General features: G+C 62.2%; 60 protein-coding genes and 1 pseudogene (2 of these 61 running past the window's edge). 28 read left to right on the forward strand and 33 right to left on the reverse strand.

What is annotated here, in order from left to right:
• From AM586_RS27460 to AM586_RS27595, 31 genes are all read right to left on the reverse strand, one after another.
• Positions 1-57, reverse strand: the 5' portion of a protein-coding gene (locus AM586_RS27460; RefSeq protein ID WP_162600619.1) for a M48 family metalloprotease. It extends 927 nt beyond the left edge of the window; the window shows 57 of its 984 coding nt (coding positions 1-57); its start codon is at positions 55-57; its stop codon lies off the left edge, out of view.
• Between the two features lie 153 nt (positions 58-210).
• On the reverse strand, positions 211-411 hold the full coding sequence (locus AM586_RS28505; protein WP_156328186.1) for a hypothetical protein: 201 nt from the start codon (positions 409-411) through the stop codon (positions 211-213).
• Positions 412-421: 10 nt separating this feature from the next.
• On the reverse strand, positions 422-583 hold the full coding sequence (locus tag AM586_RS28510; protein WP_156328187.1) for a hypothetical protein: 162 nt from the start codon (positions 581-583) through the stop codon (positions 422-424).
• A gap of 38 nt (positions 584-621) precedes the next feature.
• Positions 622-3,609, reverse strand: a complete 2,988-nt coding sequence (locus AM586_RS27465) for a conjugal transfer protein TraG N-terminal domain-containing protein (protein ID WP_052233898.1) — start codon at positions 3,607-3,609, stop codon at positions 622-624.
• A gap of 5 nt (positions 3,610-3,614) precedes the next feature.
• Entirely contained in the window at positions 3,615-5,099 is a 1,485-nt protein-coding gene (locus AM586_RS27470) for a conjugal transfer protein TraH (protein ID WP_047824862.1), read from the reverse strand.
• Positions 5,100-5,106: 7 nt separating this feature from the next.
• Positions 5,107-6,048 carry a conjugal transfer protein TraF gene (traF, locus tag AM586_RS27475; RefSeq protein ID WP_047824863.1) on the reverse strand — a complete coding sequence of 314 codons (942 nt, stop codon included), beginning with the start codon at positions 6,046-6,048 and terminating at the stop codon, positions 5,107-5,109.
• Positions 6,049-6,072: 24 nt separating this feature from the next.
• Complete coding sequence (gene lepB / locus AM586_RS27480) at positions 6,073-6,597, reverse strand: signal peptidase I (RefSeq protein WP_109370617.1); 525 nt, start codon at positions 6,595-6,597, stop codon at positions 6,073-6,075.
• On the reverse strand, positions 6,594-6,752 hold the full coding sequence (locus AM586_RS28515) for a hypothetical protein (RefSeq protein ID WP_156328188.1): 159 nt from the start codon (positions 6,750-6,752) through the stop codon (positions 6,594-6,596). The genes lepB and AM586_RS28515 overlap by 4 nt, the downstream gene beginning before the upstream one ends.
• Positions 6,749-7,126, reverse strand: a complete 378-nt coding sequence (locus AM586_RS27485) for a hypothetical protein (protein WP_047824864.1) — start codon at positions 7,124-7,126, stop codon at positions 6,749-6,751. Before AM586_RS27485 ends, AM586_RS28515 begins: the two co-directional genes overlap by 4 nt.
• Entirely contained in the window at positions 7,119-9,704 is a 2,586-nt protein-coding gene (locus tag AM586_RS27490) for an ATP-binding protein (RefSeq protein WP_047824865.1), read from the reverse strand. The genes AM586_RS27485 and AM586_RS27490 overlap by 8 nt, the downstream gene beginning before the upstream one ends.
• A gap of 64 nt (positions 9,705-9,768) precedes the next feature.
• Positions 9,769-10,179: a hypothetical protein gene (locus AM586_RS27495; RefSeq protein ID WP_156328189.1), complete on the reverse strand. Its 411-nt coding sequence runs from the start codon at positions 10,177-10,179 to the stop codon at positions 9,769-9,771.
• Positions 10,180-10,836, reverse strand: a complete 657-nt coding sequence (locus AM586_RS27500) for a TraV family lipoprotein (protein WP_052233900.1) — start codon at positions 10,834-10,836, stop codon at positions 10,180-10,182. It abuts the gene before it with no gap.
• On the reverse strand, positions 10,836-12,206 hold the full coding sequence (locus AM586_RS27505; RefSeq protein WP_052233901.1) for a TraB/VirB10 family protein: 1,371 nt from the start codon (positions 12,204-12,206) through the stop codon (positions 10,836-10,838). Before AM586_RS27505 ends, AM586_RS27500 begins: the two co-directional genes overlap by 1 nt.
• Position 12,207: 1 nt before the next feature.
• Positions 12,208-13,239 (reverse strand): type-F conjugative transfer system secretin TraK, encoded by a 1,032-nt coding sequence (locus AM586_RS27510; protein WP_052233902.1) that lies wholly within the window; start codon positions 13,237-13,239, stop codon positions 12,208-12,210.
• A complete protein-coding gene (locus AM586_RS27515; protein ID WP_047824867.1) occupies positions 13,236-13,832 on the reverse strand; it encodes a TraE/TraK family type IV conjugative transfer system protein in 597 nt (198 codons plus the stop codon). The genes AM586_RS27510 and AM586_RS27515 overlap by 4 nt, the downstream gene beginning before the upstream one ends.
• A gap of 14 nt (positions 13,833-13,846) precedes the next feature.
• A complete protein-coding gene (locus AM586_RS27520; RefSeq protein WP_047824868.1) occupies positions 13,847-14,290 on the reverse strand; it encodes a hypothetical protein in 444 nt (147 codons plus the stop codon).
• On the reverse strand, positions 14,287-14,697 hold the full coding sequence (locus AM586_RS27525; RefSeq protein WP_109370618.1) for a hypothetical protein: 411 nt from the start codon (positions 14,695-14,697) through the stop codon (positions 14,287-14,289). Before AM586_RS27525 ends, AM586_RS27520 begins: the two co-directional genes overlap by 4 nt.
• Positions 14,698-14,808: 111 nt before the next feature.
• Positions 14,809-15,291 (reverse strand): TrbC family F-type conjugative pilus assembly protein, encoded by a 483-nt coding sequence (locus AM586_RS27530; RefSeq protein WP_052233903.1) that lies wholly within the window; start codon positions 15,289-15,291, stop codon positions 14,809-14,811.
• A gap of 4 nt (positions 15,292-15,295) precedes the next feature.
• Positions 15,296-16,330: a TraU family protein gene (locus AM586_RS27535; RefSeq protein ID WP_047824871.1), complete on the reverse strand. Its 1,035-nt coding sequence runs from the start codon at positions 16,328-16,330 to the stop codon at positions 15,296-15,298.
• Positions 16,327-16,980 (reverse strand): conjugal transfer protein, encoded by a 654-nt coding sequence (locus AM586_RS27540; protein WP_047824872.1) that lies wholly within the window; start codon positions 16,978-16,980, stop codon positions 16,327-16,329. The genes AM586_RS27535 and AM586_RS27540 overlap by 4 nt, the downstream gene beginning before the upstream one ends.
• On the reverse strand, positions 16,977-17,513 hold the full coding sequence (locus tag AM586_RS27545; protein ID WP_052233904.1) for a transglycosylase SLT domain-containing protein: 537 nt from the start codon (positions 17,511-17,513) through the stop codon (positions 16,977-16,979). The genes AM586_RS27540 and AM586_RS27545 overlap by 4 nt, the downstream gene beginning before the upstream one ends.
• Entirely contained in the window at positions 17,498-17,737 is a 240-nt protein-coding gene (locus AM586_RS27550; protein WP_047824873.1) for a hypothetical protein, read from the reverse strand. Before AM586_RS27550 ends, AM586_RS27545 begins: the two co-directional genes overlap by 16 nt.
• A 10-nt stretch (positions 17,738-17,747) precedes the next feature.
• Positions 17,748-18,275: a hypothetical protein gene (locus AM586_RS27555; RefSeq protein ID WP_047824874.1), complete on the reverse strand. Its 528-nt coding sequence runs from the start codon at positions 18,273-18,275 to the stop codon at positions 17,748-17,750.
• The gene (locus AM586_RS27560; RefSeq protein ID WP_047824875.1) at positions 18,272-18,961 is read right to left on the reverse strand and encodes a DsbC family protein; all 690 of its coding nucleotides are present in this window, start codon (positions 18,959-18,961) and stop codon (positions 18,272-18,274) included. The genes AM586_RS27555 and AM586_RS27560 overlap by 4 nt, the downstream gene beginning before the upstream one ends.
• 8 nt (positions 18,962-18,969) lie before the next feature.
• On the reverse strand, positions 18,970-19,584 hold the full coding sequence (locus AM586_RS27565; protein WP_047824876.1) for a hypothetical protein: 615 nt from the start codon (positions 19,582-19,584) through the stop codon (positions 18,970-18,972).
• A gap of 9 nt (positions 19,585-19,593) precedes the next feature.
• On the reverse strand, positions 19,594-19,923 hold the full coding sequence (locus AM586_RS28520) for a hypothetical protein (RefSeq protein WP_156328190.1): 330 nt from the start codon (positions 19,921-19,923) through the stop codon (positions 19,594-19,596).
• 301 nt (positions 19,924-20,224) lie between these two features.
• Positions 20,225-21,754, reverse strand: coding sequence for a HAMP domain-containing sensor histidine kinase (locus tag AM586_RS27575; protein ID WP_082439905.1), 1,530 nt, complete (start codon positions 21,752-21,754; stop codon positions 20,225-20,227).
• Positions 21,755-21,758: 4 nt separating this feature from the next.
• On the reverse strand, positions 21,759-22,691 hold the full coding sequence (locus AM586_RS27580; protein ID WP_156328191.1) for a hypothetical protein: 933 nt from the start codon (positions 22,689-22,691) through the stop codon (positions 21,759-21,761).
• 60 nt (positions 22,692-22,751) lie between these two features.
• Positions 22,752-24,884 (reverse strand): TonB-dependent siderophore receptor, encoded by a 2,133-nt coding sequence (locus AM586_RS27585; protein WP_162600620.1) that lies wholly within the window; start codon positions 24,882-24,884, stop codon positions 22,752-22,754.
• Between the two features lie 4 nt (positions 24,885-24,888).
• The gene (locus tag AM586_RS27590) at positions 24,889-25,770 is read right to left on the reverse strand and encodes a CPBP family intramembrane glutamic endopeptidase (protein WP_060567189.1); all 882 of its coding nucleotides are present in this window, start codon (positions 25,768-25,770) and stop codon (positions 24,889-24,891) included.
• 7 nt (positions 25,771-25,777) lie between these two features.
• On the reverse strand, positions 25,778-26,428 hold the full coding sequence (locus AM586_RS27595) for a response regulator (protein ID WP_373887934.1): 651 nt from the start codon (positions 26,426-26,428) through the stop codon (positions 25,778-25,780).
• A 276-nt stretch (positions 26,429-26,704) separates the two neighbouring features.
• Between AM586_RS27595 and AM586_RS27600 the strand changes: the two genes are divergently transcribed.
• From AM586_RS27600 to AM586_RS27655, 13 genes and pseudogenes are all read left to right on the forward strand, one after another.
• A complete protein-coding gene (locus AM586_RS27600; RefSeq protein ID WP_047824881.1) occupies positions 26,705-27,130 on the forward strand; it encodes a hypothetical protein in 426 nt (141 codons plus the stop codon).
• Between the two features lie 12 nt (positions 27,131-27,142).
• Entirely contained in the window at positions 27,143-27,958 is an 816-nt protein-coding gene (locus AM586_RS27605; protein WP_052233907.1) for a ParA family protein, read from the forward strand.
• A 10-nt stretch (positions 27,959-27,968) separates the two neighbouring features.
• Positions 27,969-29,261, forward strand: a complete 1,293-nt coding sequence (locus tag AM586_RS27610) for a ParB/RepB/Spo0J family partition protein (RefSeq protein ID WP_047824882.1) — start codon at positions 27,969-27,971, stop codon at positions 29,259-29,261.
• A 48-nt stretch (positions 29,262-29,309) separates the two neighbouring features.
• Positions 29,310-29,681, forward strand: coding sequence for a TrfB-related DNA-binding protein (locus tag AM586_RS27615; RefSeq protein ID WP_047824883.1), 372 nt, complete (start codon positions 29,310-29,312; stop codon positions 29,679-29,681).
• A 668-nt stretch (positions 29,682-30,349) separates the two neighbouring features.
• Complete coding sequence (locus AM586_RS27620; RefSeq protein ID WP_156328192.1) at positions 30,350-30,724, forward strand: hypothetical protein; 375 nt, start codon at positions 30,350-30,352, stop codon at positions 30,722-30,724.
• Between the two features lie 12 nt (positions 30,725-30,736).
• Entirely contained in the window at positions 30,737-31,852 is a 1,116-nt protein-coding gene (locus AM586_RS27625; protein WP_047824885.1) for a hypothetical protein, read from the forward strand.
• 1,469 nt (positions 31,853-33,321) lie between these two features.
• Positions 33,322-35,385 (forward strand): annotated as a pseudogene (locus AM586_RS27630) (DNA cytosine methyltransferase).
• Between the two features lie 92 nt (positions 35,386-35,477).
• Complete coding sequence (locus AM586_RS28525) at positions 35,478-35,636, forward strand: hypothetical protein (protein WP_156328193.1); 159 nt, start codon at positions 35,478-35,480, stop codon at positions 35,634-35,636.
• Positions 35,637-35,981: 345 nt separating this feature from the next.
• Complete coding sequence (locus AM586_RS27635; protein WP_047824886.1) at positions 35,982-36,788, forward strand: hypothetical protein; 807 nt, start codon at positions 35,982-35,984, stop codon at positions 36,786-36,788.
• A gap of 972 nt (positions 36,789-37,760) precedes the next feature.
• A complete protein-coding gene (locus AM586_RS27640) occupies positions 37,761-39,116 on the forward strand; it encodes a DUF3560 domain-containing protein (RefSeq protein ID WP_052233910.1) in 1,356 nt (451 codons plus the stop codon).
• Between the two features lie 130 nt (positions 39,117-39,246).
• Entirely contained in the window at positions 39,247-40,017 is a 771-nt protein-coding gene (locus AM586_RS27645; RefSeq protein ID WP_197416436.1) for a phosphoadenosine phosphosulfate reductase, read from the forward strand.
• A 138-nt stretch (positions 40,018-40,155) separates the two neighbouring features.
• On the forward strand, positions 40,156-40,539 hold the full coding sequence (locus AM586_RS27650) for a hypothetical protein (protein WP_052233912.1): 384 nt from the start codon (positions 40,156-40,158) through the stop codon (positions 40,537-40,539).
• Positions 40,540-40,554: 15 nt separating this feature from the next.
• Positions 40,555-40,788, forward strand: coding sequence for a hypothetical protein (locus AM586_RS27655; protein WP_047824887.1), 234 nt, complete (start codon positions 40,555-40,557; stop codon positions 40,786-40,788).
• A gap of 732 nt (positions 40,789-41,520) precedes the next feature.
• On the opposite strand, the gene AM586_RS27660 is transcribed toward AM586_RS27655, so the two are convergent.
• Positions 41,521-42,246, reverse strand: coding sequence for a phosphoribosyltransferase (locus tag AM586_RS27660; protein ID WP_156328194.1), 726 nt, complete (start codon positions 42,244-42,246; stop codon positions 41,521-41,523).
• Between the two features lie 686 nt (positions 42,247-42,932).
• On the opposite strand from AM586_RS27660, the gene AM586_RS27665 reads away from it, so the two are divergent.
• The 10 genes from AM586_RS27665 to AM586_RS27710 all read left to right on the forward strand — a co-directional run bounded on the left by AM586_RS27665 (position 42,933) and on the right by AM586_RS27710 (position 50,910).
• On the forward strand, positions 42,933-43,388 hold the full coding sequence (locus AM586_RS27665; RefSeq protein WP_162600621.1) for a single-stranded DNA-binding protein: 456 nt from the start codon (positions 42,933-42,935) through the stop codon (positions 43,386-43,388).
• 55 nt (positions 43,389-43,443) lie between these two features.
• Complete coding sequence (locus AM586_RS27670) at positions 43,444-45,681, forward strand: ParB/RepB/Spo0J family partition protein (RefSeq protein WP_047824888.1); 2,238 nt, start codon at positions 43,444-43,446, stop codon at positions 45,679-45,681.
• A 199-nt stretch (positions 45,682-45,880) separates the two neighbouring features.
• A complete protein-coding gene (locus AM586_RS27675) occupies positions 45,881-46,390 on the forward strand; it encodes a phosphohydrolase (RefSeq protein ID WP_307164173.1) in 510 nt (169 codons plus the stop codon).
• Between the two features lie 34 nt (positions 46,391-46,424).
• Positions 46,425-46,637 carry a hypothetical protein gene (locus tag AM586_RS27680; RefSeq protein WP_047824889.1) on the forward strand — a complete coding sequence of 71 codons (213 nt, stop codon included), beginning with the start codon at positions 46,425-46,427 and terminating at the stop codon, positions 46,635-46,637.
• A 1,045-nt stretch (positions 46,638-47,682) separates the two neighbouring features.
• Positions 47,683-48,498 carry a DNA methyltransferase gene (locus AM586_RS27685; protein ID WP_082439902.1) on the forward strand — a complete coding sequence of 272 codons (816 nt, stop codon included), beginning with the start codon at positions 47,683-47,685 and terminating at the stop codon, positions 48,496-48,498.
• 711 nt (positions 48,499-49,209) lie between these two features.
• Positions 49,210-49,623 (forward strand): hypothetical protein, encoded by a 414-nt coding sequence (locus tag AM586_RS27690; protein WP_162600622.1) that lies wholly within the window; start codon positions 49,210-49,212, stop codon positions 49,621-49,623.
• Positions 49,610-49,864: a hypothetical protein gene (locus AM586_RS27695; RefSeq protein WP_156328195.1), complete on the forward strand. Its 255-nt coding sequence runs from the start codon at positions 49,610-49,612 to the stop codon at positions 49,862-49,864. The genes AM586_RS27690 and AM586_RS27695 overlap by 14 nt, the downstream gene beginning before the upstream one ends.
• On the forward strand, positions 49,864-50,187 hold the full coding sequence (locus tag AM586_RS27700) for a hypothetical protein (protein ID WP_052233914.1): 324 nt from the start codon (positions 49,864-49,866) through the stop codon (positions 50,185-50,187). Before AM586_RS27695 ends, AM586_RS27700 begins: the two co-directional genes overlap by 1 nt.
• A 58-nt stretch (positions 50,188-50,245) precedes the next feature.
• Positions 50,246-50,545, forward strand: coding sequence for a hypothetical protein (locus AM586_RS27705; RefSeq protein WP_047824892.1), 300 nt, complete (start codon positions 50,246-50,248; stop codon positions 50,543-50,545).
• Between the two features lie 65 nt (positions 50,546-50,610).
• Positions 50,611-50,910 carry a hypothetical protein gene (locus AM586_RS27710; RefSeq protein WP_047824893.1) on the forward strand — a complete coding sequence of 100 codons (300 nt, stop codon included), beginning with the start codon at positions 50,611-50,613 and terminating at the stop codon, positions 50,908-50,910.
• Between the two features lie 231 nt (positions 50,911-51,141).
• Here the strand turns inward: AM586_RS27710 and AM586_RS27715 are convergent, their stop codons facing one another.
• A complete protein-coding gene (locus AM586_RS27715; RefSeq protein WP_047824894.1) occupies positions 51,142-52,011 on the reverse strand; it encodes a hypothetical protein in 870 nt (289 codons plus the stop codon).
• Positions 52,012-52,737: 726 nt separating this feature from the next.
• Between AM586_RS27715 and AM586_RS27725 the strand changes: the two genes are divergently transcribed.
• The 5 genes from AM586_RS27725 to AM586_RS27745 form a co-directional block, all read left to right on the forward strand.
• Positions 52,738-53,244: a RadC family protein gene (locus AM586_RS27725; protein WP_229412967.1), complete on the forward strand. Its 507-nt coding sequence runs from the start codon at positions 52,738-52,740 to the stop codon at positions 53,242-53,244.
• Positions 53,245-53,316: 72 nt separating this feature from the next.
• Positions 53,317-53,559, forward strand: a complete 243-nt coding sequence (locus AM586_RS27730; protein ID WP_047824897.1) for a hypothetical protein — start codon at positions 53,317-53,319, stop codon at positions 53,557-53,559.
• Positions 53,560-53,737: 178 nt separating this feature from the next.
• Positions 53,738-54,274, forward strand: a complete 537-nt coding sequence (locus AM586_RS27735; RefSeq protein WP_047824898.1) for a hypothetical protein — start codon at positions 53,738-53,740, stop codon at positions 54,272-54,274.
• Positions 54,264-54,719 (forward strand): hypothetical protein, encoded by a 456-nt coding sequence (locus AM586_RS27740; RefSeq protein WP_047824899.1) that lies wholly within the window; start codon positions 54,264-54,266, stop codon positions 54,717-54,719. The genes AM586_RS27735 and AM586_RS27740 overlap by 11 nt, the downstream gene beginning before the upstream one ends.
• Positions 54,720-54,825: 106 nt before the next feature.
• Positions 54,826-54,870, forward strand: partial view of a hypothetical protein gene (locus tag AM586_RS27745; protein WP_047824900.1) — the start only. 249 nt of this gene lie beyond the right edge of the window; 45 of the gene's 294 nt are visible here — the first part of the coding sequence; the start codon lies at positions 54,826-54,828; its stop codon lies off the right edge, out of view.

Here is a 54,870-nt window from a genome sequence, read left to right on the forward strand (position 1 = left end):
GGCGTAGGCGCCGACCTCTTGGACAATGAAGCGTTCCCGCGCCGTCGTTTCCGACATGCGCGGGCCCAGCCTCTGGTAGATCTGATATGGCCAGTCGTACAACATGGCCAGCAGCACCGCCGAGTAGATCGTGTTCGCGATCCTGCTCGTATAACGAGGACGTCGAGGACGAGGAGCAGCCGGCGCTATTGAACTCATGCGATACCAAGGTCAGTATTTGGAGGATCCGTACCCGCCGCCTGAGCCATAGCCTCTGCCACCGATGTCATGCCGGCCAGCCATCGGCGTACCGTCCACGTTGACGCTCGGTGAACGGAAGCGCTCCCGCATTTCTTTGCTCATGGTGTGACCTTCACCCTTTTTCGACAGGGATTCCAGGTTGCGAAGGATATTTCGGAAAAGCTGCAACATGATTCCTCCATTATTGATTGCTGCGAGCCCACCAGCACAACAAGAGAACGACGATCGCAGCCCCCACGAGGAGCCAGGAGCGTTTCTCCTTCTTCGAGATCTTGTGTGCCGCAAAGGCCGCAAAGGCGTTATTGCCACGATTTGCCGGTTTGTTGTCGTTCCTGTTGTTCATGACGAGCTCCTATGCTAAACGATGGGGGGAAAAGCGTCTCACTTCTTGTCAGGTATGTCGAAACGGCTGGGTTTTTTCTCGCCTTGCATAAACTCGGGCAAGGTTTCCTTCAAATTGGCACCAATGTTGGTTCGCGCGCGGTCTCGCGTACCTTCCGCTCCGGCACCCGCCAGACCTGCGCGGTGCGCCGCCGCGGTCGCATTCAAGCGGCCCTCGTGCACTGAATCAGCGACGCCCTCCACGCCGTGGGCGACCTCAAGCGCCAATCCGTATCCGTCGCGATCCAGCGCCTCTGTCGTGCTCGGGGCCCCGCGGCCACGGCCGCCGCCTTTGGCCGCAGCGTCGACCTTGCGAACCAGAGCGCTTTCGTTGACACCACTGTGGTTCCCAGGGGTTCCGATGTCGTAGTGTTCCCGCGGCTTCATATCCAGTGTCGAGAACCGCGCAGCCAGCATCGCATTGGTCGACCCCAACAAATATTCGTCCGCCATCAAACGGTCTTCCGGACGGGCCTGTTCGTCGGTCGCCATCAGGAACGCCGCGCGGTGGCGCGCCATGGCTTCATTGGCCTGGGGATCGCCGACAATGCGGTCGGTCACTCCAGTCTCCATGTCCTGCCGTGCGCGCTCCAGGTAGGGCTGGGCGACATCCGAGTTGCCGAAGCTGCGGCCGGCGCTCAGCTGGAACCGGCGATAATCGGCGTTGGTCTTCATCTGGTTCGCGACCTCCGCTCCGCCGATTTTCGCGCTCAGGGACACGAAACCGGAGGAGCGCTTGACGGCATCGCTCGCTACGTCGGAGACAGACTTCGATTCCGACAAGGTATCGGCGTACTGCTTCTGGACGCCCAGTGAACGCTGGAGTGAACGGGCCTCGTCTGTACCAATGTTCTTGTACTTGTCGCTTTGCATGAAGCTGTTGAAAGACTTGGCCAGCGCCTGCGACTTCGAAACCGATTCGTCCTGTTCGGCTGTTTTCCCGGTTCGGAGATTGTCGTTCGCGCCGGTCGTCGTACGATATTCGCCTGATCCACTGACCCCGCCGCCGACGCCTTTGGTGCCGACTCCGACCTCCGCGCCGACACCGATGCCCGCTTGGGTAACGTTGAAGTTGTCTTTCGCCGAATTGATCCCTGCGCCGACCTTCCCTGACTGCGACGCGTTATAGTTTCGGCTGAACTCATCGCGCAACGCCCGGCCGGTAGAGTCTGAAACCCCAACCTTGGAAAAATTCCCCGTATTGAAAGCATCGGTCCAGGACTGCAGGTCCGTTTTCCCTTCCGAAATCGAATGCATCTTCTGGTGCGCCGACGTGATGCTGTTCGATGCCTCGCGCTGCATACTGCCGAACTGGGCACTGGTGGCGATTGCCGGGATTGCGCCCGTAAGGCTGAGGTTCGTTCCGCCGACGCCTTGCTCGGCCTTCGCCACGCTGCTGTTCGTGACCAGGGGCGCGCTGTCGACCGGGGGCGGGTTGACTGCCTTGCTCTCGTCCTTCGAGCCCGAGGTCATCGATTCCGAGATCTTCACCAGCGCCGCCGATTGGCCCAATGCGAAGATGGTCGACATCAGGATCGGCAGGGTAGCCATCAAGTGACTTGCGGTGCCGATCTCGAGCGAGAAGTTTTTGTAGACCTCGACCGCGGTCGATTGGTTGATGAATCCGTTTTGCGCGATCGCGCGCAGAAAGTTAGCCACTTGGATGTAAATCATCCCGTTGATGAGCTCAGCGCCGACATTCATGATCAAGAGCGGCCAGACGATCATGTGCGCCGCCACTTTCATGTTGCGGGCAGCGCCGACCCCCGACCACATCATGAACAGTACGATGATCGGGCCAAGCCCGATGATGACGGCGGTGATCTGGTTCGCGAAAGCGCCCGCGTACATCAGCGATTCGAAGCCATTGGCTGCGGCCTGGATATTGTTCCGTTCGATCTCGTTGGCCTGGACGGCCATGGCGAGACAGGTGCTCTTGTTGGTACCGTCCGCCCGCAGGCAGTCCAAGTCGTTTTTCACCAGTTCCGCGAACAACAGGTTGATCACTTCCGCGTTTGACTGGGCAACGCCGCCCGCCAGGCCGCCCGAGGTCAGGTTTGCCGTCCGCACAGCCGCGTACTGGCTGGCGATGCCGTTGATGGTGAAATCGCCGGCAGCATTCGGCTGGTCGGCGGCGTTCACGGCGCCCTGGACGACCCGGCGGAATTCGTCGGAGTTGAGCGCGGCGTCGATATCGGCGCCGACCTGGGCGGCGGCATCCGCGCAAGTGGCGATGTGATTCGTACCAACCTGAACATCCGTCACGATGGCGGTCGTGTTTTGCGCCGCTTCCGCCAGCAGCATACCAATGGAGGTGCGCTCCGAACCTGTTCCCGACCATACCGAGATCGGCGCCGGACCAGCCGCTGCGCCCGTCAGATTGCCGGCGAAGAGCACCCGATTGGCGACCTGGGCGTAGTCCGTACCCGAATCAGAATTCAGGCATGCGCTCAACACCGCATTGACCTTCGACGGGATGCCGCCCAAGCGCAAGACCGCAGTGCGCGACGTCAGCAGCGTCTTGAGCGGATTGATGAAGCCGCGGCCGGTTGCAGAGATCGACGCATAGTCGGTACCCGTCGCCTGCATCGCGGTCTCGAGCTTCTGGCCAACGCTCTTGGAAACGAGGCTCGCCGTCGCCGGCGCAGCCGAGATGATGACCGGCACGTTGTCGACGGTCGTCGTCGCCCCGGTCAGCCCGCTCTCGATCGTCACCGTCGACTTCAAGGTCGGAGCAGTGAGGAGCAGTGCCAGGCAGAACGGGATGAGCAGGCCCACCGCGCGCTTGCCCAGCTCGCCGCCGGCACCGCCCGCCGGCGCATTGACGGCTGCCGCGGTCGTCATCGACAGGAGAGACCAGGTCGCCGCGAGCAGGGCAAACCCCCATATGGTGAGGGTCTCGTTGCACACCATCGCCACGGCATTGAGGATGGCGTTCAGCGTGGTGAGATCGCCGTTCGACGTGTAGATGACTTGATTGGGGATCATGGCATTTACCGGTTCGTGACGCTGTTCAGGATTGCTGCCTGGTTCAGCAACTGCGCGATCTCCAGCACGGACCGGTCATGGTCGCAGCTCTGCTGCCGTTCCATGAAATCGTTACGCAGACGTTCGATGTTCTGCTTCGCTTCGTCGGTCAGGACGTACGAATTGTTGTTGCCGATCGACGAGGCGGCGCGGTAAAGAGCACCGCCCAGCTGCGCAGCGACGCAGTTCCGGATTCCGACGCGCATGCGGCGTGCCATACTCTTGCGTGCTTCCGGATTGCTGGTCTTCTGCAGCAGCGCGATGATCGGATAGTTCGCCTGGTGCAGGAACTGCAGCTGCGCGGTCGAGAACTGGCCGCTCGTGCCGCTATTGATGATGCCGACGATGGAAGCCGGGTCGATGCTGGTGTCGTCCGGGGAGCCAAACAACATGCCATTGATCCACCCCTCGATGCCCTGGTAGTTGAAGTCTTCCACCTTGATCTGGGTGCAGATCTGCGGATCGAAGCCGCCGCTGGACGGAGTAGTGCCGTTAGGGTCAAGACAGGTGTACAGGTGCAGTGGGTAGTCGGGCCGGCTTGACCCGGTCCCGCCACCGGTCACGAAGTCCTCTAGCGTGATGGTGGCGCCGCTCTTGCAGCTGACGCGCGGTACATTGTTGGTCGATTGATTGCTCGTGGTGTCCTCGACGCCGTCCGGGTTGAACGAACGGCACGGAATACCCGCGATCTCGTAGCCCAGCATGGACATCAATACCCGATTATTGAGCGAGTTCGGATTGCTCGAGTCGTCGGCGCTGCCATCGATATTCGCCAGCCCGATCACGCCGAGCACCGAACTGGTTCCCGAAGAGACAATCGCCTTCGCGACCTGGTTGCCGACGCGTGGGTTCACCTCGCCCGCCTTCTTCAGGTACTGCGAAGCATTCGTATTGAAGTCCTTGAGGCCGGCGGTCAGGTCGGAGAAGATGCCCTTCATCGATGAACCGACTGCGCCGTCGCCGTCGGTCGCGTCAGCCAATGCACGGTCGGCCTTGTCGACCAGCAGATGGGCCAGGCTGCAGGAATTTTTCGCCAGGTTATTCATGTTCTGGAGCATGGTCTGGAACTCGGTCATGAGGGAGTCCAGCGAGGGGGAAATGACCTTGATCGCCGCCTTGAACGCCAGTCCCGCCGCGTTCGATGCGACGCTTCGGAAGATGGCGATCAACTCCTGACCATTGATGAAGCTGAAGCTGCCGCCGTACAAGTCGACGCCACCGCAGCCGGCGTTCAGGCGCGGCGGATCGAACGCCACGACGTTGATGTTGTGAATCGGGGTCCGCATCGAATAGCCACCGGCATAGATGCCGACGCGGTCACGCGTGGTGAACGTGCCGGGATCCGTCGAGTTGGACATGAACATGGAATTCAGATCCGCCATGATCCCGGCCCGGGCTGAGGTCGAGAGCAGGCAGAACAAGAAAACGGCAAGAATAGTGCGCTTTTTCATGGTCACCTCATTGGTATTGCTTTTGCAGAAGCGGCTGCAACTTCCGCTTGATGGCCGCCGGGTCGTTCGCATTGAGCTGCAGGGCGCCCAGGTCTTCGGTAGCGGCCACGCCGCGGTCCCATACGGCCAGATCACGCATCGTTTCCGGGGAAAGTAACCTGGTCGTGTGGCCGGCGAACGCGATCTGCTTGACCAATTCGTCCTGGGCATAGAACCCTTGCGCGATCACGCGGTACTGGTTCTCGTCCTTCCCGTTCTTGTATGCATGCGGGCGGTGCACATAGACGACGCTCGGCGTCAGCTTCAGATCGAGCTTGCGATACAACCCGTTGTCCTTGACCAGCGGCCCCTCGTAGCCGCGCGGGCGTTTGCCGTCCAGCGACACGACAAGTGCTTCCATGCCGTACTGCGCGCGCAGCGCGTTCACGATCGGCATCTGCATCGCGCAGAACCTGCAGCTGCCATCGACGAACACCACCAGACCGCCGGTCGCGGCTAGCTCGCGGGTCGCCTGTTCCTGCGCGCTCCGGCTGGCCGAGCGGATTGCCTGTGCACCCGCGCTAGCGTAGGGAATACGGTTGTTTTCGTTGAGCAGCGGGTCGGTATTCGTCACCTCGCTCACCTTCTCGGAAAAGCGCTGCGACTTGTCCATCGCGATGCGCCGGACGTACAAGTACGCGGCCACGTTCTCGTCAGTCGGATCGTCGATCGCGCGCTCCTCGAGCAGCTTGTAGTTCTCCTGCAGCCACTTCACGTTCACCTTCTGGTCCTCCCGTTTGGCGGGGGCAGGCGGCGCCGGACGGGTTTCGGGCCGTTTCGCCTCCTTGCCCTTCACGACATATGGCTGGTAATGAAGGAAGGCGTCGCCGTAGGAGTCGTCGGTGCGAACCTCCTGGGCGGCAACGGTGCCGGCAAGGCCGAGAAAGACAGCAAGGGTCAAGTAACGCATGAGCTTCACTTTCGCGCGCGAAAGTTAATAAATCCGGTAGCCCTTGCCGACGATCGCGTCGTGCGGCAGGTACCCCCAGTAGCGCGAATCGTTCGACATACGGGCCGTGCCGACCATGAAGTAGCGACCGGGAGGAATGACCTCGGTCCGCTCGAAGTTGGCGGCACGGTGCTTGTAAAGCACCGCGTCCTCAAGCCCTTCCGCCACCAGCACTCCGTTGACGAAGACCTTGCTGTCGCGGATATCGAGCTTGTCGCCAGGGACGCCCGCCACGCGCTTGAGCACATAGTCGTCTGTGACGTAGGAGAGCGCGCTGATCGAAGACGCCCGCCAGAACAGATAGTCGCCACGCGCGACTGTCGAAGGCTGGTTGTGCACCAGGAGCGCCAGGTGTAGCTCCGGCAGACAATGGACCGCGTGAGGATCCCATGACAGGCTGACGAAGGAGCGGCCGTGGCCGAAATACAGCGCGGCCGCACAAGCCGCGCCGACCACCAGCGACAGCCGAAGGCGTGCGGGCGATACAGGACGAGATGCCGTCAGCCTCATAGCAGGTTCCTCCAGCACGTCGTACGGGTCTCGGGCTTGAAGCCGCCGCAGGACTTGCCGAAGCTGCCGGCGGCGCCGGCGAGCGCGGTTTCCAGGGACAGGCCGACAGAAGCGACGGCGACCAGGATGATCGCCGCGATTTTCAGCACCTTCATTTCGCAGTCTCCTTTTTGGTAATGGCGGCCGTCAGCTCCTGCGTGATGTCGCGCGTGTCGGCCGGCAGCGCGGCGATAGTGAGGTTCCCGTGTTCGTCCTTGGCGCCGTCGATGATCACGTACCCCTCATCGGTATAACGCTTCATGACCCGCAGGACCGGCTGCGCGATCTCGGCCTGGAGCGCCTTCGCATCGGTACTGTTGCGCTCGAGGACCGCTGCCAGGATCACGGCGTTCTTGTCTGCCACCAAGTACTTACCGTTGGGGACGACGCTGTTGAACTTGCCGCCGGCGTAGAAACAGGCGCCGCACAGGAACGTGATCGCCGCCGCCGGCGCGACGAACGACGCGGCCTTTTTGATGGAATCAGCCATTCAATATCTCCTCGAGCTCGCGGCGAATCTCGACGTCGCTCAACTTCTCGGCCCGCAGCTGTTCCACGATGTCGGCAAGCCACTTGTTGCGCTTGCCGCGTTCGTCGTTGATCACCATGTTGACGGCGTCGACGGCCGAAACGCCACTGCGCATGAGCTGGAAGACCGCGTTGCGCTCGTCGCCCTCGGTCGAGAACAGCGCCGCCGTGAAGCGGTCGACGTAGAGCCGAACGACCTCGTAGGTACTGCCGCCGCAGATGAGGATTTCCGAAAAGACGCCTTTCTCGCTTTTCACGTCCTTGATCAGCTTGTTGAAGAACGGGTCGCCGGCGAATTTGGTCATCACGCCTTCGGCCACGATCTTGTCGATTTCCTCGGGCTCCTGCTGCATGACCAGCTTCCAGGCGGACTGGCTGAGAATGACCTGGCCGGTTGCGTTGTTGGCGAGGTCCCGCGGGCTCTGCGTGATCACCCAGATCGACGCTTCGTCCTTGCGCCCTTTCCGATACATCGCCTCCATGACAGCGGCGGCGCCGTCGTCTTCCAGCAGATCCTTGACCTCGTCCATCAGCTTCAACTTGCGGCCTGGGTATTTCTTCATCTGCCGCAGCAGGGTATTCATTACGAAGAACAGGACACACTGCTTGAGATGCTGGTCACCATCCAGGCCCGACATTTCAAACACCGTGAACGGGTTTTTCGCCGCAAGGTTCGACTCACCCAGGAAGTAGCCTCCGCGCGTCGACGAGTCGACGAAATTACGAAGGCGCGGGATCAGATTGCACGCTGCCAGTTGGACCTCGCTCTTGAACGTGTTCGCGTCGGTGTTTTCCTGAATCACAGTCAGGGCGTCGATCACAGTATTGATATCGGCTTTGCCTCGCGCCCGGCCGTAAGCCGCCTTGGTCGCCTCGCTCACCGCGATGCGCGCGCCCTTGTCCTCGGGTTCCTTGAAATAGGCCATCTTGAGGATCAGCGCCGTGATGTCCGGCTGCTGTTCCATGAAGTCGTCTTCGCTGAGACCGGTGAACGGATTCAGGGACGGGATGCGCGCCGCGTCCAGCGAGAATTCGATGAAATCCCCGCCGGCGGCTTCAGTAAATTTCTTGAGCGACCTGCCGTTGTCGAACACCGTCACCCGGGTACCGGCCGCAAGCTCGTTCTCGACCATATGCTGGAGGGCGAAGGACTTGCCAGCGCCGCTGGCCGCAGCGAGGACGCCGTTCTTGTTCGTGTTGGTCAGGAACGGATCGAAATAATGCGCCGACCCGCGCCGGGTCAGGTAGACCGTTCCCATGCGCTCGGCCGAGCCGCTTGCATTGCCGCGGTAGTCGCCGAAGATCGGCATGAGTTTCGCCGCCACGCTCGCCGGTACCAACGCCTCCGATTCGACGCGCTCGGCAATTTTCACGGAGTAATTCAGTGGCAGAACCTGGACGAAGCGCACGCCGATGGTGTCGGTGACGTCGCGCGCGTCGAAGTCCAGGTTGTTCATCGTGGTCTTGAAGTCAGAACTGGCCTGCTTGAGTTCGGCCTTGTCCTCCGCGAACACGAAGGCGGTCAAGCTGGCATATGTCAGCTTGTTGGAACCATCCTTGCAGACGTCCTGCAGGTACTGCAGATCTTTCAAGATCTCGGCGCTGTTCTCGGCGCCCAGCGAGAACGGCAGCTTGTTGTCGGCCCTGCTGCGCGACTTGATGGCGCGATCGATCCGATCGAGCTCTTTGCGTTGGTTCGCGACGCGCACGGTCGCGTTCAGGATGAACGGCGTTTTAACGCGCACTCCGCCGCCGTCCTTTGTCCGGCCGCTGTTCAGGGGTGCTCCGATCAACAGGTTCGTCAAGCCATGCGAGATCCGCTCCGGCAGGGACTTGGGCACCACCGCGGCGCAGTAGAGCCGCTTGTTGAACACGGCGTAGTCGTCCGGCGTGAAGTCGAACACTTCGTCCGCGCCGAAGGCCTGGTGCCGCAGTTCCATTAGTTCGTCGAGCGGGAGTTCCTTGCGCCTGTCGTACATATTCGCGAACTGGCGGTAGATCGCCAGCACTTCGGACGGCGAACGCGTTTCGGCGTCGACGAAGCCGCATGCCCGCAATCCGCTCAAGAATTCGTTTTGCGCCGCCAGAGACAGCTCCAGCGTCGCATCGTTTACCAGATTCGCCGGCGTCATGAGCGACATGATGACCGTCTTGCGATTTATCGCAGGCATGTTGGGAAGGACGCCGATTTTCTGGGCACGGTGGTAAAGCTGGGCCTGCCGGTGCACTAGCTCCTGCAGCAGCCTGTTGCCATGGGTCTTGCCGCGCACCAGGTTGTATGGCACGTCGTGATCCGGGACGCTCAGCAGCGTGATCTGCAGGACGGACTCATCCGGCGCGCTTTTGTAGATATTCTGAATTAACCCCGCAAACTCGGTGCCGCCGCCTGCTAGCGGGCTCATCTCGTAGCACCGACCTATGTAGATGCTGTTGCCCTCGGGCTTCGAGACGATCAGATTGCTGCCGCGTGCATAGGACTCGACGTGCAGGAAGCTGCTGCTGACCTGGGTTGGTATGTCGGGACGGTTTTGGACGAGCATGATGGGATTCCAAAAAAAGGGACATGACAGGCGGTTGCCCGCCATGTCCAGCTGCGGACGACCTTTAGCGGGCCACGAGGACCTTCACCGGTGCAGCTGCCGGAGCCTGGTCGACGTGCGCGATCAACTGCATCTGTGCTGCGGTCGGCATGCTGGTCGACATCGTGGTCAGCACGCCCGGCCCGACCAGCGCGATCGCCAGAACGCCCAGGATGACGCCGACGGTTTTGTAGCCACCACCGTGAGCCAGCTGCCAGATACCGGCCAGCAGGACCACCAGGGCCAGGACCATCGTCAGGTCGCTCGCCAGCATGTCGCGCAGCCAGGTCACGACAGGAGCGAACTCGTTGGCCGCCAGCGACGTGCCGTTGTTCATCGCGGCCATGGAGCCGAGGACCGCGACGGGAGCGGCGACGGCCACCAGGACTCGAGCAGCGCCTTGCATCAGATTGCCTTTCAGGAGTTTCATAGCCAATTACCTTTCTGCTTTTGGAGCGTTGAGGCCACCACTTCCAGCGGGTGGCATTGCTGACCCGGCCGCGCCAGCGATACCGCTGTCTGGCTGAGCAAGATTCGTTTGCTGCGGGGAGGGCTCATCCACTTCGGCCGTCACCGCGGTGCTGTTCTTTGCCCGATGCGGATACGCACCGGGCACTTGGTTGTCCTGGCCTGCGGCGTCGAAGCCTGCCCAGCGCGCGCCTCTGACCTCGCGGTAGACGATGGCCTCTTCCTGCAGGCTGTCGTTCTCGTCGACGAAGCGCTTGATGTAGACACGTTGTACGACGGGCGCCTTACGCACCGGCATTCCGGCCACCAGCTCGCTGCTGGCGTTCAGCCGCTGGTGCGGCAAAAGTCCGGCGGAGACTCCCGCGCCGGAGCTGGACGCCGGCGCCTTGGTGTCGGGAGCGATGCCGGTGGCGCGGTCGTAATCGCTCATCTTGAATTCCTTGTCGAAGCGGCTTTCCGGAAGCGGACCGTTCGTGCTCCTCTCGAGTGCCTTGAAGGAGCGGCAGTACTCGGACGGGTTTTCCTTGCGGTTGCAGTCGAACTTGCTTTCGCCTATCGGGTTGAAGCTGCAGCCGGCAAGCATCGCGATCGTGGCAGCCAGCGTCAGGGCATGAGTGGATTTCATCAGTCGGCCTTTTTCATCTGGTTGAGTTCGACGGACTCCTGCAGGATCCAGGTGATCCGCGTGCCGGCATTCACTTCGATGACCGGGAACATTTCCTTCGCGTAGTCGAGGTAGAACTTGCTCAGTGCCCGTCCGGCTTCCGACACGCCACCACCAAGCGCGCTACCGGCGATCAGGTTCGGATTCGGATATTGGATGCCCTGGCGGTCACCGCTTTGCGCGTTCTGGTTGTAGCTCGGCAGGGCGGTCGGGGTGAATGCGTTGCCCAGGCCGCTGGCGATGCCCGCCAGCGCCGTCTTCGCCAGCAGCGAACCTTGCTTGGTCACGACCCGGCCGGAAATACCCTGGATCCCGTCGAGGTCGACGCCGTAGGCTTTGATCGGCGCCTCGTAAACATTGCCGCGCTTGTCGATGCAGGACATCACGTTGGCGATCACGTTGGCGCGTTCGCTCGACAGGATGGCGATCCCGGTACCGCTGATGAAGCAGTCGTTGAAGTCGGAGATCTTCCAGCCGTTCGGCAGAATCGCATTTCCCTTCAGCCGGCTGACGAACGGGGCGCCGACGTTGTTTGCGGAGAGGATCGTTCCGCTCGCGCCGCCACCCGCCGAGTTCGAACGCGCATTGATACCGGTGAGCATCACGCTTTCGAGCGCCGAGTTAATTGGAACGGTCAGCATCGGCGCCGCGCTCTCCTTCCGCTTGGACGAGGCCGGAACAGCTTCGGCCGCCCAGACACGCATCGCCGTTGGTTTCGCCTGGACGGCCTGCGCGTCGGGGGAGAACCCCGCATCGCTGAACGGGCTCTTGTCACCCGTCTTGCCGCCGGCATTCGCGCTGGCATTGGCGCCGGGCTGACCGAAGTCCACCGGTGGCGGCAGGTTTTCGTACGCCGCACCGGAGCCGCCGGCATTGATACCCGCACCGCCACTCGCCGCGGCGGCACCATAGGCGGGCGCTGGTCCCGGCGCGGATGCGGAGCCGCGCGTCTCCATCTGGGACAGGCGCTCGTTCACGCGGCGCAGCTGCTCATCGAGATTCTTGGAATGCTCCTGCGCATCCTTCGCGTCACTGCGTGCCTTGTCGAGCGAGGCCAGCAAGTCCTCCAGACCCTGGTTGCGGTTGGTTGTCGGCAAGGCGCTGAAATTATTCGCGCTGTTCGGCAGCGATTGTCCGTTGCGAGCGCCCACCTGCTGCGCGACCGCCGTCTTACGCGCCTGGTCCTCCAGGCGGTATTGCTCGCGCTCCTTGGACTTGACCATCATGATGACTACGCAGCCGACAACGGCGGCACCCATGGCCCATTTGAACTTCGGGTCCATATCCTGCCATTGCTGCTTGAATTTCGCGATTTGACCGGTCTCAGACATGTCAGCCTCCCGATGCCTTGCGGGTCAACACGATGACCTTGGTCCGCTCGTTCGCGGCGAGAATTGGCTTGGGAAAGATCGAAATGGCCAGGACATTCTCGCCGTCGAATTCCTTTTCCTGCAGCGTCGCCTTCTGCGGCCCGGGGTTCGCCACGTCGTACACGTAGATGTCCCGGTTGGCCGAGGAGAACACCTTTTGCGGCGTGACCACCAGGCCATTCATCGCAATCGGACCGACGGCGAGGTCGGCTTGGGAGTAACCCTGCGGCGCCGCGCCGAGCGCGACCTGCTCCATGACGGACTGGATGGCGGCCACATAATCGCCGCCCTTGAGCGGCTTCTGCTCGCCGGCGCGCGCCATCGAATCGCGAACGATGATCACCTGTCCGGTGATGTCCTTCGGTTCCAGCTTCAGGTCGACGACCGAGGAGCCGTCGGGCTGTTCGAAGGAGACCGTAACGCCTCGCTTCACGCCGGGTTTGAACTGCATGTAGACGTTATTGCTAGTCGGGCTCTTGTCGATGGTGATCTCGTCCGTACCCACGACCTTCGGATTCGGCCACGGCAGCTGGATCCGGTTCCGGTCGACAGCGCTGACATAGACGACCTGTGACCCCGCGTTGGTGACGTCGATGACGCGCGCGCGGCTGAAATCCAGTGCATGCGCATCTGCGCCCGCGATCTTCATGACGCCTGGCAGCTCGATTGCGGGCGCCTTGGTATCCTTCACCGCGGCCTCGGGATGCACCGCAAGCGGGTCGAACTTCGGATCAGCCGGCTTCTTGAGCACGGCGGTCCTGGTTTTTACCCGGGGCTGCAGCCGCTTCGGTTCGCACGGTACCGACACCGTGCGTTCGCACTGGTCGCTCGTCGCCTTGGCCGGCGGCAGGTCGGCAGAGGCGCCGAACGTGCCGGACGCGCTGGCATGCGAAGGGACGGCGGCGAAGGTAGCGCTGGCACTCTGCTGCGCATGGGCGGTTCCGGCTGCCAGTCCGGCCAGCAGCATCAGGGAAATGGGCGTGACGTGTTTCATTGCTTCTGTCCCTCCATCCAGCTTGAGTTGTGGGCCTTGTCGCCCTTATAGGACGCGATGTCGTCGACGACGAGGCGATAGTTGTCCACGTGGACCGGATATTCGAACACCCACGGCTCGGCCGAATCCTTGGCGGCGTTGACGGTATGGACCTCGCCGAGCACGAAGTGCTTGTTGAGCTTCGGGTCGTACTGGTGCGAACGGAAGACGAAGTAATAGGAACCGAGCTCACGCTGGTCGGCCAGCAGCTTGGCTTTGGCGTCGATCTCGGCGCTCACCTTCGTGTACACCGCCGGTGCGAGGAAGGCCTGCAGGAACAACTTCTGATACGACGCGTTCGACGGATTGACCTGGACAAGGTTGTTCGTCACGGCCAGCACGATCGCCCGCTGCGCGCCGACGTCCATCGCGTTTTTGCTGTATTCCGCATTCGTCGACATGCCAGGTATCTGCTGCAGGACGATCTTGTCCTGGGTGAAGATGTAGATGACGGCGACCAGCAGGGCGCCCACCAGGCCGAGGTTGGAGTAACGGTAGAATTTGTTCGCGGTCTGCAGATCCGCGATGGTTCCGGTTCGAGTCGAGATATCCATGCTGTCTTGTCCTGTTAGCTCACCAGTTCGCTGGCGTCGTCATTGACGGGCGCTTTGGAGAAGTCGATCGCGGCATCCGCCGCCTCAAGCGCATCTGCGTGATAGTCGGCTTCCGCGCGCATGATCGCGCCGATCTTTAGCGCGCTCGGATTGACGACCTTGCTGTCGCCGATGAACCGCTTCTTCTTCCTGTTGAACGCCGGGGAGTAACCCGAGATGCCCAGGCGATACAGGATCACGCGGAGGTATCCCGGCAGGTTGTTGCTCTTCCACTGGATGTAGAACTTGGTAAGACCGAAACCGAGTACCGGGATGCCGATGTAGGCCAGCCACCTGACCGTGCTGCCGACGAACAGGGCCAGGAAGACCGATCCGATCAGGATCCAGGCATCAGACAGTTGTGCGCCGGCGAACGCGACGTCCTTCTTGCCGTGCTTCGGAACGAGTTCGTCGCTCATTTCACGCCTCCTTCTCGATGGCAGACCAGATGGTCACGCCAGTCAACGGCATCGCTGCTGGCCAGCTCCGGCACGCAGATTTCGTCCGTGCGGACCACGACCTTCGGCCAGTCGAAGCTGGCCGTGGCCCGCACATGCCGCTTGCGCGACGCAACGACGTGCGTCTTCAAACGCCCCGCCAGCTGCTGGTCGCGGTAGTTCAGCAGGGCCTGCTCCTCCTCCACGGAAAAAAACACGTAAGCCTGCCGTTGCGGCGCCTGCACAAGCATCGGCATTGCCTTCACCCGTCGATCGGCTTGCGGCGAGCCCACGACGTATTCGCCGCCGTAGGCCGGCTCGATGATGGCAGCGCCGCTGCCGTACCTGCCGCGCTCTGCAAAACTGGTCGGCGCGGCAAGGGCCGGCATGCATACCATCGAGAGCAAAAAAGCGGAAAGTCTCATCATCATTCCCTTGCAGAATTTACAAGAACTTTGATTTAAATTGGCTATATAGTCAATCAAAATTAAACTTTTTAGCTATTGTGTCGCAAAGGCTCGCGTGTACGCGCCCTGCGCCGCCTTGCGAACTGCCGGCACGCGCGATTGCTGCGTGAAGAACTTGAGCGCATTCGCAACGCTCATCTCTCCGGAGACCTTGCTGAAGTCGGCCGGCGCGTCACCGGGACCGACCGAGATCACGAAGCTCGGAACCGCGGTGACCTGGTAGCGCTGGAACAGCACCGGGTTGATCTGCCAGCGCGCGCCATTCTTACCGCAGCACGCCTCATTGATCCGCGCAACGCGCTGCCGCGTGGCGTTGAGATCTCCCCAGAACCCGTTGATCACGATCGTGAACCCCGCCGCCCTGGCGTCCCGCGCAAGGGGGATCAACGCGGTATCGGTCACGCGTTCGGAAACGAAGACGTAGCCGCCTGGTTGTTCGGCGGCGCCAGCTCGCATGCTCTCGAACAGGCTCTGGGCGTGCAGCGGCGCTGCCGCACCGAGCAGGGCACCAATCATGGCGTTACAGAGGTGAGTAGACGGGCGCACAGCAGTCCTTCTTGCGGAAAATGAAGTAGCCATAGTCTTTGTCCTGCGGCCTTGCTGCGCCCTTCTCTTGAAGGAGGAGCGGACGCCCGAACGGCGTGCAGGTATTGTCGGGGAAGGGGAATACGCGGTTGGTCTTGTACTGCCGCTTATCCATCAGGAATTCGGGCAGGCCCATCGCCCCGCACGAACGCAGCGCGTCCAAGCCGGCCGTCGACTGTTGGACGCCCGCGGCGTGTAGTTTTGCGAACAGGCGAGCGGTCAGCAGATGCGCCGTCTGCTCGGGCGAATTCGTGGTGGCCACGTTACCGGTCACCGGATACATGGGTCCCCATGCCCCGGCGACCCAGAATAGCGACGCCGTCGGGAAGCCGGTGGTCGCCGCGATCGCGTCCGGCGCTTCGGCCGCGATCGAAGGAATCCCCGCGAATGCATAGCCGTAGGGCGTCAAAATCATGGCCAGCGCATCGTCGTTCCAGGTCGGGTCCGCCCAGCTGATGAAGGGGACATCGAAGCCGCGCTGGTCCAGGCAGGGCGAATCCGAGATCACGCCCAACGCTGTCATCACCGGATTGATATATTCGTTCACGTGCATGAAGGCGCTCTTTCTAAGCGAGCCGGACGGTGCTGCGCTACGCTGCTCGGCGCCGTACTCGAGCGAATTGAACGGCGTGGAGATGTCGATTCCGCCGAGCAGTGGCATGCATCCCGGCTTGTTGGTCACGTCGACCATGAACGTCGGCTCCCAGAAGCTCATCGGCGTCCCCACCGACAGATTCGAGACGCATGCACAGACCGGCGAGGCCCCGGCGCCGCTGTCGTAATCGTCTCCAGAAACGCCGATGCTGATCAGATTGCCGGCCAGGCTGATCGGGAACATGCAGTCGTAGCAAACGTCCGTGATCAGGTTCGGGAATTTTCCCGTGCATACTGCCCCGATGCCCGGTTCGGCTTGCGAGTAGCCCGCTAAGACGCCTGCAGCGACCAGCGCTGCAGCGAAAATCTTCTTCATTTGCGCATCCCAAACTCGATCTGCAGTTGCGATCCCTGCTGGGTCAGCTTCGCAGGCACGCTGCGAAGCTGGATTCCATACAGGCGCTGCAGTTGGTTGATGATCAGCTTTCGCTGGTCGAAGTAGAACGGGACCGTTGGCGTCCCGTTCCAAGCCACGTTCCGGAACCTGACCCGCAGGTCATACGGGGAACCGGCCGTCAGGACGATCTTGACCCGCTCGCGCCTGCCGGCGGCAAGCGCATACTGGATTTGCGCTTCGTCGCGGCCGTCGATGAAAATGAGGCCGGTCGTCATGGGCTGGATCTTCAACGGTTCGATCACGGTCCCACGGCGAACCACCACGCGCCCCGTCTCGTCCCTGTAGTCCTGCGGCATGACGAAGCGAAGCTGATGCAACTCCGTGCGCACGCGCGCGTCCGTTGGCACGCCCAGGGGGGCCGGGTGCTTCACCGCATCGATCACCTTGGCGCGGTAGTCTTCCCAGAAGCGCGCCAGCTCGCCGCTCGCTTCCTTCTGCCGGATCTTGTCCTTCATCTGTTCGCGAGCGTCGCGGTCGACCGGCACGGTCCGTCCGCGTGCGCCAAGGTTTTCCGCTCCCGCCAGCAAAGGCACGGCCAGCAGCAGGCAGACGACCAGCCCGCGCATCATTCGCTCCTCCACACGGCCATGTTGCTCGCCAGCTGGACCGGCTGCTGGACTGGCTGCTGGACCTGCTGCTGCACCAGCTGCTGCGCCGCGACTGCGCGCTTGCGCTGTAGGCGTTCGAACCGGCGTCGCACGCCCGCGATATAGCGAGCCTGTGCCGCATAATTCTTCGACGCCGGCCCCGTGTTATAGATGCCGACCGCCTGCCAGGTGTACCCGACCCGGCGCACGTATCCAGCGAAGATCCAGGCGCCGGTGAAGACGCTACCGCATTCGGTCATCAGGTCCTCGCGGGTGACTCCATACTTGGCCAGCTCGGGCAGATGGATCGTGTTGACCTGCAGTTTTCCGAGGGCGCGGTTGCCGTCGGCCAGTAGCGGCCCAACAGCATCATCTCGGTTGCCAGATTCCTGCTCGGCCATTGCGCGCAATAAGTCAGAGTTCAGCTTGAAGCGCGCGGCGGCGCGATCGAAGCAATCCGCCTGCGCAGCAGAGCTGGCCAGTATGCACAGCACTGCGATCAGGTAGCGAGCCATGGCGATAACACCTTACGAAGTGCCACCTTCAGCCAGAACAGCAGCTGCAGCGTGATCGAGAACGCCACCAGATAAATCCCGCCCGACACCAATAATGGAGCGAACGGACCGAGATCGGTCGCCGTCAGCGCCACGAAGAAGCCGAGCAAGAAAAAGGCAATCGACGTCAGGTGATAAGCGCTGTGCCGCGACTCGTTGAGGAGAAGACCGACGACGTTCTTCATGAAAACCTCCTTATGCTTGTTGACACACGAGCGCCGTGCGGGCACCGTGCATGAGTTGTTCCTGGCGGGCCAGCGCCGACTCGATGTTCGCCAGGTTATTCTTCTTCGCGGCGGCCATCAGCATCTCAGCGCGAAGCATCAGCGTCATCGCACGGGCGACCAGATCGGCGCGCTGCTGCGGGCCAAGGTCGTGGGGCTGCGCCTGCAGGTTCATCCCGCGCCCTGCATTCGCCAGCTCGAGCGCCATCTGGGCATACGAGCCTGCTTTCCCGGCGAACGGATCCGAGATTCCGAGCGACAGCAACAGGTCGGTCTCACGCCGCAGGCTGATCGCCGCACGGTTGACGCCGTCGGCGTTGCGGTTGATCACCTCGTGCATCTGGTCGTTGAGCGATCCCAGCGCAGTGGCCAGCAGCGCGTGGTCGCGCGGTTCCGCGACGTCGTCGAAGCTCGACGCCACGAGCGCCAGGTTGACCGGCTGCGGCGGCGGCACCGGATCGGCGCGCTTCAGGAAGGGGAACCAGGACAGGAGCTTCATTTCTTCGCCAGCGCCGCGAGACGCGCTTCGATAGCCGATGCCGGCACTGCGCCGGGGACGACCGAGCCATCCTCGAAGACAATGGCCGGGGTACCAAGGACGCGATATTTCGCCGCGAGTGCGGCGTTGCGTACGAGCGGATTGCTACATGCCTTCTCGGCCGGCTTCACTCCGCGCAGCAGGTAGCCGTTCCACGCGGCCGACCGGTCGCTCGCGCACCAGATATTCTCGGCGATCGTTGCCGCGTTTGGATGCAGGCCGGTCAGCGGCAACGGCAGGACGAAGACCGACACGTTCTCAAGCTTGCCCAGTTCGCCCTGCAGTTGCCGGCAGTACGGGCAATCCGGGTCAGAGAAAACGAAGATCCTGCGCGTGCCGTTGCCCATCTTGATGGCATCAGACTCGCGTAGGTCCGACAGGTCGAACTTCGGTCGATTGGCCTCGCGCAGGGTGTTCGTCAGCGAGCGGTTCGCCTTCAGGTCGACCACGTCGCCGTTAATCAGGATCGACAGGTCGTCGTTGATGTAAATGATTTCGTTGCCGCGCACGATCGAATAGAAATTCCCGAACGCCTTCTTGACCACGGCATCCTTGGTCTGGGGGTATTTCGTGTGCAGGTCCTGCAGGAAGTCCGCGTGCGCTTGTGCGCAGCAGGCCAGGGAAAGAGCGAGTATCAATTTGCGCATGGCATTCCTCAGTAGGCGACCTTGACGTCGATGCCTGTCGCGCCTTGCGGCCGGGTCAGTTCCAGCGTTACGTCGGCAGTGGTAAAGGGAAGGGAAGGGTGGGCATACGCGTCGCGGCGGATCAGCTGATCAGCGCCGCCGACCCCGTGCCAGTGAATGGCAAGCCCGGGGTAGTCGTTGTCATTTCCGGGACGGTTATGCAAGCGGAAGCTGACTTTCACAACCCCCGCATCGTTCGCCGTCGCGCTAAAGTCGGAGATCGAAACATCCTCGGGCTTTGGCGGCGGCGCCTTGCGGACCGCAACCGCGGGCAGAACCGGCGTATTCGACGCCGCCACAGGTGCCTGCGATGGCCGTTTCACGAAAAACGCGGCAGCAACTAGCAAGAGCACGCCGCCACCCAACGCGACCCGCATTTCACGGCGGATTTCGAGCGACCACCGCTTCTTGCCTGCGGCAGGCGAACCTGCAGCGTCAGCCACAGGCGACAGGCCTTCGTCGTGCAACACCGCGTCACGGAACTTGTAGACGTCGGTGCCGCATGTCGGGCATGGCAGACTGACCTGCTCCCCCGAGAAAGTCAGTGCGGATTGGTGCCCGGCCGAGCAGCGAAAAGTCGACATACACATCCTCTACGAATAGTTGTTCAGCACGACCGCGATGTACGCGGCGCAGACAGGAATAAGCGATATGGACGGCCATAGCATCCGGTCGAAGCCACTGACGACGCGGTAGTACAGCGCGAGGATCAGGAGCGCCGAGGCCTTGAACACGAAGACGCCAGGGCCAAAGCCGATATGCGCGATCGCCCAGAGAATCATCGGATTGGTTTCAGACCGGCCGGTGTCGGCCGCTCGGAGACTGCTGTGCAGGTCAAGTACCTGGAGGAATGCCAACGCAACGCAAAGGAATGCCAGCAGTCGGCGTTCAGAACGTTGAAGGGTAGGATCGGGCGTTTTCAAGGTTTCCTCGGAAGACCAACGGGTTAGCAGTCCGACGAGGGAAAGTTTAATTTTGATTGGCTAAAAAATCAATCAAAATTAAGGAAATGAGTATTTTTTTATCAAACGGAGCGTAGCCAGGAAGTGAAGTCCTGCGCCCTGGAGGGAAACACGATTGCAAATTGTGGGAAATGCGTTAGCAACGATGTTGCAATTCTATAGTAGCAACCAAGGCAATTTCAATCAGGATATTAGAATAAAATACACATTTTTTTGCATATTGTTATTCATCATTTAACATCTTGTTCCTCCAGCCAATTTCCTAATCCTTTGTTGAAGTGTTGGTGTTCAACGGCAACTCGATTTCGATGTGGGTGCCCGCGCCCTGCCCGGTTTTGATCCGCAGCGTGCCGCCAAACGCGTAGACCCGCTCCTTCATGCCGATCAGCCCAATGCCTTCCTGCACGCCGTCGGGTTCGAACCCAATGCCGTCGTCGATCACGCCCAGTCGCAGCATCCGCGCGTCCTCGCTGATCCGCACTTTCGCCATGACGACGACGTCCTTGGCCTGAGCATGCTTGACCACGTTGGACACGCATTCCTGAATCAGGCGATAAGCGGCGATCGCGAGCGCACCTTCCACCTGGCTGAAGTCGCCAGCGTGATTAAAGGTGAAGGACGGCGCCCCAGGAGCCGATTCATAGGTCTGCAACATCTCTTCCACTGCCCCCTCGAGCCCGAGCATATCCAGCACTTCCGGCCGGAGGCGACGGACGATCTTGCGTGCGCTCGTATAGAGCTGCGCCGAGATGCGGTCGATCGTTTCCGCACTTTCCTTGATGACGGCAGTTTCATGGCTCGCGGGAAGCGCGCTCGCCATGTCCAGGATCCGTCTGGAGCTATAGCGAGCACCCAGCAAGGTTGCATTCAGTTCATCGTGGATTTCGACCGCGATACTCTTGCGCTCGTCCTCGACGGCGGAGTCCACCTTCTGAATCAGCCTACGCTTCTCGGCGTCAGCCTTGAGCGCCTCATTCCGAGACGCCTCCAGATCCTGCGTGCGTGCCAGCACCTTGCCCTCGAGGTTGCGCTTCGCTTCGTCGAGACTGCGGGACATGTCGTTGATGGCGTCCAGCAGTTCGCCCATCTCGCCGCCGTCGTCGACGTCGAGCTGTACGGAATAGTCGCCGCCGCGGACATCCCGCAGCGCCCGGATCGCCGTGTTCATCGGCCTGTGAAGCGCTTTGCCGAGCAGGGTAGCCACCCAGACGCTCAGAGGCACCGCGAAGACCAGGAGAAGCATCTGCAACAGCAGACGCCGCTTTTGCTTGGCGATGGCCGGCTCTTCGGAGAGCAACACATGCACCTCGCCGATCACCTCAGTGGTCTCGACCCGCTCGCGGTCCTCGCCCGAGAAATGAGGAAGCTCGTCGCTGCCGAAGTCGTCGACTGGTAGCGTACGCCGAAACACCCGGGCGTCGAAGCGGCCGCCACCAGCCTGTCGGCCATCCTTCGCCTGTATCGACAGGCGTGGTTTGCGTCCGCTGTCGACCACATCGATCCGGTAGATCCATTTGTCGGCCGCGACAAGGCTGCGCACGGTACGCTCCAGGTCCTTCAGATTGCCTGAGGTAAGGCCGTACTCGCTGTTTTCGGCAATCGCCGCCGCGAGGATCTCGCCATGTTCCCGCAGATCGCTGCGCACCTCGTAGGGACCGTTATACCAAAGGTAGACCAGCTCGAAGATCGCCATCACCATCAGCGGAATGGTGGCCATGAGGCTGAGCCGCCAGCTGATCGTCCGGTTCTTCCAGGCCGATGTCCACACGCGTCGTCGAATCGATGAAATCATGGCGTCACCGCTTGTCGGGGCTGTTTGCGAAGTGGCGCGCGGTCTCGTCGACCACCAGGTTCAGCGAGCGCGCAACGTCTTCATTGATCAGGGTTCGGAAATACTTCGGGAACTGCGGCTCGGGCAAACGGCCGGTGCTTTCGTAGTCACTCACCAGTTCCTCCAGCTGGGCGTTGATCTCCTCGACCTCGGAATACGTCGTCGCAAGCGCGCCCGCGCGCACCAGCGCCGCCGAGAAGCCGATGACCGCCTGGCCGTTGCGGTAGGTTGTGAGCAGGACCGTGCGGAGGTTGTCGCTGTTGTAGACCAGGCTGTCCGGGATGGCCAGAATCGCCGGCGACTCGACGGAGCGACTCAGGATCCGGCTGACGGAGTCGTCGAGTTCGTACTTCTCGACTGTAAGGGGAATCTTCGTCGCGGACGCCGCGCGCTGCAGCGACGGCTCCAGAAAGGCGGTGCGTCCGCCGAGGACGACCGTGGTGCGTACCGGCCGCTTGAACAGCAGGTTCACGAGCCGCAGCTGCGCGGCGGGTGCCGGTTCTGCATAGATCGCCGTGGATGGCGGCCGACGCGCACCGGCTGACTCAAGGATCGAGTGATAAACCTGGCTCGAGGTGAAGACCGATATGACCGGCCCCTCGATATTCTCGGCCATCACAGCGCGCAGGGCGGCTGGACCGACAGCAATGACCAGGGCTTTTCGCGTGGCCGGACTCATGGCGTCGCCGACCTGCGCGCGCGGGAAGCGCCGGCGCAGGTCGGCGACAACCTTTCGGGTCGATTCGCCGTCGTCGGACACGGCGATCACCAGCTCGCGGCGGTCGCGCGGCGCCGCCCGTACGACACGAGATTGCGCGACCATCCACAGCGCGGCACCTGCGGCGCGTGTCAGCCACCAGCGGCGGGACCGACTGGGATCTTTGGTGGAAGAACTCATGCGTGTAGCGCTCGGCGGAAAACACTACACCGCATGGTCAGTGCCGACCGACCAGCCGGATCAGTAGCTTACGCGAATCGACGCCGCGTAACGGGTGGCATCGGAATAACCGTTCACGACGGTGCGATCGATGTCGTACACCGATGTCGTCAGTCGGTCACTCAAGTGGCTCACCGTGAGCACCGGCGTCAGCGTCGCCCGTGCGATCCTGAAAGTCTTCGACACGGTAAGGTCCTGGCGACCGTAACGGCTTTGACCGTTCGGCGCCGCACCGGCCCAGTACAGCGACAAACCTGCGCGCCATCCGCTGTCGAAGGAACGGGCCACGCCGAGAAGCGCACTGTTCTTCGAGTACTGCGTCTGCTCCTGCGGATCGTTGCTGCGATTGTTTAAGCGCGTATAGCCGGCGTGCACGCTCCACCCGGTTGTAATGTCAAGGTCTGCCTGGATCTCGGCACCGCGCAGGCGCGCTTCCCCGTGATTGGTCGGGGAGAATGAATCGAGGGTCAGCCGTTCCGAGATCAGGTTCGTTAGGTGGTCGTCAAAGAGCTTCGCGTCCACCATCAGGCCATATTGCGGGAAATTGCCGCTGTAGCCGATCTCGCGCGACAACATCTTCTCGGCGTCGAGGTTCCCTCTTGCCAGAGCGCTTTGCGCGAAGTAGGCCGATCCGGACGACGTCACGGGCGGCGTCATGTTCGTCGTGAGGTAGGACCAGTTTGCGCGCTGCTCGATAATGTCCGGCATGCGGTCGGCGCGCGATACCACGAAGCGCACCGTATTGTTGGCGTCCAGGTGTTTGTTGAGCGCGACGCGTGGGGAAAAAGGGGATCCGGTCAGATCGTCCTTCTGGTAGAACCCGCCGGCGTTGACGCTCATGGTCTCGAATGGGCGATACTCGACGTTCGCGAATGCGCGCCAGGTCGTGTTGCCGACGGTTCCCCCAAGGTAGGTCGCGCTGGCGGCCTGGTCGCGACGCAGGCCGAGGCCGCTGACGACGCGCAGCGCATTCGAGAAGACGTAGGTGTGCTGCAGCTCGATGTCACGCCGACGCTCGCTATAGTCGTTGTTGGTGTTGCCGCACGTAGTCTGCAGGGCCGCGGCGCCGCGCAAACGGATCGCGATGAGCGCCTGCAGCAAAAGCGCATTGTCCTGCGCAGAGTCGCCGCTGGGCTGGCCGCCCGCGATGATGGTGCGCACGTAATCCGGATTGGCGCGCCACAGCGCCCCGAGTTCGGGGAGGAACGCGAACGCCGGAATGCATTCGGTCCAGCCTTCGCGGTTCTTGTGCTCGGACTGGTACGCCTGCACCCTGAACTCCTGGTTCGCGGATACGGTATGGCGCCAGGTCAGGCTAAGGTCGCGCTCCCTGAGACCGACGTCGGGATACGTTACCTGGTACTGGTCGGCGACGACTTGTTGCTGCTTGCTGTTCACCAGCGAGAACTGCAGGTCGACCTGATCCTGCGCCGTCAATTCGGTGGTCGACCGCCAGTTAAAGCGGTCGGTCCTGATCCCGTCGTGGTCCGGGAACGCTCCGGAGTTGCCGAAACTGGTGACGCGATCGAATCCCTTGTTCTCCGTATGCTCGGCCGAGAGCCGCAGACGCGTAGCGCCGATCGAGCCGGCATAGCGCGCATAGCCCTCGCCAAGATCGCGCGAGCCGGCGGTCGCCCGCACCGCGGCGCCGTCCACCGCCTGAGGGTCCTTGGTGATGATGTTCACGACAGCTTCCATCGAGTTCGGACCATAGGACGCACTGTTCGGCCCACGCGTCACCTCGATCCGCTGGATGTCGTCGATCGAAACCGGCAGCGCGGCCCAGTCGACGCGAGCGAACGCCGAACGGTAGGCGGACACCCCGTCGATCAAGACGTTCAGGCGCCGCGGCGAGTAAATGTTGGTTCCGTGATAGTTGATGCGGTAGTCGCTGTTTGTCAGCTGCGTGACCTCCATGCCCGGAACCAGACGCAGCGCTTCAGGAACCGACCGGATTCCGTACTTATCGAGCATATCGGCCGTGATGACGGTGACGCTGCCGGGTACGTCCGCTAACGACTGTTTCAGGCGTGTCGGCGTCAACACGACCGACACGTCATCGGAAAGTGGATCGTCGTTGGTTCTTGCAAGCGAAGGACTGTTGGCGAGCAACGCGAGCGCACCAACGGCGAGGAGGCGAGGGGTTCCGTTCATGAGGTTAGCTTGACAAGTTGGGATAGGTGAAAGCGACGAAGTGGACCGCATTGAGCGCGAAGTGCGTGAGGATTGCGCCTTCGAGACGCCTCGAGACGAGGTAAGCCGCCCCGTAGTGCAGCCCAGCGACCGTCGCCAGAACCATCAGCATCGGGCCGCCCTTGACATGGGCGATCCCGAACAGGACCGCCGAGACGACTGCCGAGAACACCGTGCCGAACCGCCAGCTCGACGTCAGCCGTGCAATGCCGGCGAGCGTGAAACCGCGGAAGAACGCCTCTTCCGTCACGCAGGTGAACAGCAGGTTCGAGGTCAGGAAAAAAGCCGAATAAGGAGTCCATTTCAAGTCCGGGCGGACGTAGTTGAGGAGCATGCCAATCCCGAGCACGACGACAACCGTCAGCGCCGTTACCGACCATACCCGTCGGAGCATCTGGGCCCACTCGCTCGGGTTTCGTAGCCGCTGGCAAAATACGCCGGCGAGGATCACGCCGACCGCTGCCATGTCGAAGTTGGCACGTATGCTGTAGGCGGCCGCGTCTGTGGAAAAATGGACCTGGTCGACCAGCGTAGGATTGACGAACCCGGGAAAACGGTGCGCGGCGAACATGAATGGTGCGACCCAGGTCGCCAGCAGCAACGGCACACGCAGCCAGGGTAGTGAGGCCTCACGGCCCGCGATCGCGAGCATCGCATAGAGTGCAAGCCAGCACGGCGCCTGCCAGGTCAGGAAGCCCGTCGCCATGCCAGCCAGGCACGCCAGGGCCAGGATGGGCGCCCACAGCCAGGTTCGGCAGCCGCGAATCTCCGGTGCTGGCGACCAGAGCGCCAGGACTGCCGCGGCCAGAGTCCCGAATGTCAGTATGAAGTCCCAGCTGAACGACATCGAGGCTTCACAAATCAATGAGATGGTGTTTCGCCGCCAGCATGGTCAGTTCGGCAGGGCGGGAAATGCCGAGCTTCTCCTTGATGGTCATGCTGGCGTTCGAAACAGTCTTCGGCGAGAGCTTCTGGTCCTCGGCGATTTCCGCGATGGTCATTCCCTTGGCCATGAGCTTAGCGATTTCAAGCTCCCGCTCGGTCAACGACGAAAACGGCGTACGCTCCCCGCGCACCTGGAGCTTCGCCATGCGATCAGCGATACGCGGCTGGAAATACAGCTTCCCGTCCCGGGCGTGTTGCACGGCGTCGGCCAGCTCGGTCTCTTCGCAATCCTTGTTCACGAACGCCAGGGCGCCGACGTCGTAGGTCCGCTTGATGAGTGTGTTTTGGTCGAACTGGCTGCAGAACACAATGCGTGCATTCGGATCCGCCCTCAGCAGGTCGGCCGCGACATCGAAACCGGTCATTTTTTCGCCGAAGCGCATGTCAAGCAACACGACGTCCGGCTTGGTCTGCTGGTACAGCGGAACGACCTCCTCAGCACTCTTCGCCTGCCCGATCACCGTGATACCGCGCTTTTCCAGGGCGGTAGCAATGCCGGTCCGGACAATCTGGTGATCGTCTGCGAGTAATACCGTCGTCCGCGTGGGCTCGTTCTTCAAGTGCATCCCCGATATGGCGTGGCGTCTGGTTTGCCGATCGATAGCAATTTCATTGCCACTGTTCTGTTACACGAATTCTAACACTCGGCACTATTGGCTCAAAGCTAATAATGAGCCTTGTTGCTTTCGCCAAAGCATCTTCATGTCACATCTATTGACGTTAAATAGATTTAGTCGTAACATAGCGTCAGCTCGTCGGGCCATGCGTGAGCAGACGCACCCCACTTTCGCGCGCGAAAGTACGGCCGAGCTCTAACCATCATCCAGGAGATTCTCATGAAAACCGATCTGTATTCGCGCATGTTTTCCCGCTTCGAAGACCTGATTCCAGATCTTCCGAACATCTCGGCTTGCGGCGCCGCCTTCTACGCTCCGCCTAAAACGCCGGCAGACTTGGCCTTGTTCTGCAGCGTCTCGTCCTGCGAAGGAGACATGCTCGAGCTTGAGCTCATGAAGGACGAAGTTGCACACGGCATCGAACAGCGGACCCAGTGGATGAAGTTCAAGCTGGATCGCAAAGCGCGCACTGCATGCCTGATCGCATGCCAGACCGAGTCCGGACAAGAATCTATCCAATATGAAACTATTTACCCACAATCCCGACGCCTTCCGTTAAACTCGTTCGCTGTCAATTGGCTAGGGATCCTGGTGAACCTGCAGTTCGCCTTCCGGAGCGTCGTTCCTGCCGTGTCGTTTAACTGAAGAGAGCGTCTCATGATGATGAAAAGCGTAACTTTTGCCAATCAAAAAGGCGGTATCGGTAAAACGACCACGTCCAGGCACCAGTTTTGGCACTTTGTTGAAAAGGGCAAGCGAACCCTCGGGATCGACCTGGACATCCAAGGCAACTTCACGCGAACGATGCTGAACATGGCAGCAGCGAACGGGATCAAGTTGCCCGAGGATGACTTTGGACGGCCGGCGCTGCCCAAAGACGCGTTGGTGGCTTCTGGCCTGTTCACGCCCAATAACGTGGCACAACCGCTGCAGGTGGGAGAAAACGCGTTCCTCATCGGCGCCGACGCCGGTATGTTGGACGTCGAGCGTGCGGATCTGGACGCGGTAGTAGCGACAGGCCAGGAGCGTTTTGCCGCGCTCGCCAACGACTACGATGTTGCAATCATCGACACGGGACCGTCGGTATCAGGCCTGCTGGTCGTCGCGTTGTCCGTCTCGGATTTCGCAGTCTCGCCTTGTAAGCCTGATCGCGACGCCGTCGAGGGACTGATGGGCTTCTTCACCAATGTACGCCGCGTCGCCGAGCGCGGGACCAACCCGCGCCTGGCTTCGCTCGGCGTGCTTCCTAACCAAATCGACAAAAAACGAGCATTCCACCGTACTACGCTGCAGGAAATGCGCGAAACCTGGGGCGATGGCGTCTTGCCGGTAGAACTTTACGAACGCGCGGCCATCGATGTCGCGAAAGACCGTCCGGTGTGGCGCACCGAAGCCGGTACTATGAGCCGCAGTGTCGCGGCCAAGGAAATGATGGCAGTTTGTGCCTGCATCGCAAATCGCATGGGCTTGTAAGAGGTAACCAATGGCCAAATCGAATATGAATCTGAAGGCTTTTGCCGGTGTCGTGCAAAGTGCCACGCAAAGGGGTGATCAGGAAATCCCTGTCGACTTGATCGACATAAATCCGCAGGTGCGTACCCAGTTCAACCCGGTGAAACAAGCGTCGATCAACGCGTCCATTGCGGCCCAGGGCATCAATCAGTCACTTGTCCTGCACGCGAAGCCGGACGGCCGGTACGACCTCATTGCCGGCGAATACCGCATCCGCGGCGCCTACGCGAACGAACTGAAAACGGTACCGGCCCGGGTCAAGCACAATTTGTCAGCGTGGGAAATCCGCCGCATCCAGGTTTCGGAAAACATGGAACGCGAGGACATCACTGCGTTCGACGAAGCGATGGGTGTTGCCGAGGACGTCGAAAAGTATGGTTTCGAAGTCGCCCAGCAGATCTGGAATCGCTCGGAAGGCTGGATCAGCAAGCGCACCGCTGTGCTGAAGTACGCGGAGCCAGTCCGGAAGCTGCTGCAAGACGGCGTCTCGAACGACCTCGAGGTGGCGCACAGCCTCAACCAGCTCCACCAGCTGGACGAACAGGAATATGCCCGGCTCGAGAAGAGCCTCCGCGACGGCGTTCCCCTGTCCCGCGACGAAGTGCGGGGGAAGGTCAAGCTGGTGAAGGAGTGGAAGGACGAAGAGAAGCAACGCAACGACCGCAGGAAGGCCCTCAGCAACACGCCGGCGAAAGAGAAGACGGGTCCGCGCCAGACCCAAGCCGCCAAGGCCGGGCCCGCTCCCGCCGCGCCGGCCCGGGAGACTGGAGCCATGGCGCATGCTGGAAGTGGTCGCGCTACGTTGACTACCACCCCGGCTACTGCTGGCGAAACGCTTCCCTCCAAGACCGGCCAGGCGCACGACCACCAAGTCGCGCAACGGACACAGCCGGATGAAGGGCCTCGCATCACCAATGAACAGGCGCTGGTCCTCGACCAAATGGTCGCCCTGTTCCAAAACAGCGTCGCCAACCATGGTCTGCTGAAGGACGTGCAGACCGAGCTCAGCGAACTTGGCGCCGACATGAACCAGACCGAATGGGCGATGTGGAGCCTGTTTCAAACGATCGCCCTGCCGGTTCTCGCCGCCCTGGGAGAAACCCGAGCCCAGCGCTACCTGCAGCGGACGATCACCGAGCTGCGGACCGCGAAACCGCAAGAACTTTGGGACAAGCTGCATCCTGCAGCCGATTCAAAGGGATCCGACGACTGGACAGCGACGCGCACGCCGGTGGCGCCAATGCCGAAGGACTGGCGTTTCTGACTTACACGCCGCTTCGGCGGCGCTTTTTCCCTCGACTAGGGTTAGAACATGAGATTGAAGCGATTGACTCTCCAAGACTTCGACCGCCTGGCTGACGGCACGCGACTGAAGGAACGCGCCAAGCAGCTTGCGCGCGAAGTGCTCGTTGAAGGCGGCACGCCAACCGGGGTGGCCGCCCGCCATGGCATGACGCCTCAACGAGTCAGTCTGGCCGTGGGCGTCATCGAAAAGGCGTACTTCGAGGATCGTGAGGGAGGTTTCGGATGGGTGTCGCTCGACATGGATCTACCTGAAAAACTCGCGCTGCAGCTCGACGAGCTGGTCAAGGCGCTCAAAGAGTCGAAGAACGAATCGCAGGTGGAACAAGTCACCGAGCTCCTCGTGAACGCGGTCGCCAAGGCAAAGACTCAGCTGGGCTAACCCACAAAGTGAAACGCCCAGCGAGCAGGCCGGGCGTTTCGGTACCATCATCACCAAGAAGCCGAAGCCCCCGGAGATGGGGCGATCATAGCAGATCTCCCTCAGGCGCGTAAGCCTCCAGTGACTTGCCAGCCTCGATCCACCGCACTGCGCACATCGGCTTTCGTCCCAATCCATGCGATTCCGCCAACGGATCCGCCGGGTTGGCGTAGCGGTAGCGCCCTACCCTGCCCTTGCGTTCCGCGCGGCCGAGCAGATCCGCCAGAGGCACGCGCACCGAGTGTGCAATGGTTTCGAGTTATCGCCGCGCGTCGTCCATCACGGCCAGCTCAAGCCGCCCGATCCTGCGATCCACCTGGTCGACCCACGCACCCAGCCCGGACAACGAGTGATCATCGGAATTTGCTCCGGTGGCTCCGCTCAGTTTCCTTTCTAGAACCGTACGTTCAGGCAGCGGGCCATTCCCACGTTCGCCCGTGGATAAATCGATTGTCCACTGGGCACCCAGTGGACAATCGGCATGCCGATCCCCGATCTACCCACCGCCTCATCGTGACGTTCGGCTCCGCCCTGACGCGCTTCGCTTGCCTTGATTGTAATAATTTCCTTTCTGAAAACCAACAGCGACATTTCGCTTCATTGTTGACTTTATCACTCCATTAGATAGAATGATCCAAGATATCAATAGGGGTGATCCGATGACAGAACTCATCATGTCCAAGACGTTTCGTGAAGCAGCCGAAGCAGGCGCGTTATCAGCACCGGTGGTACTGGGCGTAGAAGGCGGCTACGTGATCGAGGCTACGTTCGGGCAGGTCCGGATGCAGCTCGCGGCGCGCAACGCGGCCGGCGAGCAGAAGCGACGCGTGTTCCCGTCGATCGGCGCGGCCGACAGCTTCCTGCAAACAAAAGCCCGCATCCGGTCTTACGGCGTCGATGCCACGCAATACCGGCCGGCCGCGGCGCCGCCTCGATATGCAAGGGTGGCGGAAAGACTTCGCCAGGCGCACGCAGCGCTTCGTCCAGCCCCGCAACCAAACTAAGCAGAGGTTTCGATGTCCGAACAAGAAGCTCCCCGCCCGGCGCCGCGCAACCGCGGCCAAGTCGTCGTACGCAAGTCCCCGACCCGACTCGTCGGAGACGACGCGTTCCAGAGCCCGCAGCTTAGTCTGTTCCAGAACTTCCTGGTGAACACCGAAGAGGAACGAGACAAGCTTTCGAACACGATTGCCCTGTGGGACAGCATTCCACGCTACAGCATCTCGCGCAACCTGCAAAACCGCATGCGCAGCGCGCATGGGACGCTCGAGATCCTGAAGCTGGGCTTCCGTCACCACCAGGTGGATTACCTGGCCACGATCACGCCGGCGCGCATCGAAATCAACGAAGGTCCCGACAAGGGGAAGACCATGGACTTCTATCCAAGCGCCTCCGAGGAACTGGTCGAGGACGCATTGCGCAAGATGGCGGCCGACCAGCAGCAGGGCTTCTTCGACAAGAAGGGATACGTCAGTGGTGTCGCCTTCTCGCTCTATCAACTGCGGGAGGAATTGGCCCGACGAGGACACGCGCGGTCGTACCGCGAAATCCAGCTGAGCCTGGAAATCCTGCACAAGACGAACATCGAAATCACGACTTCCAACGGACGCGACGAACACCTGCGCAGCAGCACGTATTTTCCTTCCATGGCGACCGCTCGCCGCAAGGATATCGAAGCGGACCCTTCTGCCCGTTGCGTAGTCCAGTTCCATCCCCTGGTCACTCGTGCCATCGACGCGCTCACTTACCGCCAGTTCAACTACCACCAGCTGATGAGCCATCGCAACCAGCTATCCAGGTGGATACACAAGCAGCTGGTAATGAAGTTCACGTTCGCCGCCCTTGGCACCGAATTCAAGATGATGTTCTCGACGATCAAACGCGATAGCGCCCTCCTGACCGGCTATAAGGAAACCCGCCAGGCCGTGGTCGCCGTGGTCGAGGCCTTCGAGGAACTTACAAAAGCCGGTCTGCTCATGAAGGTCGAAAAAGGCCACGAGGTACGCGGCGCGCGGAACAAGCTCGAAGACGTCGAGTTCGTTCTGACCCCGTCGCACACGTTCGTACGTGAAGTAAAGGCCGCAAATAAACGCCACAAGGATGCAAACGAAGAAGCTGGATCACCGGCCTGACCCGACCCGAAAACAGCACCGAATGCTCGCGTGGACAACCTCGGCGGGCGGGAGGTTTAACTGACAGGTCAGCGAAGCGCCGGGAGGTTTGGGTGACGGGATGGCCACTGCCGGTAGGTTTGGCTGACGGTTCGCGGTAGGTCTGACTGACGGATTCTCGATCAAGGCGCCCCACCGGGAGGTATGACTGACGGATCGAATTTACTTGCTCTAAATCAACGCATGTAAAAATCAATCCATATTTAGAAAATAGATCCAGCAGAAACTTTTATTGACCATGCAGAGTTTTCTAGAAGAAACTAGAAGTGAAAATGGCGACCTAGATGGACCATTTTCGATAGGAAGGTATGGCTGACGGGTCGTAAACGTACGGTAGGTATGACTGACGGGTGGGGCCGATCTGCGGGAGGTCTGGGTGACAGGTGTAGGAAGGTTTGGCTGACGGCAGCTTAATTCATGAGCAAATCAGCACACGTCCAATAGTGTCCCCATGGAGGTTTGGCTGACAGGATCGAAAAATGACAGTAGGTTTGGATGACGGGACGCGAAAAATGCAGGAGGAATGGCTGACGGGAAGGGGGTTCCGCTTCAAAAGTCGGATTTTGACGTTCTCAAATTGAACAAAATAGTCATCGTCAGGGAGGTTTGACTGACGGACAAGTCCACCTAAGTATTTGATTCCTGTGCATTATTTTCCTGTTATCCACATGGTTAACCTTTTAGTCTTTGATTTACTCTTCTACTAACCGTCTCTGCTTCCGACTTCGAGACCGTTATCCACCACGCACCGTTCCACCGCGCCCCTATCGCCCATCTCTTCGGCAGGATCGCACAACCCAGGGCTATGCCATCAAGGCACTCCTCGCCCGTTCGGTGCTCGCCTCCGGCTGCGCTCCGCATGCGGCCTCCGGGGTGTCCTTGACGTCGCCCAGGGCCGTGCGACCGTGCCTACGAGGCGATAGGTACACGGTGTCACTACAGGATCCCTCCGTGCACCACTGTTTCCCTGGCTGCTCACATGCGCAGACAACACCGTCAGGGCCTGTTCCGGCCCCGACACCCGACCCGAGGCTTCCAGGTGCCGGTATCAAGTGAATCACGATGTCAGGTATACCTCCCTATGATCCCTCGTACCGTACTCCAGCAACCCGTACCCACAAACCGTTCGGCATGCCAGCGAGCTCTCTAACGGTTTCAACTTTCGCACGCGAAAGTAACCGGCAGCTGCTTCAGGTACGGACAACATTGCTAACGATTTCCTGCACTCGCAGAGTCGCGAAACTTTCAAGAAAACGAGCCAGCACGCGTTGCCACACAAGGCGTAGAAGTCCGTTCTTTTAACTATTTCGTATCAATAGTTTCGTGTATAATGGTACTTATCGGCGGAACTTCTTTCCGCCGATCGGCCCGCCAGTGTGAGCAGACGCTGGCGACGCCTGACAACCTACCATCATCACGGAGAAACGCATATGAACGGATCGACGATTCACGCATCACGCTTGCTGTCCCCATCGCGCGGCGCCCTGGTCAAGGACATCACCCACTTTCATTTTTGCTGCGGTATCGGCGGGGCAGCGAAGGGGTTCAACAAGGCCAGCCCGCGTGTCGGAGCATTCTCGGCGCGCTTCCGTTGCCTTGGCGGCGTCGATGTTTCGCGGTCCGCAATCCTGGACTTCGATCGCCAGGCGGGCGTCCGCGGCACCGTCATGGACTTATTTACCCGCGAACAGTACGCCGCCTTCCACGACAAGGAACCGCCGGCCGGATGGCGTGAAGCAGGGCCGGAGGACATTCGGCGCGCCGCCGGCAACGAGCGCCCGAATATCGTCTTCATCAGCAGCCCCTGCAAGGGCGCTTCCGGCCTGCTGTCCGAGAAAATGAGCCAGACCGCCAAGTACCAGGCGCTGAACTCGCTCACGCTGCGTTGCGTATGGCTCATGTGCGAAGCCTGGGCCGACGACGCGGTCGACCTCATCGTGTTCTAGAACGTCCCACGCTTGGCGACGCGCGGCCGCCACCTGCTCGACCAGATCAACCAGTTGCTGCAGCGCTACGGCTACGCAGTCGCGGAAACCACACATGATTGCGGCGAGCTGGGCGGATTGGCACAAAGCCGCAAGCGTTTCTTGCTCGTCGCCCGCCACACGGAAAAGGTCCCGGCGTTCCTCTACGAGCCCGAGCAAAAGCGCTTGCGCGGCGTCGGAGAGATCCTCGGCCGCATGCCGTTCCCGGGCGACGCCGCCGGCGGCCCGATGCATCGCATCCCGAGGTTGCAGTTCAAGACATGGGTCCGGCTGGCCTTCGTCGAGGCGGGCAGCGACTGGCGCAGCCTGAACCGTCTGGCGGTCGAGAACGGGCACCTGCGCGATTACCTGCTGGTTCCCGAAATGCACCGCGGTGTCCTGGGCGTGAACGAGTGGTCCAAGCCGATCGGCACCGTAACCAGCCGCGGCATGCCGATGAACGGTAACTTCGCCGTCGCGGATCCGCGCCACATCGGGCCCGATAAGCACAGCAACGAGCTGCGCGTCGGAGACTGGACCGACCCATCCCGCGTGGTGTCCAGCGCGCACGGTACTCGACAATGCGTCGCTGATCCGCGGTATCACAATGACGGCGACTATGGCCAGCTAGGCGTACGCGGCTGGGACCAGGCGACCGGAGCCATCACGACCCAGCGGTCCCCGATCCAAGGCGGCTTTTCGGTCGCCGACCCGCGCACGGCCGGCACCGAGACGCACAAGAACGTGTTCCGGATCGTTCCCTGGGGCGGTGCCGCCGGCACGATAACGAGCGGGCATGGCCCGAGCAGCGGCGGCGGATGCGTTGCAGACCCGCGACCGCCGCAGCGCGACCTGTTCGGGAAATACGCCGTCACCCCCTGGACGAGCGCATCCGGCACAGTCATCGGCGGCGACGATTCCGGCGCCTACGCGGTGGCGGATCCAAGGTCGACCAGTAGTTTCGACGGCGCTGGGAAGTACGCGGTGACCGCGTTCGAGGAGTCGACAGGGACGGTGATCGGCGCCAGTACCACCGGTCAGGGCGCGTTCGCCGTAGCCGATCCGCGAACGTCGCTGAACCGCCAGCCCGGCGACGCCTACCTGACCGGCGGCCACTACGGCGTGGTGCCCTGGAATGCTCCCAGCGGCGCCGTCAGCGCCGCAGCCGGGCACGACAACGGACGCTGGAGCGTGGCGGATCCCCGCCTGAACCTGCTGCCTGCGCTGGACGAGAAAACGGTCGCCATCATCCGCTCGCTCGACGGCACCTGGCACCGGCCGTTCACGACACTCGAGCTGGCAGCTCTGCAAAGCCTGATCGAGCCGGAGGAATACCTGCTCCTCGACGGGATGAGCGACAGCGTATGGCGCGAGCACATCGGCAACCTGGTGCCGCCCGATGCTGCCGAGGCGATCGCCGACGTGTGCGGCACCACCTTGCTCCTGGCCTGGTCGGGCGAGACGTTTGTCTTAAGTGCTACGCCCATCTGGGTGCGCAACGTCGCTCTGGGTCTGGCGATGGCTTCCTGAAGACCGCCAGCACCGGCCCTCGCGGCCGCGGGAGGTGCGGTGCCGGAACAGCGCCTCCAGCACCGCCTGTTCGAACGCTCATTGCAGACATCATGAAGAAGAGCAATTGGAAGCTCGTCCTGTTGATGACCCTCGTGGTTGTCCTGGCGTTGATAGTCGACTACCGGATCTGGGGCGTCGACTCACCTGTAGCTTACGTCGTGTTCTACGTGATCGGTGTGCTGCGGCCTGGTCCTCTGCCGCTGTTCTGAGCCCCGGGCGCTGGCTCGGCCGGCGCCGCAAACTCGCCGCGTCTTCGATACGGCCTCGTCTCAGAATGGTTGCGCCGCGGTCGGATCGGCTGTCCTTCGAACTGCGTTGCCGAGGCCGCCTCGAGCCTTGAACCCGTCAACCCGTCTACTTTCGCGTGCGAAAGTCCGGGTGCTGGACAGGCGATGATGTCCTTGCTATTCTGCACGCAGCGTCAAAGACGGAGCCAGCGTGGCTGCCGACGGGCTGTCGGTTAAAACGTGGAATTTTGAAGTAACTCGAATACCCGCATTGAGCTTCATTGCAGATATTCAGCCCTTATTAATCTCAAGTCCACGAGGCCCACTATGCAAGTGCTGCAAAAGTATTGGCGCGACCGCGCCTTCGACATCCATCGCATCATCAAAGCGAAAGACATTCCGATTTCGCGCGGCTGGCCGGCAGAGATGTTCGGCGCCTTCCTGACCTATTTCACTCGCCAAGAACTGTTGGATTCCCATCACGGCGAAGACCTGATGGATCTGCTGCAGGATGACTACAATCCCAAGCCGTACGTGATCCTCGATGACGACCTGGGCGTCAAACGCATCGCCAACATGCTGCGCATGCCGACCAGCGAGGCGGCCAAACTGGCGCCACTGTTCCTAGAGGCGTTCGAGAAGCTCGCGCCCGGCCAGGTCTTCCGCGACGAAAACGCGTTCGTCGACCATATCGTGGAGCCCCGAATCCTGGCGGCCCTGCGCGGGTCGAGCGAGGTCCTCAGCGCGTTCTCGGCGATGGAAGCCGACCATATCCGCTTCGACCCCGACACCTGGGAGGATACCGACGAGCTGTACCAAGGCCTCCCCCGCGGCGTGCCGATGGACCGCGAAGATCTCGTCGAACTGCGCAAACTGCGCGACGACAAGAACGACACCTGGACCTACCGCCAGATGTTCCAGATGCATCCCGCCGACGCAGCAGGCAACGTGCTGAACCACAAGTTCGCGACCTGGTGCACGGTCCAGGTCGAATTCGCAAAGCTCGATCGCGCCATCCTCGCGGCCGGCGAGTACAACGCCAACGTCTACGGCGGTGTTGCGCGCGCCTGGTCCGGTGGCGGCCCGTTTGAGAATATCGCGAAGCCCGACACGTATATCTCGATCGTGTTCTGATCGAGCGATGCGAAACCCTGCCGATACTGGCAGGGTTTTTTTTCGTGCGTACGGGGCGAACATTCCTGGGCGTGATCCGTCAGTCATACCTCCCGGTCTTGTTGCTGCTGAGCGGCGTCGTGCAGGCCGGACGTCTCCCTGCGCGACCGGGCTGTCGTGCTGCGCATCGAGCCCGCCGCGCGGTCTCGCCCCTCCGGGCTTCCATCCCTGACGCCTCCGCGCCTGGCGGCGCTGCGCGCTGCGCTTGCCGTCATGATCAATGCGGCGACCAGGTGCTGCGCGTGGCCGCGCGAGTTGCCGGGCTGGCTGGCTTGGCCAGAGGCTCACGCCTGGGTGAAGTCAGCACTTTCGCGCGCGAAAGTGAAGGGGAGGCAGGCAACCTCCGACTTCGATGCCGCTGCGGACCGGCGCCGTGACACCGCGTACCTATCGCCCATCTCTCCGGCAGGATCGCACGCCGGCGGGCTATGCCGTCAAGGCACTCCTCGCCCGTTCGGTGCTCGCCTTCGGCTGCGCTCCGCATGCGGCCTGCGGGGTGTCCATGACGGCGCGCGCCGGCGAGCGACCGTGCCTCCGAGGCGATAGGTACACGGTGTCACTCTGGGGCGGGCCTGTCCTGCGCTGGGTTCTTGGCTGATCGAGCGAGCAATCAACACCGTCAGGGCCTGTTCCGGCCCCGACACCCGGCCCGAGGTCTCCAGGTTCCGGTATCTCAGCGCTTCGCGCAAGACCAAGCGCGCAACAATAAACTATTGTCTGTCAATAGTTCGTTAGTTATAATGATCTTATTCGAAAGGAGCTCACCACATGGAGGATGCACGTATGGCTGCGACGCCTGAACTGCCCGCCGGATGCGGCGGATAAAACCTTTCCTGGCGAGCTGAACCGCTCGCCTTTTTCGCCCGCCGGCGTGAGCAGACGCCGGCGACCAGCACACCTGTAAAACCACCATCATCACCAGGAGCCGACATCATGCATGATCTCACCGCCACGTATTCACCCGAGGACAACAAACTGCGCTTGTACGCCAGTGCCAAGCTGGACGACGACACCTATGCGCGTGTAAAGGCCGCAGGCTTCAAGTGGGCGCCGCAACAGAAACTGTTCGTCGCACCGATGTGGACGCCCGCCCGCCATGATCTGTTGGTCGAGTTGTGCGGCGAGGTCGGCGACGAGGACACGAGCCTGGTCGATCGTGCCGAGCAGCGCGCGGAGCGGTTCGAAGACCGCAGCGAGAATCACGCGGCCGGAGCCCAGCGCGCGCACGATGCAGCCAAGGCTATCGCCGACAATATCCCTTTCGGTCAACCCATCCTCGTCGGCCACCACAGCGAACGCCGTGCGCGCAAGGATGTCGAGCGCATCCAGAACGGTTTCCGCAAATGGGTGAATATGTGGGAGAGCTCGCAGTATTGGCGCGAACGTGCCGCCGGCGCGCTCGCAAACGCCAAGTACAAGGAGCGCCCGGATGTACGCGCGCGTCGCATCAAGACGATCGAAGCGGACCGGCGCAAGCAGCAGCGCACGCTGGACGAGGCGATCCAGTGGCTCGGCTACTGGTGCAAGGAAGGGCTCTCCGAGAAGGAGGCGATCGCGATAGCAAGCCACTGCCAGCTGTACCTGCCGCGCAAAGACGGCGATCGTGAAGACGTGACCACCGGCCCAAGTGCCTATACCGCCCTCACGAAGGCATCCCCGACGCTGTACGCCGAACGCACTCTGGCCGAGGTGATCGAGGCCGCCCAGAAGCATTATCCCCGGGTGATCGCGTGGGCGACGCGCTGGATCGACCATTACGAAAACCGCCTCGCGTACGAGCGCGCCATGCTGGACGCTCAGGGCGGCCTGGTGGCCGAGCAGGTGGACTTGCAGCCGGGCGGGCGCGTCCTGGTGCGCGGTGAGTGGCTGACTATCATGCGCGTCAACAAGCGCGACGGCAAGACCACCAGCGTGACCACGAATTGCCGTTATGTCCCCGTGCGCACACTCGACGAAATCAAGGAATACCAGGCGCCCACTGCCGAGGCCGCAGCAGCAGCTGCCGCGGCGACGGCCATCCCTCCGGCCGCAAACTACCCGCGGGAGGACTTCGTGCAGCTCACCAAGGCCGAATACGCGGATATGCCGAGCGACTACAGGGGCTTTAAGGCCGTTCCCGCCGACGACATCCACGGCGCGCACCGCGTGAAGTACGTCTTCGGTTCTTTCCTGACGGCGGCTCAGCGCCGTAACGGGCCGGCCCACCAGAGCTACCTCGTATTCATCACGGACGACAAGCGCAAGGATCCGCCGCCGGCGGCGATCGCGGAGCCAGCCCTGCAGCAGTAACCGGAGCGGCGCGGTCATGAGTGCGATTTTGCCAGCGCGAGGTCGCGCCGAACTATGCGCGCCACATCTCCCGGCGCCGTCGCTGGAACACCCAGCGCGGTCGCCGCTCGTGGTCTCGTATGGCGCCGGCGTGGACAGCACCGCCATGCTGGTCGCCATGTGGCGGCGGGGGATCCGGCCCGACCTCATCCTGTTCGCCGACACCGGCGCCGAGAAGCCCGAAACCTATGCCTATCTGCCCATCATCAACGCTTGGCTGGCCGCGGTTGGCTTCCCGCTCGTCACTGTCGTGCGTTACCGTCCAAAACGCGCCCCATACCGGAACCTGGAAGGGAAGTGCTTGGCGAACGAGACCCTGCCGTCGCTGGCCTTCGGCAAGCACTCGTGCAGTCTCGTCTTCAAGGTTGAACCGCAAAACCGTTTCGTGCAAGGCTGGGATCCGGCGCGCCTGGCATGGGACGCCGGGCTGCGCGTCGTCAAGGCCATCGGCTATGACAGCGGGGAGCAGGACTGCCGCCGACGGCGGAAGGCCGACACTGCCAGCGCGAAGAAAGTGCGGGAGGGGCACGTCGACGCGACACGCTACGCCTACTGGTACCCGCTCCAGGAGTGGGGCATCGACCGCGTCGAATGCCTGCGCCTGATTGCCCTGGCCGGGCTGCCCGTCCCCGTCAAGAGTGCCTGCTTCTTTTGTCCGGCGTCTCGTAAGTCCGAGGTGGTGTGGCTGCGCGATACCCATCCCGTTCTGTTTCGACGTGCGCTGCGCATCGAGAGGAACGCTCGTGACGGGAAGCATGGGCTAAGCAGCGTCGCGGGCTTGGGCCGCTCGTTCGCGTGGGAGTCGTTGCAACATGTGCCGGCCGGCGCCGTGGTCGACCAGGTCGAGTGTCTACGCCCGTGACGCGTTCCCGGATATCAACGTGTCCGCGCGCGCCTCGCGGATACGCCCCCACAGTACTCAAGAAAAGCAGTTTAACTATTGCGAAACAATAGATTTTATGTTAAGCTATCTCTGTACCGTGACCAGTTCGGAGTTGAAATGAACGTGCTTACTTACCCTGAAGGCGCCATACCGGATGATCTGTTGGTCGATTTTTACGACCGCTTGTCTGGTCGCGACGACGCTCCATTGTTGCTGAAAAGCTGGAAGACGCCGAGTGACGTTTACGCTTGGATGGAGACGCTGTACTTGAAGAAGGGAGGGACCGATAGCGTATTCAACGCATGGAGCGTTCGCCTCATGGCCGAGGATCTGGACGCCCTGGAAGAGGCCGTGCGGACCGACAATCTGACCGGGCTCCCGGGCGTGACTTTTTGCGAACCCCATGACGCCGTGCAGCAGGACGCCGAAGCCATCGCCTTTATCGCGGTGGCCCGCCAGGCGCTGGCCGATCGCCTGATCGTATTTTTCTACGCGTTTTGAACAGAGGAGAACATCATGCTCGTTACCGACGTACGCCCCGGGGAAACCGATCTTCTGCTGGGACACGATACCAAACCGCTCGAAGTGTGCAGTCTCGACGGCCGGGTCTTGGACACCGTTCCCGTTGCGGCGCGCTGGACCCATTCCACCTTGCTCGCCGCGGTAGGCGCGAGGCGGCGCCTGATCGAGGACGCCGGCGGCGCGGACTTTTACCTGGGCGAACAATTTATCGGCAGCACCGAGGTTTGAATGACGTGACACCTGACCTGGCCACCTGGGCAGGTCACATTGTCCTGGCGTGTCGATCGCCGTGATCTCCGCCGGCGGGGGCGGAGCGTCGGCACCCGCTCTTGGGCTTTGCCCGCCGCGGAGGCATCCCGAGAAAGCGGCGGCTGCGCCGCCCGCTCTCCGAGCCGACCGACCCGCCACAAGCCGCATGCCCCCTCTGCCGCGAGCACCCGCGCGAGGTTTCGCGTGGCGACGTCCTACAGCAGCTGCACGCGGGCTGTCGGTGCTGCGCGGCGATCGCCAGCGTCACCTCGACGTTTCTCCCGGGCGTCTCCCTACGGGACCGGGCTCTCGTGCTGCGCATCGAGCCCGCTGCGCGGTCTCGCCCCTTCGGGCTTCCATCCCTGACGCCTTCGCGCCTGGCGGCGCTGCGCGCTGCGCTTGCCCTCCCGGTCGACCAGGTCGACCGTCCGCGCGGCTTGGGCCGCTTGGCTGTTACTGTCGCTTTCGTTGGCACAAATGAAAAACCCCCGGTCTCGCGACCAGGGGTTTGGAATAGTGGTGGAGGATCGCTCCTCCGGTGAAACATCAACAATCCGAGGATTGAGGGATTAGCCGCTGCCTAATCTGCCACTACCTGCCCTTTACGAGCCGACCATGACGGGTGCGTACGCGGGTCTCATCTGGATTTAGAGAGCGGGGAGACTCACTCACACTCTGTACTGAAAATGGTACATCAAGTCGTGACAACAGTCAAACCCGCGAGAACAAGCAGGCGGCGTCGACCTGGGCGCCCGGCACTGCGGCCTGAATCTGCCGCTGCGCCGCGAGCAGCGTGGTCCCGGTTGACAGCAGATCGTCGGCGAGCAAGAAGCGGGTGCAGCCGGCAGGCAGCAACTCCGCCTGGATCGTGATCGGCGGAAAGTGCTCGCGATAGCCGGTCGGGATGTCTTTCAGCGAGAAGTCCCCATCTTCCTTTCCCAGTCGTTTTGCGACGCTGCGCTTATCGGGTGACGGCAAATCGCTCTGCTCGAGCAGCTCTCTGGCGCGCGCTTTCGAGATCTTGCTGAACAACCCTTCCTGCACGGGACACCTGTACCGGTCCGCCAGGCGCTGGCCGAATTGCCGACTGATCGCGTGTCCGGACGGCATAGGGACGACCAGATCGTAATCGCCCGACTGGTCGACCATGTCCTCGAGAATGGCGTCGAAATGCAGCATTAGCCGCCGGATCGCACCAAACGAGGTCCGCAGACCATCTTTGCCCTTCAAGGCGTACAGCAGGTGGCAGTTGTCGCCTTTGCGGTCGCGACCCATGCTCCGCGGGGCCTTGTGCCTTTGGAAGGATGAATACACGGTGAGCTCTTGTTGGCCCAGCGCTACCTGCTGGACTACCGGGTTGCCGTGACGACCAGTGTTGAGCAGCTGGTTATGGCTGTGGTCGACGTCGACCAGGTCGCCAATGATGTTAAGCCCCATCGGAATATGTTCTGGGTGAAAGGGAGGGATTCTACCGGGCTGGACAAGAAAAACAAGGAAAGGCAAGGGTTGGGCTTCCCGCTGCGCGGGACCCGGGATGCCCATTCCGAGCGCGCGCTCCCGCGCTTGGTCCCTGCGGGACTGCCGGCCTATGGCCGTCACTCTCCAGGCCACCCGGGACGCGGCCGCGCGGCTAGACGGAGGCTGCGTCTGTGGCTACTTTCGCGCGCGAAAGTGAAGGGGAGGCAGGCAACCTCCGACTTCGATGCCGCTGCGGACCGGCGCCGTGACACCGCGTACCTATCGCCCATCTCTCCGGCAGGATCGCACGCCGGCGGGCTATGCCGTCAAGGCACTCCTCGCCCGTTCGGTGCTCGCCTTCGGCTGCGCTCCGCATGCGGCCTGCGGGGTGTCCATGACGGCGCGCGCCGGCGAGCGACCGTGCCTCCGAGGCGATAGGTACACGGTGTCACTCTGGGGCGGGCCTGTCCTGCGCTGGGTTCTTGGCTGATCGAGCGAGCAATCAACACCGTCAGGGCCTGTTCCGGCCCCGACACCCGGCCCGAGGTCTCCAGGTTCCGGTATCTCAGCGAGATGCGCAACATCAAACACGCAACACAAACTATTGAAGAACAATAGTTTTTCGCGTTATAATTGACACATGAACTGAACTGATGGAGGGGCAAATGAGTTTCGCTAACGAATTTCGCATCCATGGCAATCTGGTCAACGATGTCCGTCGCGGACGCACTGGCGGCGGCGTGACCACGGCCTTCTATGTCGTCGCGGTCGACCACCAGTTCCGCAACGGCGACAACATCCAGACGACGACCGATTTCATCCCTATCACGACTTACGGCAAACAGGCCGAGAGCGACCTCAAGTATCTCGCCAAGGGGAAAGAGGTGGCGATCCGTGGCCGCATCCGCAGCTGGTACGACAGCGTAAAGCAGCGCGGCGGCTTTTGCTTTGAGCCGGACCCCGGTTGCGTGCGCTACATCGGCGCGCCCATTACCCGCGCTCCGGAGGCAGTACTGGACGGGGAACATGATTCGTGGCTGCAGGACTATGACGCAGCCCTACAGCAATACGACGCCGTGCCGCAAACCACGCGGCCCGCTCGTATCGCCGCGCACGCGTGAGCAGACGCGTCAGCGGTTTTTTCGTAGTACCAACCATCTCACCAAGGAGCCAACCATGAATCTCGCAGACCAGCCGACCTTCCCGCAATCCGTCATCGGCACGGCCAGCACCGAGGTCGATATCCCGTTCAACAAGCTGCACATCAGCCGCAAGAACACCCGGATCAAACCGCACAGCATGGCCGATATCGAGTGCCGCGCCGCCTCGATCATGGCCTATGGCCTGCTCAACCGGCTGCAGGTGATCCCGGAGCAGGGCAGCGGCACGGAATTCGGTGTCATCGCCGGTGCCGGACGCTACCTCTCCATCGAGTTGCTGGTCCAGCGCGGCCTCGTTCCGGAGGATTTTCCGGTCAAGTGCGACCTGCGTTCGACGGGCGACGCAATTGCCATCAGTTTGGTCGAAAACGCGAACCGCACCGCGCCGCACGAAGCGGACGAGTTCGTGGCATTCAAGGCAATGGTTGACGAGGGCAAAGCCCCTGAAACCATCGCCGCGCACTTCGGCGTGAATGTTCGTACCGTCAAGCAGCGCATGCGCCTCGGCGGTCTGCATCCCGAACTACTCGACTTGTACCGCAATGGCCAGATGGGCGTCGAGGAAGTCCGCGCATTCTGCAGGACGACCGATCAGGAGCGTCAGCTTCAGGTGTGGAATGCGCTGCCGTCCTACTACAGGACCGCCATGTATATCCGCAACAAGCTCGCCCAGGAATCGCTCGGCAGCAAGGACCCGCTGGTCATGTTCGTCGGCCTCGACCAGTACAGGCAAGCCGGTGGTGTCGTGACCGAAGACCTGTTCTCGGCAGACACCGGCGACGGCTTCGTGGAAGACCTCGCCTTGCTCCACCAGCTGGCCTTCGACAAGCTGCGCGCCATTGCCGACCAGACCGCCGCCGCTGAAGGCTGGTCGTGGTCCGATGTCGCGGAATCCTACGACCGCCGCCTGCATCCCGAGTTCGAACTGGCAACGCCGCAACGCCGGGAGCCTTCCGAGGCCGAACAGGCGCAGCTATCCGAAATGGAAGCGAAACTGGAACACTTCAGCGAAAAGCGCGACAGCCTGTATGACACGCTCGACCAGCTGGCCGTCGACGAGGACCCGGACGCCGACGAGCAAGAGGCAGAAGGTGCGGAAGTGGCCGAGTCGCGCGCAGAAGCGCTGCAGCGCGAGGCCGACGACGCCGAGGAGCAAATCGAGCGCCTCAGTGCCAGCATTCAGGCCCTGAAGGCGTCGTTCGTCACCTATGCCGACGAGGTGCGCGCCGCAGGCGGGATCATCGTCGCGCTCGACGGACGCGGCGGCGTCGAAATCGTGCGCGGCCTGATGCGCCGCGCCGAGCCCGAGGAAGGCGCGTCCGACTGCGCGAACGGCTCGGCATCGATGGCATCGGGCATCCCGGCCACGACCGTCTCCAGTACCGCGACCGCGTCGGGCAGCGTGACCGGTATGGGAATCCAGCCAGCCAAGAAAGAGCGCCCGGAAATCTCGGAACGGCTGGCCCTGCAACTGTCGGCCCAACGGACGGCGGTCATGCAGGCTGTGATGATGAACCGTCCCGAGGTCGCCATGGCGGCGACTGTGCACCGTCTGCTGGAAGCGGTAACCCGCCGCCATCGTTACATCGACCGCGATGCGCTGAAGATCAGCGGCCACTCGTCGCTGGACAGCCTCCACGACAAGGCTCCAGACCTGAAAGGCATGCGGGCCAGTGACGAGATCAAGGCACGGATCGAAGCGTGGCGGGCACGGGTACCGGCCAAAGCATCGGAGGAATTCAGCTGGCTGCTTTCGCTCGATGCTGCCGACCTTCACGAATTGTTCGCCCTGTGCGTGGCCCTCTCGCTCGACGCCACTACCGGCAACGCTGCGACCCAGTACGGCGTCGACATCGCAAGCGCCCTGCAGATCGACGTCGCCGACTACTGGACCGCGACCGAGGCGTCGTACTTCAGCGCCGTCTCCAAGGACTCGATCATCGCCGCTGTCGAAGAAGCCTGCGGTCCCGGCACCGGCATGCCGATTGTCAAGATGAAGAAAGGCGAAGCTGCTAAATATGCTGAGCAGAAACTTGTCGGAACGCGCTGGCTCCCGGCCATGCTGCGTGCCCCGGTCGAGGAAGTCCCGGCGACCCCGGCACCAGCCGAGGTGCAGCAAGACGGTGGGGAAGAGGCAGCGGAACAGGCCGCCGAATCGGCGGCACCGGTAGACGGCGGAGTCACCGAAGCCACGGTGCATAGCGCCGAACAGTCCGACCCGGCAGTGGCAGTGGATGAGGAAGTGACCGCGTAACTTGACACAAGGCGGGCCGGGTTACCGATCCGCCTCTATAGGACAACCGAATATGAACGCCATCGAACAACGAGCCAGTGCCTGGATGCGTCTCCCTTAGGGGCAGCGCATCGACCTGGCCAACCCCGATCCGCATGCATGGACCGACTACGACCTGTCGCTACGCCTCGCACGTGTCTACCGCTGGGGTGGGGAATCGATGCATCCGGTACCGCTCTCCGTCGCCCAGCATTCGCTGGCCGTGCTCGAGCTGCGCCGCCAATGGTCGGCCACGCCGCTGACGGTCGACCAGCAGCTGCGCGAACTGCTGCACGACGCCGAGGAAGGCTTGCTCGGATTCGACCCCATCAGCAAGCTCAAGCCGCTCCTGGGCGACGCCCTGCGGGAGGTAACAGAGCGCCTGAGCGACGCGGTTGCAGACCGGTACCGGCTCCCTGCCTGGACCGACGAGGATTATGCCGAGCACAAACGTGCGGACGTGACGTGCGCCGCGTCCGAGGCGCTGTATTGTGCAGGATGGTCCCAGTACGAGATTGTCAACGTCCTCGGTATACACGAACCGGTGCTGAAGCACGATCCCCTGGTTGAGATATATCGGTGCGCGCCGTGGCAACCCTGGCCGAGCGCGGTCGCCGTCGAGCGCTTCCACCTTGAACTACTACGGTTGCTGGCTGCGCGGGAGCCTCAACGCGCAGCGAAATTGGCGTAGAATCTGTTGACGGAACAAACTTTGGAGGTTGCTGATGGAAAATCCGGTGAGCATGATACTGGACCTGTCGCCCGGGCTGAACGAGAAGCTCGGCCATCTTGCCAAGGCCAACGGGGCGACTCCAGAAGAAGTCCTGCTTAAGGGGCTTGCATTGTATGGCGTTGCTTCGGAAGCGAAGCGAAACAATCAGCATCTCGGCATCGTGGATGCCGAACGACGCGTGGTGGCCGAGGTCACCGGCGTGTGAGGATGGCCGCCCATCGGTGCGAGAGCCGCCTCCGGGCGGTTTTTTTTCGTCCTCGTTGGACGCACCAGGGATGCGCGCGCCGGATTCTTGAGGCTTCGCCTTGGCGGTTCCAGCGTTTCCGCCCGATGGCGGAAACGAAGGGATGGAACGCAACAGCTGTCTCCGGCCACTTCGACCTGGTCGGCGCCGACCCGGACGTGGCAGCACCCTGACCATTCGGACCAGAGGCTGCGCCTTGGGGAAGTCGGCGTTCCCGCCCGACGGCGGGAACGAAACGGATGAACGCAACAGCCAGGCTCCGGCCGCGTCCACCAGGTCGGCGCCGGACAGGGCGTTGCGGCTTCCTGGCCATCCATGCTAGAGGCTGCGCCTTGGGGGAAGTCAGCGTTCCCGCCATCAGGCGGGGACGAAGGGGAGGGACGCAACAGCCCGCTCCGATCGCGCCGACCAGGTCGTCGCTGGACCGGGCGTCGTCGCTCCGTGGCCGTCCATACCAGAGGCTGCGCCTTGGGGAAGTCGGCGTTCCCGCACGGCGGCGGGAACGAGGCAAAGGGACGAAACAGCCCACTTCGATCACGCTCTGCGCCAGGTCACGCCACCTTTGGTACCCTCGCCATCCTCAGCCAGAATGGCTGCGCCGCGGGCTATGCGGTCAAGGCACTCCTCGCCCGTTCGGTGCTCGCCTACGGCTGCGCTCCGCTGCGGCCTGCGGGGTGTCCATGACCGCGCCCGCGTCTTCGCCACCCCGGCCTCGAGGCTACGGGTACACGGTGATGTTCCGGCCTTGGCCTGCGCGCCGCTCCTGTCTGTCTGCTCGACCGAACGGCAACCCCAACGTCGTGGGGCCCGTTCCGGCCCCACACCCGACCCGAGGCCCCAAGTTCCGGTAACTCGGGTTCGTCGTCAAATTGAAATATACTATTTCACTTCAATAGTTTGCTTTGGTAGAATGTACTTGTGCGGTAATCCTGCACTGGCTTTTGTGGCGTGAGCAGACGCCGCGAGAGCGACGCAACCCTTCTACCATCATTCCAAGGAGCCAATCATGAACTTGTTCGGTCATCACCTTATCGCCACCCCTACCTTTCTCCAGCCGTCGAGCGCGCCGGTGCGCTCGCATGCCGGCACGGCAAAGCCCAGCAAACCAGCGGCGGGCACTAACGCGCCCGCCGCCAACGACAGCAGCGAGACGGCTTCCGAGTTCGCGGTTCACCAGGGCGACTGCACGCTGTTGCTGCCCCAGTATGCCGACCGGTCGTTCGATCTGGTGGTGACCGATCCGCCTTACATCGTCGGATACCGGGATCGCTCAGGGCGCTCCGTCGCGAATGATGACAACGACAAGTGGCTTGAACCGGCTTTCCGCGAGATTTACCGGGTGCTCGCCCAGGACGCTTTTTGCCTGAGCTTCTACGGCTGGAACCAGACCGACCGCTTTTTCGCCGCATGGAAAGCCGCCGGCTTCAGGATCGGCGGCCATATCACGTTCCCGAAACGCTATAGCTCCTCGGTCCGGCTCGTCCGCTACCAGCACGAATCCGCCTACCTGCTCGTAAAGGGGCAGCCCGAGCCAGCCAATGTCATCGGCGACGTGATCGACTGGGGCGCCTACACCGGCAACAAGCTGCATCCCACGCAAAAGCCACTGTCCATTCTCGTGCCGCTGATCCAGGCATTTTCCAAGCCTGGCGCACATGTACTCGATCCCTTCATGGGGTCTGGTTCGACATTGGCGGCGGGGATGATGTGCGGCCGCCATTGCACGGGCATTGAACTGGACAAGGGCAATTTCGAGATCGCCAAGAAACGCCTGACGCGCATGGCGCAGTCGCGTTCGCGCTTGGTTGACGATATCGGCTGACGGGCAGGCCTGGGTGGCGTCCTCTCCGCAGGGGTGGGCGTCTCCCTGCGGGACCGGGCTCTCGTGCTGCGCATCGAGCCCGCTGCGCGGTCTCGCCCCTTCGGGCTTCCATCCCTGACGCCTCCGCGCCTGGCGGCGCTGCGCGCTGCGCTTGCCCTCCCGGTCGACCGGGTCGACCGTCCGCGCGGCTTGGGCCGCTTGGCTGTCCAGAGGCTTGCGCCTGGGTGAAGTCAGCACTTTCGCGCGCGAAAGTGAAGAAGAGGGAACACAACCCGGCTTCGACGCCGCTACGGACCAGGCGCCGTGACACCGCGTACCTATCGCCCATCTCTCCGGCAGGATCGCACGCCGGCGGGCTATGCCGTCAAGGCACTCCTCGCCCGTTCGGTGCTCGCCTTCGGCTGCGCTCCGCATGCGGCCTGCGGGGTGTCCATGACGGCGCCCGCTGGCGAGCGACCGTGCCTCCGAGGCGATAGGTACACGGTGTCACTCTGGGGCAGGCCTGTCCTGCGCTGGGTTCTTGGCTGATCGAGCGAGCAATCAACACCGTCAGGGCCTGTTCCGGCCCCGACACCCGGCCCGAGGTCTCCAGGTTCCGGTATCCGCAGGTAAAACGCAAGCCCCGCAATACAACAGCAAACTATTGACGTACAATAGTTAGGGGCCTATAATTGTACCTGTAGTGACCGATGACCAACCGAAAGGACCGCTATGAATACCTCTGCCTCGCAACCCGTGACCATGACCGAATTGCTGTCGGCGTTTTTCGTCCACGGCATGCACGACCACGACGTCGGCCTTGTGCTGGCGAAGTGGGACAACGGCCATGCTGAACTCGTTCACGACATGCTGACTTACGCTGCGCCGCTGGCCCAAATGATGACCGCCGCGATTCTGTGCGTCGGCGACAACGTGGCCGGTGTCTTCCTGTACGAAGTGGCCGAACCGTTCGGCAACTGGTTCGCCGATGTTGTCATCAACACCCGCGACGTACCGGAGCGCGCCCGCGCCATTGCCAAATTGCAGGATCTGGTGATCGAGTTTTACTCGTCGGCCGAGAACGCAGATCCGCTCAAGCTCGCCGCCGCTGTCGGCAGCGCCGATGCCCTGCATGTCGTTCATTGACGAGGAACGAAAAATGGTCGGCCAAGCCGGACAGCAGAGCGTGGAGTACACCCTGACCATGTCGGACGCGCTCAACACGAAACTGAACCGCATTGCCGCCGCCAACGGCGGCGATCCCGGCGAAGTGCTCGCGAAGGCGATTGCGCTGTACGAGGTAGCCGTTACGGCGCAAGCACGGGCTTGCTCCATCGCGGTGCTCGACGCGAACAATCAGGTTCAAACGAAGATCGAGGGCTTGTGATGGACAACCAAGGCGATATACGGACGGTCAATCTCGACCAGCTGATCCGGGGCGACAGCGACCAGCTCGAACTCAAGATCAGAAACGAGACCGACGAGGATGCGCAGGCACGACGCGAGCGGGAAACCGCTGATGCCAAGCTCGCGCGCACGATGAAGCTGATGCTTTTCGTGTTCGCGTTGGTCATCACCGGCATCGTGTTCGGCGCGTGCATCGTGGTGGCCTTCGCAGGATCGGCCGATGACAAGAAGTGGGCGTGCAGCATCGTTACCGCCATCACTTCGGGACTGGTCGGCTATCTGGTCGGACAAGGGAAAAAGTAAGCCGGGGCGGCCTCCGGGTCGCCTCATCCATCGAACGCCATTCTTGAGGAGATCAAACATGCGAGGACTGGACGTAAGGATCGAGCTTGCACACGCGCGCGTCGCAGCCGTGGTCGCGGGTGAGGACGGCGGATTCGATATCGCCATGAAATTCATCGACGCTTTCAACAGCGCCCGGCTGCTTGGCTTCGAGGACGCAGGGGAGGGCCGCGCTGAACCGCCGCTCATGTTCCGCGACGAGCCCGACCTGCTGTCATGGTGGAACGACGGCTACAACACCTTCATCGACATGGCCGAGGTAGAGCACTGTTCGTACTGCAACGACCACACCGTCAATACGTGTCTGTACCACGGATGAGCAGGACGGCCGGACGACTGGTTCGCCGCCCGGCCGAACGACACGACAAGCAAGGGAGAACAATCATGCGAGGGCTGGACGTTCGGATCATGCTGGCACAGGCGCGCATCATGGAAGTCATCCATGGCGTGCGGAACGACAACGTTTTGAGCGACTGGATGTCGGACGTGTGGATGGAGGCTCAGGCGCTCGGCCACCGCGAGGCCACCGAAGGATTGTCGGAACCACCAATCATGTTCCAGAACGAGCCGGACCTGCTGACATGGTGGGAGCAGGGTCAGAGTATGTACGGGGAAATGATGGAGATGGCAGAGTGCCCTGACTGCAACGACGGCACCGGCAATCCTTGCCCGTCCCATGGATGAGGTGCCAGGTACACCAGCGCGGCCCCAGGGCCGCGGCGCCCCGGCCAGCCTGGCCGGCTGCCCGGGGCGCCTCCGCGCGGCCGGTGGCCGCTTGGTCATCCAGAGGCTGCGCCTGGCGAAGTCAGACTCCCGCGCCGGTGCGCGGAAGTGAATGGACGGGAACGACCGACTTCGACGCGCGCGCCGGTTTGCCGGCGCCGCGACTCCGGCCGCGCCAACGGCCTGACCACTTCAGTACGCGTCGATTCTCGACGCGACCAGCACCTCGCGGAATTTCACGGGGAAAGTCTCGGTCACGCGCGCCGTGACGAAGCCGCGCGCGCACGACAGCACAATATCCGCCGCCTGCTCCAGCGACAGCGCGTCCAGCTTGTCGGTGACGCCGAACTTTTCGTCAAGACCATGACGGGCATCGACACCCGACACCGCAAAGCTGTTCGCCGTGTACGTGAAGTTCTTGAGGTCTCCCGCCTTCTTACCGCCATAGAGCGCGACCTGCGCGATCCGGTCCTTCTCCTTCGGGAACTGCTCGCGCAATGCGCCCTCGACCGTGTCGAGCACCTGCGACAGCGAGCTGAGGCTGATGCCGTGCGTGCCGAGGATACGTAACATTGCATGCACCTGGGCGTCGCTGCGAGCAAGGAACAGCAGCTGCCCGAAGTAGTCCAGCGGCCGCCGCGGGACCAGATAGCGCAGCATGTTCACATTGTCCGGAAAGGCTTTCATCAGCGCCCGTTCGCCATACGGAAGGAGCGCGCGCCGCATGGTCTCCCGCTCGACGCAATCCCCAAGCCTAAAGGGCTGGAAGCCAAAACCTTCGTTGAGCTGCAGCATTCCGTTGAACAGGACAAGCAGCTCCCCGGCCCGCGCCGTCGCCTCGACCGCTGTGAGACCAGTCAGATGTGGGGCGGTCAAGTAGTAGACCGTTGGCCGGTCGTCCTCGTGATCCGCGAACAGGTCGATGTCGACCGAATTGAAGTCGCGCACCAGGTTCCAGAGCCAAAAATCGTTGCCGTGCAGCCGAAAACACCATTTCGGATCGTTAACCGCGAAGCGGCCGCGTTTGGGCAGTTCGGGTGCGGGCGTGGTCTGGTCGTTCATTGCGTCACCGTGAGGCAAAGCGCCGATGCTACAACGAGCTCGAGAGAACGTCCAGGCATGGGCGTCTCCCTGCGGGACCGGGCTCTCGTGCTGCGCATCGAGCCCGCTGCGCGGTCTCGCCCCTTCGGGCTTCCATCCCTGACGCCTTCGCGCCTGGCGGCGCTGCGCGCTGCGCTTGCCCTCCCGGTCGACCAGGTCGACCGTCCGCGTGGCTTGGGCCGCTTGGCTGTCCAGAGGGTCGCGCCTGGGTGAAGTCAGCACTTTCGCGCGCGAAAGTGAAGAAGAGGGAACACAACCCGGCTTCGACGCCGCTACGGACCAGGCGCCGTGACACCGCGTACCTATCGCCCATCTCTCCGGCAGGATCGCACGCCGGCGGGCTATGCCGTCAAGGCACTCCTCGCCCGTTCGTGCTCGCCTTCGGCTGCGCTCCGCATGCGGCCTGCGGGGTGTCCATGACGGCGCCCGCTGGCGAGCGACCGTGCCTCCGAGGCGATAGGTACACGGTGTCACTCTGGGGCAGGCCTGTCCTGCGCTGGGTTCTTGGCTGATCGAGCGAGCAATCAACACCGTCAGGGCCTGTTCCGGCCCCGACACCCGGCCCGAGGTCTCCAGGTTCCGGTATCTCGGGGAAATGCGCAAGAGCGGAAACGCAACATCAAACTATTGTGAGACAATAGTTTGTGCGGTATAATGGTTCCATCAAGTGAACGGGAGGATGTGACGATGAACGCAACTGCTCTTGAGTGCCGCGACAGCGGCGCGATTGCCAACCAGATGTGCCGCCGCCAGGAAGAGGACGCAATCATTTCCGAAGCCTTGGCGATCCTGCGCCGCCGGACCAGCCGCGCGAGCTACAAGCGCGCCAACAGCCCGACGGAAGTTCGGCGCCTGCTGATGCTGACCTACGGCGCGGCGGAAAAAGAGCATTTCGGCATTCTTTGGCTGGACGTCAAGAACCGCATCATCAAGCGCGAAATCCTGTTTACCGGGACGCTGGCGAGCTGCTCTGTCTATCCCCGCGAAGTGGTCAAGGCAGGGTTGGCCCTGAATGCCTCCGGCTGCATTCTGTTCCACAACCACCCCAGCGGCATGGCCGAGCCCAGTGAAGCCGACCGCCTGCTTACCCGGCACATCACTCAGGCGCTCGGACTGGTGGACATGCGCGTGCTCGACCACATCATCGTGACCGGCGAACTCGCATATTCCTTTGCCGAGCACGGCGAGCTGTAGACCGACCTCGCCGGGCTGTGCGCACACCCGCCGCCCGGCAACCCGCTTACCCCGCAGACTGTTGGAGGAAACATGGAAAAATTTCTGGACGAAGCCGACGCAATCATCGAGCGCCCGACCGAGGGACGCCCCATCGTCAACCTCTTCGACGAAGACGGTTTTGTGTTCAGCTTTCCCGCCGGCTGGACAGACGATCAGGTCAAGGTGGCACTGCGCTTTGCCAACTACGGTTACGACCGCGGCATCAAGATCGGCAAACGCCGCAAGGCGCAGGAAATCCGTGTCTGTCTCGAAATCGGTGTCGAAGCCGGATAGGGGAAGCGCCGGCGGCGGCCGGTCCGGACGCCGCTGCGCCCGAACCGGCCGCCGCCAGCCTCCGCACCTGACGGTGCTGCGCGCTGCGCTTGCCGTCCGGCCGACCAGCATCCCCTACCACGCTGAGCCCGACGAAGTTGCCCAGCTGACGACCAACCCAACGCCATGTGATCGAAAGATGAACATCCACCACTGCGATTCGACCTTTGCCGCCGGAGCCCTTTGCGAGGACGGCACCGCCAGCCCCGGCGACATCCTTTTCATCCAATCAGAGCGGGCTGTTGGCGTCGCCACGCCAAAGCCCTACGCCATCACCGTGCGCGCCGGCACCTTCGCCAATCTGCCCGATGGGCAAGATGGCGATTTGATCCGCCAGCAGTTCGCCTCAGCCCTTTTGACTGCCCAGCAGCTGGCGCAAGCAATGGCCATCCGCCTGGACCCCCACTATGCGATCAAGGCGGACGCGATCGCAAGCGCGAACGCATACCTGCATAACGTCGACGTTCCGACGTACAGCCAGCTTGCGCGTGCCGCCAGCCTGATCCTGGAAAAGCACCCGTACGCGGGAAGCGAAAGGGAAGGCGAGGAGCTGGCCACCCTGCGCCAGATGGTGGACGCGATTCCATGCATCGAGTTCGACCCGCAAGAGCACCGGAATGGCGCGCCAGGTCGCACCAATCCCAACGACGGCCGGAGCGGCGGCGATGCGGTTTAAGCGCCAAGAGCGGTACGGACCGCGCCAGCTCACCGACCGTCAGCGTGCCGCGTACGCGCGCAAGCTGGTCAAAGAGCAGAACCGCTACCCACTATTTGCGGAACACGTAGCGGCCGAGCAGCGCGGCATCGATGAAGAGGCGGCGCGCCGCGAACAGCTGTCCGTGAAAACCGAGCAGAGTCAACGCGAATTCACGGCCAGCATCTGGCGCCTTGCCCGAACGTTGTACTTCGCCCAGCCGGACGACGTACGCGCACGAATCGGCGCAAAGTGGCGCGCATGGACCGGACCGTGCACCGCCGTGTACTTCGCATCCATGGTCGATGTCGAAAGCGGCGAGCAAGCGCGACGCTTGGCCCAGATCGACGCCGAGCGCGCTCCGGCGCGGGAACGAATCCTCCGTCAGATCCAGGCGCAGCGGATTTCCACCCTCGATCTCCGATAGCGCGCGGGCGCCGGCTTCGCCGGCGCCTGGCCCCTCTTCATCCGGCGGCACTTTCTATTTCCTGTACCATGGCGCAACCTGAACAAGCGACCACCCACGGAATCCGATGGATCATCAGCCCGAAATGCACGACGGCGCCTTAATGCTCATT

It is taken from the genome of Massilia sp. WG5, assembly GCF_001412595.2.
Lineage (GTDB): Bacteria > Pseudomonadota > Gammaproteobacteria > Burkholderiales > Burkholderiaceae_D > Telluria.

Excerpts from the sequence above, each read along its gene's own strand:
- AM586_RS27590 (WP_060567189.1), bottom strand. The coding sequence starts at position 25,770 with ATGTCGTTCAGCTGGGACTTCATACTGACATTCGGGACTCTGGCCGCG.
- AM586_RS27550 (WP_047824873.1), bottom strand. The coding sequence starts at position 17,737 with ATGAAGAACGTCGTCGGTCTTCTCCTCAACGAGTCGCGGCACAGCGCT.
- AM586_RS27565 (WP_047824876.1), bottom strand. The coding sequence starts at position 19,584 with ATGTCGACTTTTCGCTGCTCGGCCGGGCACCAATCCGCACTGACTTTC.
- AM586_RS27530 (WP_052233903.1), bottom strand. The coding sequence starts at position 15,291 with ATGATTGGTGCCCTGCTCGGTGCGGCAGCGCCGCTGCACGCCCAGAGC.
- AM586_RS27685 (WP_082439902.1), top strand. The coding sequence starts at position 47,683 with ATGAACTTGTTCGGTCATCACCTTATCGCCACCCCTACCTTTCTCCAG.
- AM586_RS27660 (WP_156328194.1), bottom strand. The coding sequence starts at position 42,246 with ATGGGGCTTAACATCATTGGCGACCTGGTCGACGTCGACCACAGCCAT.
- AM586_RS27740 (WP_047824899.1), top strand. The coding sequence starts at position 54,264 with ATGCGGTTTAAGCGCCAAGAGCGGTACGGACCGCGCCAGCTCACCGAC.
- AM586_RS27735 (WP_047824898.1), top strand. The coding sequence starts at position 53,738 with ATGAACATCCACCACTGCGATTCGACCTTTGCCGCCGGAGCCCTTTGC.
- AM586_RS27635 (WP_047824886.1), top strand. The coding sequence starts at position 35,982 with ATGCAAGTGCTGCAAAAGTATTGGCGCGACCGCGCCTTCGACATCCAT.
- AM586_RS27615 (WP_047824883.1), top strand. The coding sequence starts at position 29,310 with ATGAGATTGAAGCGATTGACTCTCCAAGACTTCGACCGCCTGGCTGAC.
- AM586_RS27665 (WP_162600621.1), top strand. The coding sequence starts at position 42,933 with ATGAGTTTCGCTAACGAATTTCGCATCCATGGCAATCTGGTCAACGAT.
- AM586_RS27555 (WP_047824874.1), bottom strand. The coding sequence starts at position 18,275 with ATGAAGCTCCTGTCCTGGTTCCCCTTCCTGAAGCGCGCCGATCCGGTG.
- AM586_RS27580 (WP_156328191.1), bottom strand. The coding sequence starts at position 22,691 with ATGAGTTCTTCCACCAAAGATCCCAGTCGGTCCCGCCGCTGGTGGCTG.
- AM586_RS27710 (WP_047824893.1), top strand. The coding sequence starts at position 50,611 with ATGCGAGGGCTGGACGTTCGGATCATGCTGGCACAGGCGCGCATCATG.
- AM586_RS27640 (WP_052233910.1), top strand. The coding sequence starts at position 37,761 with ATGCATGATCTCACCGCCACGTATTCACCCGAGGACAACAAACTGCGC.
- AM586_RS27610 (WP_047824882.1), top strand. The coding sequence starts at position 27,969 with ATGGCCAAATCGAATATGAATCTGAAGGCTTTTGCCGGTGTCGTGCAA.
- AM586_RS27705 (WP_047824892.1), top strand. The coding sequence starts at position 50,246 with ATGCGAGGACTGGACGTAAGGATCGAGCTTGCACACGCGCGCGTCGCA.
- AM586_RS27500 (WP_052233900.1), bottom strand. The coding sequence starts at position 10,836 with ATGAAATCCACTCATGCCCTGACGCTGGCTGCCACGATCGCGATGCTT.
- AM586_RS28525 (WP_156328193.1), top strand. The coding sequence starts at position 35,478 with ATGAAGAAGAGCAATTGGAAGCTCGTCCTGTTGATGACCCTCGTGGTT.
- AM586_RS27715 (WP_047824894.1), bottom strand. The coding sequence starts at position 52,011 with ATGAACGACCAGACCACGCCCGCACCCGAACTGCCCAAACGCGGCCGC.
- AM586_RS27560 (WP_047824875.1), bottom strand. The coding sequence starts at position 18,961 with ATGCGCAAATTGATACTCGCTCTTTCCCTGGCCTGCTGCGCACAAGCG.
- AM586_RS27540 (WP_047824872.1), bottom strand. The coding sequence starts at position 16,980 with ATGATGCGCGGGCTGGTCGTCTGCCTGCTGCTGGCCGTGCCTTTGCTG.
- AM586_RS27525 (WP_109370618.1), bottom strand. The coding sequence starts at position 14,697 with ATGCCGGCCCTTGCCGCGCCGACCAGTTTTGCAGAGCGCGGCAGGTAC.
- AM586_RS27465 (WP_052233898.1), bottom strand. The coding sequence starts at position 3,609 with ATGATCCCCAATCAAGTCATCTACACGTCGAACGGCGATCTCACCACG.
- AM586_RS27700 (WP_052233914.1), top strand. The coding sequence starts at position 49,864 with ATGGACAACCAAGGCGATATACGGACGGTCAATCTCGACCAGCTGATC.
- AM586_RS27485 (WP_047824864.1), bottom strand. The coding sequence starts at position 7,126 with ATGGCTGATTCCATCAAAAAGGCCGCGTCGTTCGTCGCGCCGGCGGCG.
- lepB (WP_109370617.1), bottom strand. The coding sequence starts at position 6,597 with ATGAGGCTGACGGCATCTCGTCCTGTATCGCCCGCACGCCTTCGGCTG.
- AM586_RS27680 (WP_047824889.1), top strand. The coding sequence starts at position 46,425 with ATGGAAAATCCGGTGAGCATGATACTGGACCTGTCGCCCGGGCTGAAC.
- AM586_RS27605 (WP_052233907.1), top strand. The coding sequence starts at position 27,143 with ATGATGATGAAAAGCGTAACTTTTGCCAATCAAAAAGGCGGTATCGGT.
- AM586_RS27510 (WP_052233902.1), bottom strand. The coding sequence starts at position 13,239 with ATGAAACACGTCACGCCCATTTCCCTGATGCTGCTGGCCGGACTGGCA.
- AM586_RS27545 (WP_052233904.1), bottom strand. The coding sequence starts at position 17,513 with ATGGCTCGCTACCTGATCGCAGTGCTGTGCATACTGGCCAGCTCTGCT.
- AM586_RS27690 (WP_162600622.1), top strand. The coding sequence starts at position 49,210 with ATGAATACCTCTGCCTCGCAACCCGTGACCATGACCGAATTGCTGTCG.
- AM586_RS28505 (WP_156328186.1), bottom strand. The coding sequence starts at position 411 with ATGTTGCAGCTTTTCCGAAATATCCTTCGCAACCTGGAATCCCTGTCG.
- AM586_RS27490 (WP_047824865.1), bottom strand. The coding sequence starts at position 9,704 with ATGCTCGTCCAAAACCGTCCCGACATACCAACCCAGGTCAGCAGCAGC.
- AM586_RS27620 (WP_156328192.1), top strand. The coding sequence starts at position 30,350 with ATGATCCAAGATATCAATAGGGGTGATCCGATGACAGAACTCATCATG.
- AM586_RS28515 (WP_156328188.1), bottom strand. The coding sequence starts at position 6,752 with ATGAAGGTGCTGAAAATCGCGGCGATCATCCTGGTCGCCGTCGCTTCT.
- AM586_RS27600 (WP_047824881.1), top strand. The coding sequence starts at position 26,705 with ATGAAAACCGATCTGTATTCGCGCATGTTTTCCCGCTTCGAAGACCTG.
- traF (WP_047824863.1), bottom strand. The coding sequence starts at position 6,048 with ATGCGTTACTTGACCCTTGCTGTCTTTCTCGGCCTTGCCGGCACCGTT.
- AM586_RS27650 (WP_052233912.1), top strand. The coding sequence starts at position 40,156 with ATGAACGTGCTTACTTACCCTGAAGGCGCCATACCGGATGATCTGTTG.
- AM586_RS27535 (WP_047824871.1), bottom strand. The coding sequence starts at position 16,330 with ATGAAGAAGATTTTCGCTGCAGCGCTGGTCGCTGCAGGCGTCTTAGCG.
- AM586_RS27585 (WP_162600620.1), bottom strand. The coding sequence starts at position 24,884 with ATGAACGGAACCCCTCGCCTCCTCGCCGTTGGTGCGCTCGCGTTGCTC.
- AM586_RS27520 (WP_047824868.1), bottom strand. The coding sequence starts at position 14,290 with ATGAGCGACGAACTCGTTCCGAAGCACGGCAAGAAGGACGTCGCGTTC.
- AM586_RS27505 (WP_052233901.1), bottom strand. The coding sequence starts at position 12,206 with ATGTCTGAGACCGGTCAAATCGCGAAATTCAAGCAGCAATGGCAGGAT.
- AM586_RS27675 (WP_307164173.1), top strand. The coding sequence starts at position 45,881 with ATGCATCCGGTACCGCTCTCCGTCGCCCAGCATTCGCTGGCCGTGCTC.
- AM586_RS27625 (WP_047824885.1), top strand. The coding sequence starts at position 30,737 with ATGTCCGAACAAGAAGCTCCCCGCCCGGCGCCGCGCAACCGCGGCCAA.
- AM586_RS27670 (WP_047824888.1), top strand. The coding sequence starts at position 43,444 with ATGAATCTCGCAGACCAGCCGACCTTCCCGCAATCCGTCATCGGCACG.
- AM586_RS28510 (WP_156328187.1), bottom strand. The coding sequence starts at position 583 with ATGAACAACAGGAACGACAACAAACCGGCAAATCGTGGCAATAACGCC.
- AM586_RS27470 (WP_047824862.1), bottom strand. The coding sequence starts at position 5,099 with ATGAAAAAGCGCACTATTCTTGCCGTTTTCTTGTTCTGCCTGCTCTCG.
- AM586_RS27725 (WP_229412967.1), top strand. The coding sequence starts at position 52,738 with ATGAACGCAACTGCTCTTGAGTGCCGCGACAGCGGCGCGATTGCCAAC.
- AM586_RS27695 (WP_156328195.1), top strand. The coding sequence starts at position 49,610 with ATGTCGTTCATTGACGAGGAACGAAAAATGGTCGGCCAAGCCGGACAG.
- AM586_RS27515 (WP_047824867.1), bottom strand. The coding sequence starts at position 13,832 with ATGGATATCTCGACTCGAACCGGAACCATCGCGGATCTGCAGACCGCG.
- AM586_RS27730 (WP_047824897.1), top strand. The coding sequence starts at position 53,317 with ATGGAAAAATTTCTGGACGAAGCCGACGCAATCATCGAGCGCCCGACC.
- AM586_RS27575 (WP_082439905.1), bottom strand. The coding sequence starts at position 21,754 with ATGATTTCATCGATTCGACGACGCGTGTGGACATCGGCCTGGAAGAAC.
- AM586_RS27655 (WP_047824887.1), top strand. The coding sequence starts at position 40,555 with ATGCTCGTTACCGACGTACGCCCCGGGGAAACCGATCTTCTGCTGGGA.